Genomic DNA, 57,671 nt, shown 5'->3' with positions numbered 1-57,671 from the left:
CTCGCCGAAGAAGGATGGACCGACAACCAGGTCGCGCAGCTTACCGTCGAGCACTACCTCGAGAGCCTCAAGCAAAGCGGCATCGACACGTTGCTGCTCGGATGCACGCACTATCCGCTGCTCACCGCGATGTTCGCGCAAGTGCTCGGGCCGAAGGTGCGAATCGTCGATTCCGCGACGGCGACCGCAGCGGAAGTTCGCGCGCGGCTGAAAGCGCTCAAGTTGATGCGCCGCCCGGGCCACGCGGGACGGCAGAGCTTCTTCGTCACCGAAACCCCGGACCGATTTTCCCGCGTCGGCCGCCGCTTCCTTGGACCGCAGGTCGATTCGGCGGTTAGAATCGAACGCTAGAAGCCCTCTCTCGCCAGCGATCGATTCACGCTAAGATGAGAAGGTTGGAAATCAAACTTATAGATGCGTCATCCGCCGCGGCGGGTGGACGAAACCTGATTTGACATGGCATCAGCTTTTACCGACGTAGCGAAGAAGATCTTCGGCTCCAAGAACGACCGCGAGGTTAAACGCCTCCGATATTACGTCACCGAGATCAACGGCCTCGAAGAGGAGATCTCGAAACTTTCCGACGACGAGCTGCGTGCGCAGATCGCCGAATGGAAGGAAAAGATCAGCCCGATCGAGGATCGCGAGCAGCGCGAGGAAGCCTTGCAGGACGCGCTGCCGCGAATTTTCGCCGTCGTGCGCGAGGCCGCCAAGCGCACTCTCGGTCAGCGCCACTTCGATGTTCAGCTAATCGGCGGGATGGTCTTGCACTCCGGCAAGATCGCCGAGATGAAGACCGGCGAGGGCAAGACTCTCGTCGCGACGCTGCCTGCGGTGCTGAACGCGCTCGCGGGACGCGGGGTGCACGTCGTGACCGTCAACGACTACCTGGCGCGGCGCGACTCCGAATGGATGGGGCGCGTTTACAATTTCCTCGGGCTGAGCGTCGGCGTTATCGTTCACGGCCTGACCGATCAGCAGCGCAAGGTCGCCTACGGCGCGGACATCACATACGGGCAGAACAACGAGTTCGGCTTCGACTATCTGCGCGACAACATGAAGTACAACCTCGAGGAGTACGTGCAGCGCGAGCACAACTTCGCGATCGTTGACGAAGTCGATTCGATCCTGATCGACGAGGCGCGCACGCCGCTCATCATCTCGGGCGCCTCCGAGGAATCCACCGATACTTATTACGTCGTCGATCGCGTCATCCCGCGGCTTAAGGCCGAGGAACATTATGCGATTGACGAGAAGATGAAGACCGTCAGTCTCAATGAAGAGGGCGTGACGCGCGTCGAACAACTGCTCGGCGTCGAAAATCTCTACGACCCGCGCAACATCCTGCTGCTGCATCACTGCAACCAGGCGCTCCGCGCGCACACGCTCTTCAAGCGCGACGTGGATTACGTCGTCAAAGACGGCGAGGTCACCATCGTCGATGAATTCACCGGGCGCCTGATGCCGGGGCGGCGCTGGAGCGACGGACTTCACCAGGCGGTCGAGGCCAAAGAGAACGTCAAGATCGAGTCGGAGAACCAGACGCTCGCGACGATCACGTTCCAGAACTACTTCCGCATGTATAAAAAGCTGTCCGGCATGACCGGCACGGCTGATACCGAGTCGGTCGAGTTCAAGCAGATTTACAATCTCGACGTGGTCGTGATCCCGACCAACATGCCGATGATTCGCGTCGACAATCACGACGTGGTTTACAAGACCGAAGATGAAAAGTTCGACGCCGTGATCGAGGAAATCAGGGACTGCAACGAGCGCGGCCAGCCCGTCCTGGTCGGCACCGTATCGATCGAGAAATCCGAGCGCGTCGCCGACAAGCTCAAGAAAACCAGCATCAAGCATCATGTGCTGAACGCCAAGAATCACGAGCGCGAAGCGGAAATCGTCTCCCAGGCAGGACGCTTTGGCGCCGTGACAATTTCGACCAACATGGCCGGCCGCGGCACCGATATCGTGCTCGGCGGCAATCCTGAGGCAATGGCAGCGGCAGAGGTTGGCACTCGCGATCCCGAGGATCCCAACTTCCGGGCCGCGCTCGCCAAGTATCGCGAGCAGTGCAAGGCCGAGCGGGAGAAGGTGCTCGAGGCGGGCGGCCTGCACATCCTCGGCACCGAGCGTCACGAATCGCGCCGGATTGACAATCAGTTACGCGGACGTTCGGGCCGCCAGGGCGACCCGGGATCGTCGCGCTTCTACATGTCGCTCGAAGACGACCTGCTGCGCATCTTCGGCGCCGATCGCCTGAAAGGCCTGATGGGCCGCATCGGCATGGAAGACAACGAGCCGATCGAGCATCGCTGGATCTCGCGCGCGATCGAAAACGCGCAGAAGAAAGTCGAGGCGCACAACTTCGACATTAGAAAACATCTGCTCGAATACGATGACGTGATGAACAAGCAGCGCGAGGTGGTCTATCACCGCCGGCGCGATCTGCTGGGCGGCGTGACGCTCAAGGACGAGGTGCTCGACCTGTGCGACGGCCTCGTCGAGGACATCGTCGCCGCGCACTGCAGCCCCGAAATCGATCCCAGGGAATGGGACTGGAAGGCGATCGACGACGCGTTCTTCCAGCAGTTCAAGTTCCGTCCGGCCTTCACTGTCAATGACGGTCCCGAGGGCGCGCCGGTAAACTCGGGCGACGATCTCATCGAGATCGCGATCGATCGCGTGCACAAGCTCTACGATACGCGCGAAATCGAGTTCACCGATCCGGTGATGCGTCAGATCGAGAAGATCGTGATGTTGCAGACGCTCGACGCGCTCTGGAAAGACCATCTGCTCGCGATGGACCATCTGAAGGAAGGCATCGGGCTGCGCGGCTACGCCCAGCAGAATCCGCTCACGGAGTATCAGAAAGAAGGCTTCACGATGTTCGAGTCGCTGATGGCGACGATGCAGCGCGACGTCGTGGAGAAAATTTATTCGGTGCAGGTGCGGCGCGAGGAGGACGTCGAGCAAATCCAGCAGCAGCCCAAGCCGCAGCGTGTGATGATGAGCCACGGCGGCGAGACTGAACCGCAGGCCCAGGAACCCGCCAAGCGCGAACCCGACAAAGTAGGCCGCAACGATCCCTGCCCCTGTGGCTCAGGCAAGAAATACAAACGCTGCCACGGCAAGTAGCGGCTCGCGCCACCGAATGTTGGCTGCAGAATAGAGGCGCGCCAGGCGCACATCTCAGTGGGGCGGGCACGGACGCCCGCCCCACTGGATTTTCAGAAATCCGATTTCGGCGATAACTAAGTATCAACCTGCGGTCACGATCTCCCCTGGTCAGGTCAGGGAGAGGAATACGAAAGCTACCCCTTGAACGCGCCGACGATTGCGTAGAACGGAACTTCGATACTGTTCTGTTTTGGATCGTCCGTCTTGATCGCCAACTGGCCGCGTAGCTGCCCATCGGGGACGCCGCGCCGCAGTAGCACCGTTATCTTGTATTCCTTGCCGGGCGTGATTGGCTCCGCGGCGGCGGTTACCGCGGGATCACTGCTCGTGATGTTCAGCACTTTCACGGATTGCCCGCCCTGGTTGCTTAACTTCAGGATCCGGATCGCGTCCTGACCGCTCTTCACGATGCCAAACGAGACCTGCTCCGGATCGAGGCTGAGATCACCGGTCACCTTGCCGAAGATATCGATCTGAAGCGGCACGCGATTCGTTGTCACCTTGATCGTGTCGTCGAAACCGCCGGCCGGCATCGTCGGCAGCATCGTGACTTTTAGTTCCGTCGGCTTGCCGGCAACCTGCTCGACCTTGATGTCTTTGTTCGAATTGGAGATCGGGCCCATCACGAATTTTGGATTACCACCGAGCAGATCGACTATCGTCACGTTCTTGGTCGCGCCCGCCCCCTGGCGCACATCGCCGAAATCGAGTTGCGGCGGCGACGATGTCACCTGCTGCTTGACGTTGCCCTGCATCGTCATCGAGAGGGTCGGATTTGCAGGATCGTTGGTGTAGGCGAGGATCGTGCGGACCTGGTGACCCTTCTGAAAATGCGTGTCGAAGCCGACATCGATCGTCGTCTCCTCACCCGGTGCGAGATGGGTCTGCTTGGGGGAGGCAACGGTGCATCCACAGGAGGTCTTCGTGCCGCGGATTTCGAGCGCGCCCTGCCCTTCGTTCTTGAGCGTGAACGTGTGCTCCACCATCTTGCCTTCCAGCGCGGAGCCGAAGTCGTAGAGCGGATTCAAGACGACAGCCTTGGGCCGCGGCCCGGGAGGCGCGTCGTTGCCACCGGGGATGAGAGGGTTTTCACTGAGCTGCGCCAATGCCGGCGCGGCACACATCAAGGCTAAGAGCATAGCGAGGAGTAGTCGTCGCATCTTTGGATGAACTCTTGCGCGGAGCGTTCCAGGGTTGAGAGATTGGAAGCGCGCGGCGCCCTTCAACTATCAATTATGGCGATGGGCGCCGCGGTCAAGAGGCTTTGCTGGTGACGACCTGCGCATTTTCCGACGCGTTCGGCACCGGCGCCGACTTCTCGTAGCGGCGCATGAAATCGGTCGCGAAGTCGCCGCGCACGAAATCCGGATCGTGCAGGATCTTGATATGGAGCGGGATATTGGTCTTGATCCCGTCGATCATATACTCGCGCAGCGCCGCCTTGGCGCGCGTGATGACTTCCTTGCGGGTCGTTGCGTGCACGATGACTTTGGCGACCAGCGGATCGTAATGCACCGGCACGCGATAGCCGTCGTAGAGCGCCGTTTCGACTCGCACACCGAGTCCGCCCGGTGAATGATGGTTCGACACCACGCCCGGTGAGGGTATGTGCCGCTCGGGATCCTCGGCGTAGATGCGGAACTCCATCGCCGCGCCGCTGAAGGTCAGCTGCTTCTGCTTGAGCGAAAGTCCCTCGCCCATGGCGAGCCGGATACTTTCCTTGACCAGGTCGATGCCGGTGACCATCTCGGTCACGCCGTGCTCGACCTGGATCCGCGTGTTCATCTCGATGAAGTAGAACTCATTATCGGGCGCGAGCAGGAATTCGACCGTACCGACGTTGGAATAGCCGACGACGGAAGCGGCACGCACGGCTGCCTTGCCCATCTTCTGCCGCAGCCGATCGGTAAGGACCGGGCACGGCGACTCCTCGATAACTTTCTGATGGCGCCGCTGTATCGAACAGTCGCGCTCGCCAAGATGGATCACGTTGCGCTGGTTATCCGCAACGATCTGAAACTCAACGTGGCGCGCGCGCTCGAGGTACTTCTCGAGATACATCGTCTTCGAGCCGAACGCCGCTTCCGATTCGCCCTGCGCGATCGGAAACATCCGCGCGAGCTCGTCCGCGTCGCGCACAACGCGCATCCCTTTGCCGCCGCCGCCGGCCGCAGCCTTGATAAGAACCGGATAGCCGAGGCGCTTGGCGTCGGTCTGAGCGTCGCGCAGTTCGGTAACGCCTTTGCCGTCGCTGCCGGGCAGTACAGGAACGCCGGCGCGAATCATGATGCGCCGGGCGCGCGGCTTGTCGCCCATCAGACGGATATGCCTCGCGCGCGGCCCAACAAAGGTCAGACCCGAGCGCTGGCATGCTTCCGCGAAGTCACCATTCTCAGACAGGAAGCCGTAACCCGGATGCACCGCGTCGGCGCCGAACGTCGTCGCGGCGCTGAGCACCGATGGGATACTCAGATAGCTGTTCTCTGCGGCGGGCGGGCCGATACAAACCGACTCGTCAGCCATCCTGACGTGCAACGCGTCTTTGTCGGCAGTCGAGTAGATGGCGACGGTGTCAATCCCCAACTCGCGGCATGCGCGAATGATCCGGATTGCGATCGTGCCGCGATTGGCGACCAGCAGCTTCTTAATCATCGCCGCCTCCGTCAGGCCACTTCGAGAATCATCAGGGGCTGACCGTACTCAACCGGCTGAGCATTCTCCGCAATGATGCGCACGATACGGCCGGCCGCGGGCGCCTCGATCTCATTCATCATCTTCATCGCTTCGATGATGCAGAGCGGCTGCCCCTTGCGAACCGACGCCCCTTCCTCGACGAACATGGCGGTGTCGGGTGACGGCGAACGGTAGAAGGTTCCGACCATCGGGCTTTCGATCAATTTCTGATTGGGTCCGAGCTCAATGGCGCCAGCCGCGCTGGCGTCCTCGGTCTTTGCTTCGAGGTGCCTGGCTCTTGGCGCGGGACGGACCGGCGAGACTGCTCGCGCGCTGATTCTTCCAGCTCCATCGGCTTCTTCGGGCGCGGCCCTATCAGCACCGCCGCGCACGAGCCTGACCTTGCCCTTCTTATCCTCGATTTCGAGCTCAACCAGCCCATAGTCACGCATGAGGACCAGCAGGGCCTTGATATCGCGAGTTTCCATCTGCTCTCCGCGCGCCTTGTCGGCGAGTGACCGGCTTCGATCCCTGGCTTCGCCTGAACGCACGCTCAATTACTCCCCTTTGTGGCAGCGTCTAGAAATGTCCGCGCTGCTCTAAGCGCGAGATAATAGCTCTCTGCACCAAATCCCATAATTCTGCCTATTGCAACATCAGCGATCGTGGAGTGATGGCGAAAGGGCTCACGCTTATAGACGTTCGAGAGATGCAATTCGATTGCTGGAATCCCCACACCTAGGATCGCATCCCTGATTGCGACGCTCGTATGCGTGTAAGCACCGGGATTTATTAGCAAAATATCACTCTTGCCGCGCGCGGCCTGGATTCGATCGACGATCGCGCCTTCGCTGTTCGATTGAAATGTCTCGACCTTGAGTCCGAGCTCCTCTCCCATCGCCTTGAGCTGCCGATCGATGTCATCGAGCGTCGTCCGCCCGTAGACTTCCGGCTCACGTACACCCAACAGATTCAGGTTCGGGCCATGTACGACCAGCACCGCCCCTTGCCGAGCCCGCGTCAGCGCTCCGGGCTCGGCTGCCGCCGAAGTCGCTCTCCTCCGCTTCGCCATCCTGTCTATCTTATACTAAAGGGCATTGAATCCCACGCCCTTGACTACTGCAAGTGAGGGAGGCGATGCCTATCCACCGGGCAGTTTGGATGCCTGTCGAAGCGGTGAGCAGATTCCCTCGGTCGGGTGATCCGGCCTACTCTTCTTCGGTGTCTTCGACGCCGCGCGAGCGGATGGCCTCCTGGTAAACCTCGCGACGGCTGCGGCCCGTCGCCTTGGCGATAACCGAGCTCGCCTGCTTCAGGCTCAGCCCCGCTTCAAGCAGCATCCCGAGCGTAACGGCACCCGCTTCCTCACGAACGTCGTCGGTCGCGCCTGAGACAACGAGGGTCACTTCGCCTAATGGTGGATTTTCATTGAAGCGCCGCACGAGGTCGTCCAAAGAGCTGCGCGCGATTTCTTCGTAGGTCTTCGATATCTCTCGCACGACGGCCGCGACGCGTAAGGGTCCGAACACGGCGCTCATTTCTTCGAGCGTCGAGCTGAGCCGCCGCGCTGCTTCATAGAAAACGATAGTGCGCGGCTCCGTCGCCAACTCCTTGAGTCGTGAGCGGCGCGCCGAGTCGCGCGGCGGAAGGAAGCCTTCGAATACGAATCGATCGGTCGGAAGCCCTGCGACCGACAGCGCCGCGATCGCTGCCGACGGCCCAGGTATCGCGACGACACGAATCGCGGCCTCATGAGCGGCACGCACGAGACGATATCCAGGATCGGAGATCGCCGGCGTGCCCGCATCGGTGACCAGCGCGATCGCCGCGCCGCCGCGCATCCGCTCGATCAATTCCGGCACGCGCCGCTCTTCGTTGTGCTCGTAATAACTGATGGTTGGCGTTCGAATCTGGTGCGCAGCGAGCATGCTCCCTGTGCGACGCGTGTCTTCGCATGCGATCAATTCGACATCAGCAAGCGTCTCGACCGCGCGCGGCGACAGATCACCCGGATTTCCGAGCGGCGTTGCAACGACGTAAAGCACGGCGCCGCGGCCCGTCTGTTTATCGACTTGAGCACTCATTAGAATTGCCGGGACTGATGTTCGTGAGGTGCGACTGTGGCGGCAGGCAAGGCCATTCTCTTGATCTCGTGTATCGATCGCCCGGGTATCATCGCCCGCGTCTCCGGTCATCTGTATGACCTGGGATGCAACATTATCACGTCGGCCCAGCACGCCGACGATCAGGACGGTCACTTTTTCTGGCGCATCCATTTCGAGAGCCTCCGCCTGCCGATCGATCAACTCGCGCACGAGCTCGATACGACGATGTCCGGTATGCTGCAGTGGGAAAAATTGCATTGGCGCCTGTACGACGTGGCGCGGCGCGATCGCGTCGTGATCATGGTCTCGAAGCTCGCGCATTGCATGATGGATCTGCTGAGCCGCAATCGCTTCGGCGAGTTCGACGGCGACATCGCCGGTATCGTCAGCAATCATCCCGATCTCGAAGAGCTCGCGCGGCCGTTCGGGATCCCGTTCTCGGTCATCAAGGTCACCAAGGATAACAAGGCCACCGCCGAGCAGGCGCTGCTCGAAAAACTCGAGGAACTAAAGGCCGACGTCGTCGTGCTCGCGCGTTACATGCAGGTGCTCTCGGGCGATCTGCTGCGCGCGTGGGGTAAGCCGATCGTGAATATCCATCACAGCTTCCTGCCCGCGTTTGCCGGCGCGCGCCCCTACAAGCAGGCCCACGATCGCGGCGTGAAGCTGATCGGCGCGACCGCGCATTACGTGACCGAAGATCTCGACGAAGGCCCAATCATCGCGCAGGCCACGACGGAAGTATCGCATCGCGACACCGTCGCCGATTTGACGCGCAAAGGCCGCGACCTCGAAGTAGCAGTCCTCGCCCGCGCCGTGCGCGCCCATCTGAATCGCCAGGTGATGACCCATCACAACCGCACGATCGTGTTCGACTAGCCTTGCGATGCGCTATTCGAGGAGTGACATTCCTCAGAGCCGTCGATTTAAGTGGCACGCTTTCGCGCGGGCGCAGCGATATAAGAAGCAACATCCTTGCGGCTGGCCCCCATCCGGAGCAGCGAACGAACCATCAGATCGATACTGACCGATGGATCGGCCGCTTCCATCTTTGCGATCCGCGACTGACTTGAACCGAGCAGCCGCCCGAGCTGCTCCTGGGTCATGCTCTGGCGGCTCCAGCGATCTTTGACCGCCCTGGCCAGGAGCCTTGGTCATTCGTAGCGTCCTATGTCAGAAATGACATGACAGCAAGCGCGCCGAATTCTTGAAGCGATTGTTGCTTCGATGTATTTCGCGGCCGCGTCGCAGACTTGAACGAGTTACGGCTCGGCTTGCGATGCGGTATATGTCGCTCGTCGAGGAGGGACATTGCCGATGGCTGACGCGAATTATGATTGGAACGTGCTGGTCGATGATCTGAACCGCCTGCTGCGCCTGCGCACGACGCCGATTGGGATGAAGCTGTTTGCGACGGTCGAGGAGATGGAGGCCATCCCGAAGATTCGCCGCCCCAAATCGATTCACACGACCGACCAGATTGTTGCGCAGGCAGCGCGCCTCGGATGGACGGTCGGCATCACCGCGAAAGACCTCGTTGGGGCCCAATGCGCCGCAGTGATCGGACTTCATCCGCGCGACGAGGAATGGCTCTCCGGCAAAGGCATGGCCGGCGTGTGGTACGAAACGATCAAGGACTCTTCCGCGCATCAGGATGCAATGGATCTCGCACCTTACGGGCTCCACACCGCGATGGCGGTGTCGCCGCTCGTGTCAGGACGGCTCAATCCGCCCGACATCTGCCTCATCTACGCGACGCCGGGACAAATGATCATTTTGATCAACGGATTGCAGTGGTCGGGCTATCGCAAGTTCAACTGGAGCGTGGTTGGAGAATCGTCGTGCGCCGATTCATGGGGACGCGCGCTCAAGACTGGAGAGCCGAGCCTCTCGATTCCGTGCTTCGCCGAGCGCAGGTACGGCGGCGTGCTCGACGACGAACTCTTGATGGCGATGCCGCCGAGCTACCTCTCCAAAACCATCGAAGGCATGAAGCGCCTCGCCGCCAATGGCTTGCGCTATCCGATCCCGCAATACGGCGTCCAGTCCGACGCCCGCGCCGGGCTCGCGGTGTCGTACGGGTCGAGGGACAAAGCCTAGTCAGCCGGGGCGCGCTTTGATTTTGCGGACGAGGCGGCTCGTGAGGGCTTGATACTGAGGACGGGACACGGCGCTTCGCGCACGACTCTTTCCGCGACGCTGCCGAGAATCAGCCGACGCAAGCCTCGCCGACCATGCGTCGCCATCACGATGAGGTTCGCACGAAGACGCTTCGCCATCTGTAACGTTTCGAGCCCGGGATCGCCGATGGCGACGTGGATTTCGCAGTTAACTCTCTTGTCCAGCTTCCGGACCGCCAGCCGTTCGAGTTTGGTGCGTGCCGCCGTTTCCATCTTGCCGAACGGCAAAGCCACTTCCGGCCCCGGCGGCATCGGAACGACATGCAGCAGATGGAGGGTCGCGCCGCGTTCTTCGGCGAGGCCGGCGGCGATACGCAACGCCGAAGCAGAGTTAGCATCGAAGTCAACCGGACAAAGAATCCTGTCGAAGCGGGCCATATCGATCCTCGCGGCCGTCAACCACACGCGAAGCGGCAGCCAGCGCGATTATGGTACTTCGCGAAGTCAGGTTGAAGCACTGCGAGGCAAAAGCTGGGGGGCCGCAAAAGGAGCGGCCGGCGAGCGGGGATGATCCAGGCTCTCGCCGGCAGCTTCACTCAGATATGCGAGTCGACTTGCGCTATTCGGCCGCGACTGCCGGAACGAAGCCTACCGAGCCGTCGCGGAGCCGGACCTGGAGCCAGTCGCCGCCGATCGCGGTCACTTGAATGTACCGACGCTGATGGACCGTAGCGACGATATCGCTATTGGGGTCGGGTTGCTCATAAACTTTCGCGGTCTTCGTCAAAAGGAAGCGCTTGTTGACCGGCTTCAACTGGAGTTTGCCGCCCGGAGCTGAGTCGTCGTCCGCGCTTGCGGACGCGTCGGAAGCGGAGGCCGCAGATTCGGCTGATTCTTCGGGGTCCGATGTGGCAGGAGGAGCTGACTTGGGATCGACATACTTGGTGTCGAGCGCATGGGCCTGGTCGTACTCGTACTGGGCGTCGATCTCGTGGCCCGGTGTCGCGCGCAGCAGTTCTGCTAGCTGGTAGTGAGCATCGGCGTTGGTCGGATCGAGTCCCGCTGCTGTGACGAGTTCCTGCTCAGCCTGCGCTGGATGATTTTCCTTGCTGAGCGTCTGGCCGAGACCGATACGATAGTTGGCACGCGATTGATCGAGCGCCACCGCCGCGCGGTATTGCTGCTCCGCGAGGAACCATCGCGACTGATCGAAGTAGATTCGCGCGAGCTGCGCGTGCGCTGCGGAATCGTGAGGATTCAGCTCAACCGCGGTCATGAACTCTTCTTCCGCGAGCGCAAGATTATGCTCGCTCGCATACACGCCGCCGAGCGCAAGATGCGCGCGCGAGTCGCCCGGATTCACGCGCACCGCATGCAGATAGTCTTTCTCAGCCTCCTGCGTGCGGCCCTCTGAGAGAGCCTTGTCGCCCTCGGTCATCCAGTCTTCGGTCGCCATTCTCTGGCATCCGCTGACGACCAGCAGCGCGATGAATAGCGATGCGATGACTCCAAGGAAGTATGTCTTCATTGCCTTCTCCTCCCTGGCCACGGGAATCGGAGGCCAGCGCGGAAGAGGGCAATCGACGTGCCATCGTCGGACGCTTCGGAAAAATCTACATATGAGCCCAATTTTAAGCGTGAACCGTGAAATTTATTCCGAGCGAGATTGGCAACCCTCTTCTTCCAGTTACTTCGGCCACTTGGCCGGACGTCCCGCGAAGGTGAGCACCTGCGCCACGTGCGCCGGATCGAGACCGTCGGAAGCATCCGCAACCCAAAGGCAGAAGTCGATCAGGTCAGCGTCGATTTCGGCCTCGGGCGGACGTGGCTCGTAGCGGCTCCAGAAACCATAGACCATCGCCATAGAAGGACGGCCGCGGCCGAGGTCCGCGAGCTCGAGCGCGTACAAGTGCTCGTTGGCGGAGCGCCAGTAAACGCGCCCTGCGCGTTTGCCGACCGCGCGCTCGATCGATTCGGCAACTTCAGGCCGCACGTCGAGCTCCTGCTCCCAGAGAAGAGGGTCGGCGCGCAGCCCGGCCAGATCCTGCGCATCGGGCGTGATGAATTTCATAGACGGCTCCCCACGACGCGATTCAAAAAGGGAATGATTGCCGCGACGAGATCGGGACCGCGATCATCTTGCAGAAAATGCGCGGCGCGATCGAAAAGAATTGGTCCCTCGGCATGCGGCAGCAGCTCCTTCATCCGATTGGCGTACTCAATCGGAAACACGTTGTCACCGGGCGCCCACAGGAGCAGCGCCGGCGTGTGAGCAAGCTCGCCCAAGCGGCCCTGGATCATCTCGATGTCGGCCCAGCCGCGATCGCCATTACGCAACGGAATCGTGCGCGGCCATGTCAGCACGACACTGTCGGACTCGGACTCATCGAAGACGTGGTGATAAGCACGTTTCTCGGCGTCGCTCATGCCGCGTTTCGTGATCGCCGATGGACCGGCATGCGAAAGCACCTTGAAGCGCTTCATCAGAAGCTGCCCGATAAGCGGCGCATGCCACGTCGTCCAGGGCAGCGGTGATTTGTGAAACTTGCCGACATAGTCGGTGAAGAGCCACGTATTCATCAGCACCAGCGCCGCGAGGTTGTTGAGCCGCTGAAGCGCGGCGCCCACGCCTTGAGGCCCGGCCCAATCCTGCCCGACGACGACGAAGCCCCTCAGCTCGAGCTGATCGATGAACGACACCATATCGGCAATGTGATGCGCGAGCGTGAGCTGCGCATCGATACGCGGATGGTCCGAGTATCCGGCGCCGATACAATCCGGCGCGAGCACCCGATAGCCGGCACCAGTGAGCGGCTTGATAAAGTTGCGATAGAGAAATCCCCATGTCGGATTGCCGTGCAGGAGCAGCACCGGGCGCGCATCGCGCGGTCCCTCATCGACGTAGGCCATCCTGCGGCCGTTGACAACGATCGATTTCTGCTCGAACGGAAAGATGTCGCGCAACCACTGCGGCTTCTCATTCATATGCGACGAATCTAACCGCACCGCGGCAGCGACTCAAAAGGTGACGCGGCCGCACTGGATGTCACCCAACATTGGTCCGATCATGGACGGAAGGAGTTTGCGCGTGAAAGGACAAAACTCGGAGACGCTGATGTTGAAGGGGCGAGGCTCCGACGAGGAGTCCCGCACCGTAATCAAGGTTGGGTCGAGCTTTTACGTGCGCGCCTCGTCGCTGACGTCGCGGCGCGCGACGCGCGTGCTCGCCAACGGCGAGAGCTTCGCCGTGTTCGAAGGCGGTGGCGACATCCTCGAGACGCCGGATGAGCCGCTTGGCTTTTTCCATCGTGATACGCGCTATCTCAGCCGTTTCGAGATGCGGATCGCGGGCGAAGTCCCATACTTTCTGAACTCATATGCGAGCCGTGAGAACGCGCAGCTTCGGATCAACCTCAGCAATCCCGACCTGGGCGTGCGCGGCGAATCGATCGATCTGCCGCGCAGCTCGCTACAGATCGAACGCAACTGGGCGATCGCGGGCGCCGCGTTATTTCATAAGGTCCTCGTGCGCAGCTTTGCTGAGGTTCCGATCGAAGTTCCGCTCGATTTTGTCTTCGGCGTCGATTTCGCCGATCTCTTTGAAGTGCGCGGCTACCGGCGCAACAGCCTCGGTCAGCATTTTATTCCCACGTCCACGGGCCGAACCGTCGAATACGAATATCAGGGCCTCGATAAGGTGAAGCGGCATACGCGCGTCGTTTTCGAGGATACTCCGGAATCGCTCGACACCGGCCATGCTTCATACCTTCTGACGCTCCAACCTGGAGAGCAGAAGGAACTGGAGATTCGAATTATCGCTGATGCCGCCGAGAGTGACGGCGCATTGAGCGCGCATCCGGTTCAGTTCGACGAGGCGCTCGCGCAGCGCCGCTCCGAAATCGCGCGGTTGGACGCCGAGTGGACGGCGATCTCGGCGAGCAACGAGTCGCTGGATTCGCTCCTGCGCCGATCTTCAGCCGACCTGACTTCGCTCGTCCGCTTCGCGCCCGACGAGATGTTCATGATGGCGGGCGTGCCTTGGTTTGCGACGCTGTTCGGCCGCGACAGTATCCTGACCGCGCTCTTCGCCCTGCCCTTCAATCCTGCGCTCGCCGAGGGAACGCTCACGACGCTGGCGAAGTTGCAGGGCACCGAAGTAAATCAACGCCGCGACGAGCAGCCCGGCAAAATCGTTCATGAGATCCGCGGCGGCGAACTGGCCGCAATCGGCGAGGTGCCCTTCGGCCGCTACTACGGCAGTGTCGATTCGACGCCGCTATTTCTCTGGCTGCTCGGCAGCTACGTCGCCGCGACCGGCGATCTAAAACTGGCAGAGCAGCTCTGGAGCAACGTCGAGCGCGGAATCGAATGGATCGAGAAGTGGGGCAAGCGCGACGGCGATCCTTACGTCACGTACATCCGCGAGACACCGCGCGGCCTCGCCAACCAAGGCTGGAAAGACTCCTTCGACGGCATTTCGCACGCTGACGGCTCACTGGCACGCGCGCCGATCGCGCTCTGCGAGGTGCAGGGCTACGTCTATGCCGCATACACATCGCTCGCCGATGTGGCGCGGCGTCTCAATTTTCATGATCTCGCGGACAAGCTCACCGAACGCGCCGCCTCGCTCAAGGAGAGCTTCGCGCGCGATTTCTGGCTCGATGATGAGCGCATCGTTGCCCTCGCACTAGACGGCGATCGCAAGCCGTGCCGTGTGATGACCTCGAACGCCGGGCATTGCCTGGCGACCGGCCTCCTCGAGCGCAATCACGCCGAAGCGCTGGCCGAGCGCCTGATCAGCGAGGAGATGTTCACTGGATGGGGCGTGCGGACCCTCAGCGGCCGCGAGCGCCGCTACAATCCGATGAGCTATCACAACGGCTCATTATGGCCACACGATAACGCGATCGTCGCCGCAGGTCTCGCGCGGATCAAAGGACGACGCGGCGTCGCGCGCATCTTAAATGGCCTGCGCCAGGCCGCGGATTATCTCGGCACCGGCAGCCTGCCCGAGCTGTTCTGCGGATTTCCGCGCGATGAGCGTCTCGGCCCGGTGCCCTATCCCGTCGCATGCCATCCGCAGGCCTGGTCAGCGGCATCAATCTTCATGATTCTGCGCGCGATGCTCGGGATGGAGATTCGCGCTTTCGATTCGAAGCTCGTCATGGATTCGCCGACGATGCCGGAATGGCTCGATTGGCTGAAGATCGAAAACCTCAAGGTCGGCGACGGCGCCGTTTCGTTAATCGTCCGGCGCGTTCCAGAGGGCGCGTCGATCGGAATCCTCGAAAGGCGTGGCGACGTCACCGTCGAAGTCCTCAAGTGAGCGCAAATCCCACTCGAACTTGCGCTCGCTGTGCGGCGCTGCGTTAATCATTGGTAGAGATATTATTTCGATTGCGCGGCGTCGCACCTGAATGCATGCGCATGCGACTCACCGAAGCGCACGCGCCGCTCTCTCGCAGTGTCCGGGGAGAGAAAGTTTGGAAAAAAATGACTATGGCACGAGCTTGAACGGCCGCCGTCTGCGTATCGCCCAGGTAGGACCGCTTTATGAGCGCGTGCCGCCGAAGTTGTACGGCGGCACCGAGCGGGTGGTTTCCTACATCACCGAGGAACTGGTGCGGCGCGGCCATGATGTCACGTTGTTCGCGTCCGGTGACTCCAAGACATCGGCGAAGCTTGTTCCGGGATGCGAACAGGCGCTGCGCCTGCTCGGCAAGCCCGACCTCGGGATGTCGCTGCAGCTTCCGATGCTGACCGACGTGTTCAGCACAGCGCGCGAGCGCTTTGATGTAATTCATTCACATATTGATTATTGGGTATTTCCCTTTGCGCGGATGAGCGGCGTGCCCACCGTCTCGACGATGCACGGCCGGCTCGATATTGAAGACCTGCACACCGTTTATCGCCGCTTCCCCGAGGCGCCGCTGGTTTCGATCAGCGACTCGCAGCGCCAACCGCTGAAGGACATGAACTGGGTCGCCACGGTGAGCCATGGCCTGCCGCGCGACCTGCTGCAATTTAACCCGAACCAGGGCAAGTACCTCGCGTTTATCGGGCGGATATCGCCGGAGAAGCGCCCCGACCTCGCCATTGAAGTTGCGAAGCGCGCCGGCATACCGCTGAAGATCGCCGCTAAAGTCGACGCCGTCGATCGCGAGTACTATCAACAAAAGATCAAGCCGCTCATCGAGGGCCCCTTCGTCGAATATATCGGCGAGATCAACGATCCGCAGAAGAGCGAATTCCTCGGCAATGCGCTGGGACTTCTCTTCACGATCGATTGGCCCGAGCCGTTCGGCCTTGCGATGATCGAAGCCCTCGCGTGCGGCACGCCCGTAGTAGCGCGTCCCTGCGGTTCGGTTCCCGAGGTGCTGCAGCCTGGTGTGACAGGCTTCATGGCGAGCGAAGTCGATGACCTCGTCGCCGCGGTGAAGAAACTGGAATCGCTCTCGCGCGAGCGCTGCCGCCAGGAATTCGAACAGCGCTTCTCGGTCGAGCATATGGTCGAAGGCTACGAAGCCGTGTACCACAAGCTGATCGACGCAAATCGCCCGGTCTCCAGCATCCCAGCGTTGGAAGGAACGGAAGTCCGCGCCAGCTAAACATTTCTTTGCAATAACCTCGTCCGCGCGGAGAGAGAGGTCGCGCGGCGCGGCGGATGCGATTCTTTTTCGCAAGCGCCGTGACGCGCGGGTGAGGGTGCAGCGCTCGCAGCTTGGCAGAATCTGAGCAACGGGCGTTGCTGCATCCTCCCGACCCAGCACCCTCACCCGGGGCGTGGACACAGGCCGAGTTCCAGGCGACCCCACGGAGCGTTGCGGGCAAGGTTTGTTTCAGAGCGCTCCGTCGCCCAGCTTCGTTCAAAAAAAGACGGCGCCGCGATCTCTTGATCGCGGCGCCGCTCTGCTTTTGGAATTCGTAATCTACTGCGCGGCGCGCTGTAGGCCCGGCGTCGCCAGGGACAGGCCGCGGACCTGCTCGTGGTACAGATGCGCATATGTTCCGCCGCGCCGGAGCAGATCTGCATGCGTGCCGACTTCCATCACCTCGCCGTGATCGAGCGACACAACGAGATCGGCGTTTACCGCGCTGCGCAGACGATGCGCGATCAGGAAGACCGTGCGGCCTTCGATCAGGCGCTCCATCGCGTCGTGGATGAGGTTCTCCGACTCCGAGTCGACCGCCGAGGTTGCTTCGTCGAGAATGACGACCTTGGAATCCTTCAGGAACGCGCGTGCAATTGCGATGCGTTGACGCTGGCCGCCTGAAACCTTCACGCCGCGCTCGCCGATCACCGTATCGAGGCCATTCGGCAGGTTTTCTGTAAACTCGCGCAGATTGGCCAGGTCGAGCGCCTGCATCAGCATCTCGTCCGTCGCGTCAGGGCGCGCATAGAGCAGGTTGTCACGCAGACTGACGCTGAACAGCAGCGCGTCCTGCGCCACGATACTCACGCTGGCGCGTAACGATTTGAGCGTATAGTGGCGAACGTCGCGCCCATCGAGCAGCACGCGCCCGCCGGTCGCATCGTAGAAGCGCGGGATAAGATTCGCGAGCGTCGTCTTGCCGGCGCCGGACCGTCCCACCAGCGCCACCTTGAATCCACCCGGAATGTTCAGATCGATTCCCTTGAGCACATCGCGACGCGGCTGCCCGTTGTACGGCGCATACGAAAAGGTTGCGTTCTCAAACCGCACCGAGCCGCGGCGCACTGCGAAAGGTCGAGCGAGCGGATGGTCGGTGACTTCGGGCCTGAGGTCAACGAAGTCGAAGATCCGTTCGATCGCTGCGAGCGAGGACGAGACGATAACCGAAAGCTGGGTGAAGCGCTCGAGCGGCAAGTACAGGAATCCCAGGTAGGAGAAGAACGCGATCATGGTGCCGAGCGTCGTCGAACCGTGCATCACCATCGCGGCACCGGCCCAGATAACGATCGTCGGCGCCGTGCGCGTGAAGAGCTGGATCAGCATCTCCTGCCGCGCTGCCAGCCGCACCTTGTCGATCGTGCGATCGTAGAGTTCGCGATTTCGTTCGCGGAACTGATCGACTTCGTAGTCCTCGCGCACGAACGCTTTGACCGTTGCCACGCCCACCACCCGCTCGTGCACTTCGCCCGAGATAAGTTCAGTCGCGCGCTGCATGCTATGGCTGACCGCTTTGATTCGCGGTGAGAAGTAGCGCATGAAGCCGACCCAAACAGGCGCAATACAAAGTGCGATCAGCGCGAGTTTCCAGTCGAGTGCGAACAGCGCGACCACGACGAGGACCAGCGACACCGCATCCATCCAGACGTCGATCAGCGCGGAATCCACAAGCTCGTGCGCCTTTGCAACGTCATTGAGCACCCGTGAAACGATCGATCCCGAAGGATTACGATCGAAGAACGAATGCGGCAGCCGCTGAAGATGCGAGAAGAGTTTGCACTGAAGCTCGAAAATCAGCCGATTACCCGCGAGACCAGCCCAGTAGTTGCGGTAGTAGCTGGCGACCGACTGGATCACGTACAGCGCGATCATCGCGATGCTGATCGCCGCGAGCTTGCCCGGCGCCGACACTCCGAGATGAACAACGTGCGCGAGCGCGATACACCATCCGTCGATCGTCCGGTTGATGCCATCTAGATGGGGATGCGCCGAGAGCAGAACGTCAACGATGTATTTAAAGGCGAGCGGGAACGCGAGCGGCAAAGCGAATTTGCCCACACCCATCAACGCCGCGCCAATCACCAGTCGCAGATGCGGCCTGATGAATGACAGGAAGCGCATCAAAGGAGAGTGGTCTGAAAAATTTACGCTGTCGGAATCCATGACAACCTCGACCCTCCGGGTCTCGAAAAAAGATTGAGAACGTCGAGTGCGGTTGAAGGGCGATAAACGCAAGCCGTGTGCCTCGCGCAGAAGCGCGTCGAACCACGCGGCTTGCGATTATTTCTCGCAGCTTCTGAGAGCTCATATACGATATCGTCGAGCAGCTACCCGATATCGCCAAAGCCCGATTGCACCATATGGTTCTGCCTCTTCGCCGGGCAGAAGGTTCGGAGTCCGGTTGGCACGCTAAACGCTACAAAGGGGCTCTTCGGATTTTTTCAAAAAGCGATTCGGGATGGCCTCGAACGTCCAGCGAAAACACGCCGAGTGCGAGGCGAACTTGCGTCAACCGGTTGTCAAGCTTGAGGCGAGCAGTGCCGCGTCCGCCTCGACGATCATCGCGGCGATCGTTCTGCTGCTCATTTACCAGGGTTACAGCCTTTCGATCGTCGGCGTAGCCTCACCGTGGATCGCCAAGAGTTTCGCGCTCGATGAAACGCAGCTCGCGAAATTGTTTGCGTGGATGTCGGTGTCGGCGTTTGGCTCGCTCATTCTCGCGCGCCTTGCCGATCGCGTCGGCCGGCGCCGCATCATTCTGCTGAGTCTTTATATCGCGCCCATGTTCGCCGTTGGCGCGGGACTCGTACACACGCCCGCCCTTTTTGCCCTGTTCGAGATCCTGATTTCCGCGCTGCTTGGAGGCTCGGTATCGTCGGCGATCGTGTTGCTCGCGGAAGAGCTCCCGTCCGAGCGGCGCGCTGCCGGACAAGCTTTCGCCGCACTCGCGAGCGCGATCGGCGGTGTGCTCAGCTACATCGTGATCCCCTTTCTTTTGCAGTTTGGATATTCGTGGCGATGGCTGCTCGCGCCATGCGTCGGCGGGATCGCGCTCGCATTTCCTGTCGCGCGGATGCTGCCCATCGAAGACCGATGGGCGCGCTCGGCCTCGAGCACTCCCACCTCGGCGTCGCGGTTTTATGACGTCTTCCATCCCATCTATCGGCTGAGAGCGCTGACGCTCCTCGCCTGCGCCGCGCTCGACACCATCGCCGGCACGGCGGTAAACGGCTGGCTCTACTTCGAAGCGGTCTCGGTAATGGGCCTCTCTCCCCAGCGCGCCAGCACGTTGGTCGTCGCGGGGATGGTCGTCGGAATGGTGGGATTTCCGATCGGCGCGTGGACATCGGAGCGCTTCGGACGCGTGCCCACTGTCGCATGGGTAGGAGGCGCGGCATGGCTCGGCGCGTTGGCATTTTATCTCGGGCCGCCGCGCAGCATGACGCTGCCATTTCTCTGGATGCTCGCCGCGTATTGCTGGTTCAAGCTCGCGTCGGGAGTGATGACCGTCGGCGCTAACTCCGCGGCAACCGAACTTTTCCCGGTCTCACTGCGCACGACGATGATCGGATGGCAGGGGATCACGGCGGCGGTCTTTTCGATGCTCGCGCAGATTTTGATCGCGACGCTGGTCGTGCCGCTCGGCGGTCTCACGCGCGTCATCGGATATTTCGCGATGCTGGGTTTTCCGAGCGCGGCGCTGTTCGCCGCCTTCATCACTGAAACTCGCGGCCTGCCGCTCGAAGTCGCAGCTAAGGAAGACGAGTGGATTGCCGCACAGAACGCTCGCAGACATGACGGCAAGTAACGCGGACTAAACTGTGATTATCAGCGCGAAGAGGGCCGCGACTGGCCGGCTCGCGAGGAGCGTGGCGTTCGGCGCATTGAGCCTGACGCTCGCTTTGTGTGCGCGCGCACACGCGAGCGAGCACCGCCATTTGCGTCACAGCCGCGGAGTTCATGCGACCGCGACCGTTACTCCTTCGCCGACACCTACCGCGTCACTCACACCAGTAGTGCTCATCGCAGGCGGCACCGGGATTGTGAGTATCGCTCCGACGGGCGAAGGTCCGGCAGTATTGGAAACCGCCGAAATCTACAACGCCGATCTCGGAAAATTTCTGCCGATCGTTTCGATGACGGGTCCGCGCGATCGCGACAGCGCGGTCAAGCTCGCGAACGGTGAGATCCTGATCGTTGGCGGCGTCGATACGATCCTTGTTCCGCTCGCCGCGTTTCCCGGACCGGTGATGCCGTGGATTCTTCGCTCAACCGAACTCTTCGATCCGGCCAAGGGCGTTTTCACACGCGCCGCCGACATGACCGCTGCTCGCGACGAGCCTACTGCGACGCTGCTTAATGACGGCGCGGTGCTCATCGTGGGTGGCGGCGCGGACAGCGCCGAGATCTACGATCCAACCGCAAACAAGTTCGTAGCCGTCGGCGACCCTATTGCCGGCCGCTACGGTCAGACCGCGACTCTGCTCGCTAATGGCAAGGTTCTGATCACCGGAGGCGGCGCGCGCGAGGCAGAAATCTACGACCCCAAAACCAGGAAGTTTACAGCGACTGGCAAGATGTCGCGCAACCGCATCTACCATTCCGCAACGCTGCTCAAAGACGGGAGCGTGCTCATTGCCGGCGGCAGCGAATACGCGCGCAGCGCTCCGCTCAACACGACGGAGATTTACGATCCGCACAGCGGCATTTTCCGCCCCGGCCCGAGCATGAAGCAGCCACGCGCGGGCCATTCCGCAACTGTGCTCAACGACGGCCAGATTTTAATCGCGGGCGGAAACGCGGATGCTTCGGCCGAGCTGTTCGATCGGATCAAGAACCGTTTCGTGGCGACGGTGCCGATGAAAGAGAGCCGTTTCGGACACAGCGCCACGCTTCTTCCCGACGGCAAGGTGCTGATCGCCGGCGGATGGAACCAGAAGTATCGGCCGATGGAAAGCGCCGAACTGTACGACCCGTCCAGGCGCACATTCGTTGCGACCGGCGACATGCTCCAGAAGCGCGCCGGACAGACCGCGGTCCTGCTCGAGGTGAAGTGGCCCGTGTCGTGGTTGAAACCCACGCCTACCGCCACCCCGACTCCGACCGCCACCGCGACTGCGACGGCGACTGCTTCTCCCACCGTGACCGCGACGGCGAGCGCAACTCCGACGGCGTCACCGACCATCTCCGCGACGCCGACCATCACCGAATCGCCACGCGCCTCGGCAACGCCAACCCCGACCATCACTGCGACTTCGACCGCTACAGCTACAGCGAGCGCCACCGGAACTTCGACGCCGACGCTAACGGCCACTCCGACGTCAGCAGCAACAAGCTCACCCTGAAGCGCTTTTCGTATCATTCGTCCGCGCCGAGCCTAGCGAGTTGCAGAGAACATGCGCGGACGGGACAATCTTCCCCGGAGAGGCCCGCGCACGATGATCGTGCGCTTCCGCGCGAGATTTCTCATGGCACAAGGTGAACGATCAGCTGAAAAAGCTCCCGCGAAGGACGCCGGCGTTTTCAAATTCTGCTCGCGGCTGAATCTGACCCTGCTTACCGGCAGACGCGCGCGCGACCTCGCCCAGATGGTCGAAAATCTGCGCACCGTCCCCGGCTCGGTGATCTATCATCACACCCATCACTACCTCGAACAGCATCAGCATCTGTCGCCCGAGCCGCCCAACGATTTCGCCTACTGGACGACGAACGTGTTGCTCGAACAGCGGCTCGGCGAAGAGCTTGCGGCGATCGATGTGCTGCGATTTTCGACGATTCACGATCTGCGCGACGCCCTGGTTGAAACCATCCAGCGCTTTCTCGACAGCGCCGACAACGTTCGCGTCGCTCCCCCGGGCCAGGAATTTCATTTCATGCGCTCGGTCTCCTTCGTCCTGCCGACCGACGTGCGCGCGTCGAACCTCAAGGAGTTTGGTGAGGCGTTGAAGCACGTGTCGCTCGGTTCGATCGCCTACCACATGTTCGACGCGCGGCTGCGTTTGGACTTGGCGGATAATGATTTTTCGCGATGGTTGGAAACCACGCTCGGCGAACGTGAACTGGCCGAGGCATTACGCAACGTCGACCCGTACACGCACACCGAAGAAGGTTTGCGCCAGCGCATGATTGCACTGGTCAACCGCCGCCTGGAGCAGCGCGATGGCAGGAGTGCTTGAAGACTACGTTCCGATCGTCGGCGAGGGCGTCGTCGCGGAGCTGCGTCTGCTGGGCGAACGGCTCGCCGGCAAGCGTGTGGTCAACGTCAATTCGACGCGCAGCGGCGGCGGCGTCGCCGAGATTCTCAACCGCCTGATTCCACTCCTGAACGAAGTCGGCCTCAAGGCGCGCTGGGAAGTCATCAGCGGCACCGAGGAATTTTTCGCCCTGACCAAGCATCTGCACAACGCGCTGCACGGCACACCGCACCAGTTCACCGCTGCCGACCATGGGATTTACAACAACGTCACCGCGCATAATTTACAGAATCTCAACCTCGATGCGGATTTGATGTTCATCCACGATCCGCAGCCGGCCGGACTGATTCGCGCGCGCGACGATCTGGGCGGGCGCTGGCTGTGGCGATGCCATATCGACGTCTCGGCACCGGCGCCGAGCGCCTGGGAATTTATCGCGCCTCTCGTTCAGCGCTACGACTTGAGCGTTTTTTCCGCCCCGCAGTTCGCACGCACGATGGATCTGCCGCAGGTGCTGATCGCGCCGTCGATCGATCCGTTGTCGGACAAGAATCGCCCTCTCAGCACGGGCGAAGTCGAAACGATCCTGACGCGGCTCGGGATTCGCAACGATAAGCCAATCGTGACGCAGGTTTCGCGCTTCGACCGGCTGAAGGATCCCGTGGGAGTCGTGAAGGCATGGCAGATTGCGCGGCGCCGCGTTGACTGTCAGTTGATCCTGGCCGGCGGCTCGGCAACCGACGATCCCGAGGGCGCCGAAGTTCTGCGCGAGGTCCGCGAAGCGGCGGGCAGCGACCCTGACGTGCATATCCTCGATCTGCCCCCCGATGCGAACCTCGAGATCAACGCCATCCAGCGCGCATCGGCGGTCATCCTGCAGAAGTCGCTCAGGGAAGGCTTCGGCCTGACCGTCTCCGAAGCGCTTTGGAAATGGAAGCCGGTGATCGCCGGCGCGGTCGGCGGAATCCCGCTGCAGATCACGCATCGCTACTCCGGAATCCTCACCCACACGGTCGAAGGCACGGCGTTCTGGATTAAGCAGCTATTGTCGGCGCCTGAATATGCGCGGCGTCTCGGCGAGAACGGGCACAATCATGTGCGCAACAGCTTCCTGCTGACACGGCACATGCGCGACTACCTGCTCGCGTTCATCTACGCAAATGACAACAAGGAAGACGACATCGTCTTCTTGTGAGCAGGACGCGAAGGCTTCAGCAGTTGGCCCGGTCTTTAGCCGGGCCGTCGCTCAGTCCAAGATTGTGTGCGGTGTTGACCAGCGCGACATGAGTGAAGGCCTGCGGAAAATTTCCAAGTTGGCGCTTGTCGACCGGATCGTATTGCTCGGCCAGCAATCCAACGTCATTGCGCAAATCGAGCAAGCGCTCGAACATCGCGCGTGCCTCCGACCCGCGATGCGCAAGCGCCAGGTTATCTGCGAGCCAAAAACTGCACGCCAGAAAAGCGCCTTCGCCGGCGGGCAAACCATCGATTCCTTTCTCACTGGAGTAGCGCATGACGAGACCGTCGTAGACGAGCTCCTCTTGAATCGCCTTCACGGTTCCCGCCACACGCGGATCTGAAGCCGGCAGGAATCCGACCATCGGGATCATGAGGAGCGACGCATCGAGTTCGCGCGATCCATAGTGCTGCACGAAGCTGTTGCGCTCCGCGTCGAAGCCGCGCGCGCAAATCTCATCGCGGATCTGGTCGCGCAATCCCTTCCATTTCGATGCTTCGCCTGACGAACGAAATCTTTCGATCATTTTGATCGACCGGTCCACTGCGACCCATGCCATCAGCTTGGAATGCGTGAAATGCTGGCGCGGACCGCGCACCTCCCAGATACCATCATCCGGTTGCTGCCACGCCGACGCGACGAAATCAGTCAGCTCCGCCTGCAAACGCCATGCATCCTCGTTCGGTTCGAGGCCGGCCTTGCGTCCGAGGTAGAGTGAATCGAGCACCTCGCCGAAAACATCGAGTTGAAACTGTTCGTGTGCCGCGTTGCCAATCCGCACCGGACGGCTTGCTTCGTAGCCCGCGAGCCACGGCAGCTCGAGCTCCGGCAGATCACGCTCACCCGCCAGCGCGTACATGATTTGAGTGTCCTGCGGATGCCCTGCGATCGCGCGCAGCAACCATTCGCGCCACGCATGGGCCTCTTCGACGTATCCGCTAATCAAGAGAGCGTAGAGCGTCATCGTCGAGTCGCGCAGCCAACAGTATCTATAGTCCCAGTTGCGCACGCCACCGAGCTTTTCGGGCAAGGAAGTCGTCGGTGCGGCAATGATCCCGCCCGTAGGCTGATAGGTCAGGGCTTTCAGAGTGAGCAGCGAGCGCATGACGGGATCGCGCCAGTTTGATTGCGAGGCACAACGAGCTGACCATCCCTCCCATACTTCCAGCGTCTGCTCTAATGCCGCGGCCGGATCTATCGCATCAGGGTCGTTTTCATTCGACGGATACCAGGTCAGCACCATCGGCACGGTTTGACCTTCGGCGACTTCGAACTCAGCGACCGTCTCGAAGTCCTGCCCCTTCAGATCGAGGTCGCATCGGAGCCGCACTGCATTTGGGCCGGCAATCGCGCTGAAGCCGTAGTCGCGCCGCCGAAGCCAGGGAATCGTGCGTCCGTAATCGAAGCGCAGCGTGATCGCCATTCGCATCGGCACGCGGCCGGAGATCCCGCGTATGATGCGAACGATATCGACCTGCCCACTTTGTCTCGCTACGGGCATGAAGTCGGTCAGTACAGCGGTCCCCGATTGGGTCCGCAACTCGCTCTCGAGCACGAGCGTCTGACCGCGATAACGGCGCTTGGTCTCGCGCAACTCGATCGTCGGCTCAATCAGCCATCGCCCGTTGCGCTCATCACCGAGCAAGGCGGCAAAGCACGCACCAGAATCAAAGCGCGGAAGACATAGCCAATCGATTGAGCCGTCACGCCCAACGAGAGCGGCCGTCCGGGTATTCCCAATCAGCGCGTAGTTTTCGATTCGCTTGCCCATCACATTAAAAATAGCAGATAGGCGCGTGATGATGCGGAGGCAGGATTTCCGGGGCCAACATTGCGCTCACCGCGCGGCTGGACGAGACTTTTAATAGCTCGCATAAGCTTCGCCCGATAATGCATCACCTTCCCCGATGCGCCAGTTTTGATGAGTGAACTGAGAACCGACGAAGAGCAGTTCGAAAGTACGCGAGCGCCTTCCGCCACAAACGGAGGGCGCTTGCTTGTGATGTCGAATCGGGCGCCGATACGCCTTATAAATGAAGGCGGCCGCGAACGAATCGAAGCAACCGTGGGCGGTGTCGGTTCGACATTCCTGAAACTGCTCGAGACCTACGGCGGGATGTGGATCGCCTGGTCGGGAGGACAAAAGACTCCCGGACGGCTGTTGATGCCGCCCGCAAATCCGCGATTTGCGATGGTCTTCCCGCGGCTGAGCGAGCGCGACATTTCAAATTACTACTATGGAATGTGCAATCGCGCGCTCTGGCCGCTTATGCATTACATGACGCTCAATTGCAGTTTCGATGGCGCGCAATGGAGCTCATACTGTCATGTGAATCGACTCTTTGCGAAAATCGCCGAAGCAGAAGCATCAAACTACGACTTCGTGTGGGTGCAGGATTTTCACCTGGCGTTGGTGCCGAGCCTGCTGCGTGAACGCAACCCCTCGCTCCCCGTTGGCCTGTTCTGGCACGTTCCCTGGCCCCCTGAACAGGTTTTTCGGGTTTTTCCCTGGCGCTCTCAACTGCTCGTGGGAATGCTTGGCAGCGGACTAATCGGCTTTCATACGCCGACCTATGTAAAGCATTTTCTCGACTGCTGCGAGAAAATATTGAAATTCGACGTGGACCGTAATGCCGGAGTGATCCACCACGATTCGGGGATCACTCGCGTTGGTTCATTTCCATTGGGTATTCCAAATGACTACTTTCATGAGCTCGCCAGTTCCGCTGCTGTGAAATCGCGTGCACGGCGTATCCGTAAAGCTCTGCGAACTCCGATCGTCGTTCTCGGAGTTGATCGGCTCGACTATACCAAGGGTATCGCAGAGCGGCTGCTGGGTTTCGAGCGCTTTCTTGAACTCAATCCTACGTATCGAAAGCGAGTAACTCTTGTACTTGTGGCGGTGCCATCGCGAACGAAGGTCGCCGAATACGCCGCCCTTAAAAAACAGATCGATGAGCTGGTCGGACGTGTCGTGGGACGTTTTTCGTCGGATGGCTGGGTACCTATCCGCTACCTGTACACGCAATTTCCCGCCGAAGAACTCGCTGCTTACTATCAGGCGTCCGATATTGCTCTGATCACGCCGCTTCGAGACGGCATGAACCTCGTGGCGAAGGAATTCGTGGCTGCTCAGACGGACGATACGAAAGTGCTGATACTCAGTGAGTTTGCCGGCGCGGCTCAAGAGTTGACCTCGGCGCTGCTGGTCAATCCGTATGACATCGACCAGATTGCGGAAGGTATTCGTGCGGCAGTCGAAATGACTAGCGAAGAAAGGCGCGCGCGCTTCCGCGTAATGCTCGCGAACATAAATCAAAACAATCTAACCGCATGGTCGAACTTGTTTCTCTCCACGCTCCTGAAGGAAGATGGTGTTGAAAGCGCGCTCCCGCTCTCGCGTAATTGATCGTCGCGATCTTACCTTACGGCCTCTCTTGGGCGCGGTGAACTTGGGCAGCGGGTTGTAAGGAGCGTCCAAGTCTTGCCCACTTCCCCGCTCGCAAGTCCATCGCCGTACCGAGCACCCGCCGGAGTCGACTTTGCCGAAAGGAATGTCAGATGCCGCTGGCTCATAAGGCGCAATTCTAGTGGGCCTGGGAATGCAGTGCGTGCTTACTCGTCTTATCCGGCCGATCTCGCACCTATTGAATCGTTTCAAACGTTGACCGGCACGCGAACCATTATTAAGCCCCCAATACCCTTCGCCCGGAATGTAGTTTCTACAATGCCAAGGTTATAACTTCACACTTCCGATTTCGGTCTTTCAAATCAGTCTCTTGAATTCGCGGATTTTCGACCATTTTCGCGTTCTTTTGCGTGGCATTTAGATTGCTGTCTCACACCGTGCTTCGAATGCGCTGTACTTCGACCGCCTACCCGACGGAGTTTCAGCCGTTAGCGACTGAGCCTATATGACCTCGCAAGTGCAGAAGCAGACGGAAATGCCACCGTACCCACGGCGTCCCGTCGTTCGATCGATCAAACTCGCCGTTTCGATCTGCGTTTACCTGATTACGAAGGTTTGGTGGCTCTTTGCTCGGATGTTTGGCGTCAAATCGCCAGGCACGGTCGTCGGCATCTTCTATCATCAGGTTCTTGCAGCGGAAGTCGCGCAATTCAGCAAGCAGATGGATATTCTACAGCGGACCGCTCTACCCGTCGGGGCTGACAAGCTCCTCGATCTCAAGCCTGGGATCAACGCCGTCTTCGTCACCGCAGATGATGCTTGGAAAAGCTTCGCGGACAATGCAGTGCCTGAACTCGTGAAACGTAAGATTCCCTGCACGATCTTCGCAATCGCCGGCCGCCTGGGCGACAGTTTAGGTGAAGTTGACGATCGAATCGTATCGGAAACGGAACTCCGACAGCTTCGTTCGAGCCTGATAACCATCGGGTCGCACACGCTGACGCACCCAAGACTCACAACTCTGTCGAATGCCGATGCCTTAGTCGAGCTTTCCGAATCGCACAAAAGACTTCGGAACCTCCTGGATACCGACGTATTGCTCTTTTGTCCTCCCTTTGGCGCCGCCGACCAACGCATCCTCGAACTGTGTCAGCAAGCTGGGTACCGGCACGTATATATGAGCACACTCGTTAGTAGCTGCGACAATTTCGTGCTGGGTAGAATACGCGCCGATCCGGACGATTGGAGCCTCGAATTTCGTCTGAAGCTCGTCGGCGCTTACAATTGGGTCCCTTGGTCGATTCAATTGAAAGCATACCTCATTTCCTGGCTGAACACGCTCAGGAGCGGAGCTCGCCGGCATTCGATTCCGCTCGACGACCACCTCGATAATTCATGCACCCCCAGCGAAATGCCCGACCATTCGATGACCAAATTGGGGTGAGAGTGGTGGAAGTTCACGGAGTGCGAGAACCTTTTCTTCTATTGTCGGATTTCAATGTCCAGAATCTGGGTCGTTTACTGGACAAGGATTCATCGATTCATCCAACTTGCGCACCGTACGGACAGTTACTGCAAACCTTGCTCTCGGCTGATCGCGCCGAATGGTCTTCGAACTTGACGGGTGCAATCGTTTGGGCGTCGCCGAATGGAATTTCGACTACCTACCAACGCATTCGCGATTTCGACGCAACAGATACTAACTCTGTTTTGCACGATGTCGATATGTACGCGGCTTCGTTATCGCGGATTCCTTCACACGTGCGGTATATATTCGTTCCGACTTTTTCGCCCCTTCAGCAATTCGACACCCGTCGCGGATTGCTTGACATGGATGAGATATTCGGCGTGGCCAGACTGCTCATGCGAATGAATCTGCGTCTCACAGACGGTATCGCCAATGACTCACGCATTCATCTATTCGATTCCTCGCGCTGGCTGGCGGCCGGTGCCGGCAAGACCTTCGATCCCCGGCTGTGGTACTTGGCAAAGACGCCATATTCGACGGCGGTATTCAGTGAAGCAGCACGTGACTTCGCGAGCGCCTTGAAAGGCCTGCGCGGACGAGCGAAGAAGCTTCTGATTCTTGACCTCGACAATACTATTTGGGGCGGCATCGTCGGTGATGTCGGTTGGCAGCAACTCCACTTAGGTGGACACGATCACAAGGGCGAAGCCTATCGCGACTTTCAGATCGCTCTGAAGGCTCTGACCAACCGCGGCATTCTGCTTGGTATCGCGAGCAAGAACGAGGAAGCAATCGCCCTGGAGGCGATCCGCTCGCATCCTGAAATGATACTCCGACCGGATGATTTTGCGGGATGGCGTATCAACTGGGATGACAAAGCCGAGAACATAGCCGCGCTCGCCGCAGAGCTGCACCTCGGTCTCGAGGCAGTCGTCTTCGTTGACGACAATCCCGTCGAACGTGACCGAATCCGAAGCACCCTTCCTGAAGTATACGTGCCCGATTGGCCAGAGAATCCATTGCTCTATCCTTCCGCCCTGCGCGCCCTGGACTGTTTCGACGCGCCGGCAGTGAGCGCCGAGGATCGCAATCGAGCCAAGATGTATGGGTCGGAGAGAGAGCGCCGTCAAACTCGCGATGTTAGCCTGTCGCTCGATGATTGGCTCAGTAGTCTCGACTTGACGATCGTTGCTGAAGAGCTCAATCAATCGAATTTGCAGCGGACCGCGCAGCTCTTGAATAAAACGAACCAGATGAACCTCCGGACGCGTCGACTCTCGGCGTCGGAACTTTCACTATGGGCGGAAGATCCGGAGCATCTGACATTGGTCTTTCGCGTATCGGATCGTTTTGGCGACTACGGTCTGGTTGGAATCGGCAGTCTGGCATTCGACCGTGTTAATCGCCGCTGCGAATTGGCGGACTTTGTACTCAGTTGCCGCGTGATGGGCCGCAAAGTCGAACAAGCCATGTTGTGCGCTCTCGCCGAGCGTGCGCGCGCAGCGGGTTCCTCTATCCTTTCCGCGGAATTTATACCGACTTCGCGGAATTCGCCAGGCCTTACGTTCCTCAAAGCCAGTGGCATGATGGAGGACCCTGGTGGCCGAGTATATTCACTCGAATTGAACAAACCGCAGAGCTATCCACAATGCATATCTTTGAGATGGCAGTGTGTTCAGAAGGACTCTTCAACTCCGGATCGTAACTCATCGATCTTGACCTTTTCTGCAAAACAACATGCTCCAGAAACCTCGAACGAAGGATGAGCTGCAGTGAAACAGACGACGGTGACGACTCAGCGGAAACCGCTGTTTCGAAGGATATCGAATCGTGTCCTTCACGTTTTGGCGCAGAGCCTGCCTGGCAGTAAATCCATTCGCCCGATGTTTCATCGCTGGCGAGGGGTAAAAGTCGGCCGCAACGTTTTCATAGGCGATGAAGTATATATCGAAAACGAATATCCGGAAGCGATCGAAATCGGAGACAACGTCGAGATCGCGTTGCGCTCCGTGATCCTTGCTCATCTCCGAGGACCTGGCAGGATCGTAATAAAGAGGGATGCCTGGATCGGCGCATGCTCGCTAATCAGCACCGTCAATGGACGTACGTTGACGATCGGCGAAGGCGCGGTAGTTGGGGCTGGCTCAATAGTCACAAGTGATCTGCCCGACCGAGCATTCGTAAAACCTGCGCGCGCCGAGGTAATAGCGACGGCCGCCATTCCGCTGGCGACGGCTTCCTCATACATGTCGTTTTTCCGCGGGCTGCGGCCTGTCAGACGCTCGTTATCGTCGCCCGGCCAGAACGCAGGAACTCTAAACAGCAGTAACAAGGAGTGTGCTAACGAATGACTCCTCATCAGACGGAAGCCGGTTCTCAAATCGAAGCTGCGGTCCTTCGCGCCATAGAGAAGGTTAATGAGCTTCTGCCCGAATCACAACGCTTAGCAAAGAGTCGCGACACTCGATTACTCGATGACGGAACCGAACTCGATTCCTTGTCCATTGTTAACCTGTTGGTCTTCGTCGAAGATGAATTGAGTGACTCATTGGGCCGGGAAATCTCCTTGACTGGCTCCGACGACGCGCTTGACTTCCCTGCTGAGGATTTGCGTTCGATGGGTAGTTTGATTGAGGCTCTGCAACGCAGACTCTTTGCACAGCAGTAACCTACGAATATGCTGACGCACCTGGTAACCCTCGACCTCGAAAGAACGACTGAGTTTGGTCATCGCATCGCTAAGCTTGCTCGATTCTCTGGTATTCCAACACGTATCGTCACCACGGCAGACGCCTTCGTCACTGATCCTTGCGTTGGCCGGAACGCAGCGATCGCAATACACAGCCGGACACTTGCGTCAATCGCGCTCAGGATGGGAGCGAGCGCAACCTCGCTACTTCAGACATTTAGCGCGGCGTTTGTCTATGGTTTCACCGATCAAAGCGAGAGGGAAATACTTTGCCAACTGACTGACGGTGCGATCGCACGGATCTCAGAACTGCCCGGCGGCACGGTGAGGCACGATTTTGCTGACAACAAGCTTTGCCGCCAGCTCGCGGGGCTCACCTTCACGGCTAGCGCAGACCGCCGTCGGCCTGTTTTCGAGAGCGCGGCGCCGGGAGGCAGCCTAGTCAATTTGCTCTTCGCCGACAATCGCCCCTACTACCTCAAGAGAGAGGGACTGCTGTCCGAACTCTTTCTGTGCGCTGGCCAGTCGATCACGGATCTCGACTTGAACATTTCTCGCTGCGATGCCCTCCATGACTCCCTTCCCAACCTGCTTCCATTTCTGATTTTCGCCAAACACGTGTTTGGATCGGCCTGTTGGGAGAATCCTTTTCCACGCGCGACACTGATTATTGATGATCCCCTGCTGCGGCCACGCTACGGGTTTCTGTCGCACGAAGCATTGTTGGAGTCGCTACAGCAATACGATTTCGCAAGCACACTAGCTTTCATTCCTTGGAATTACCGCCGGAGCGATAGGCGCGTTACGGACCTCTACAAGCGCAATCCATCGAGGCTCTCGATCTGCGTGCATGGATGCGATCACACCGATGGGGAATTCGGTATTACCGACGAAGGCACACTAAGTCGGAAGGTCTCGAGAGCGCTCCAGCGTATTCGGGCGCACGATTCGGGGACAGGGCTAGTCGCCGATCGTGTAATGGTATTCCCCCAGGGTGTCTTCTCTAGGGCGTCGTTGACGGCGTTGGGCGGCGCAGGATTCATCGCCGCAGTCAATACTACTTTATTGCCAACCGATGCAGGTTCCGACTACCTTACCCTCAGAGATTTCCTATCTCCAGCGATTGAGGCTGAGGGGCTTCCGCTTTTCGGCCGGCACTATCCAACAGCAGTGTTTTCCTTCGCGCTTGATCTCTTTCTTGGCAAACCTGCGCTGGTAGCCGCTCATCATGATATTTTCAAGAATGGCTATACTGACCTTTGTGCTTTCGTTGAAACACTCAAACGATTGGAACCGCGCCTTCAGTGGGCACCGCTCAAGCAGGCTTTAACAACCTCTGGTCTGTACCAGCGATGTGGCGACGACTCAGCTCGTGTCCGGAGTTTTACCGACTCTTTTCTGCTCCGCAATCCGTACGAGACGCAAATCAGTTTCATCTTCTCGCGCGCCGCTGGATCCAAAGATTCAGTACGCGATGTACGCGCGGACGATCTTGGAGTCCCGTACGAAGTGACGGATGAGTCCCTAATCTCAAAGATCACTCTGCCTTCGGGTGGCGAAGTTCGCATTCAGATCGTGCGCACACTCGACGGCAGCCAGACAGAAGGCGTTGATTCAGGTTTTAACCTATCTATCACAGCACGTCGCTATTTATCTGAACTTCGCGACAACTGCCTTGCTCGGAGCGAGAGGTTAAGGGCATTGTCGCGGGGCGCAGTCCGGTTATTCTCGTCTTAGCGATTGGAAGTAAGGTCCGATGCTACTGAATAAAATTCTCCACCGCCCAACTGCTCGATACCGCATTCTGCGTGAAAGGATGACCGAGCCGATTCATCTGAATTTAGCGTCATTGGTGATGGCGGCGTGCGGATCGCTACGCAGCAAAATAAACTTTGATTTGATTCAGCGTGTTCATTACGCATATGGTGTGCTCGCGGCGGCTGATCAGGCCATCGAGCAGAACCTCGAGAGTATAACGATCGTCGAATTCGGGGTGGCCGCAGGCGAAGGTCTCCTCAATCTCTGCGAACTCTCTCAGCGAGTCACTGATGTTACCGGCATTGGTATGCAAGTTGTGGGTTTCGACAGCGGTTCCGGGATGCCAGCTCCTTCAGACTACCGGGATCATCCCGAGGAGTTCCAGGTTGGCGATTATCCGATGGACCATGATAGACTGCGATCTCGGCTTCCTTCCAATTGTCAACTTATCTTGGGCCCCGTAAAGGAAACTGTGCCCACGTTTCTAGCTGATGTCCCGATAAGGAAGGCGCCCCTGGGATTCGCCGCATTCGATCTCGATTACTATTCATCGACTATCGATGCGCTATCCATATTGAGTGATCCGGATTCGGCTAAGTATATATATTTACCCATTCTTTATTTTGACGACGTAGTTCTACCGACTTACAATTCATGGGCGGGAGAGTTGCTGGCAATTGGAGACTTTAACAAGCGCAACGAATTGCGCAAGATCGAGCAATACCGCTTTCTGCGTTCCAGGCGAATATTAAAAAACGCGCGCTGGATCGATCAAATCTACCTGCTACACTTATTCGATCACCCGTGGGCACGTCGGAGCCGGAAGGCTCGCGAAATGCCCAATGCCTATTTCTAAATCCTCCGTGGAACGCCGAGCTTATTCGCAAGGAAGTTAAGTCGGTACAGGAAAGTAGGTCAGGCTCTTTGTAAACGCTTCTGCTCTCGCGTTCGTCAAACCGAGCAGGACCTGGCAGGGGCGAGACTGGCCGCGCCCGTACTCGTGCGTCCGGGCAAGCCCCCGCACGACGATGGGGCAGTGCAGATCCTTATCTTCCACGCTGATCCTTTATTCGTCGGCGCTCCCCGGCGAGAGATGACGCTTCGCGAACACTTGCTGGAGGGCCGCTCTTGGACACGAAACTTTTGATCAGCAGAGATCGTATTCTGAGGGTACCGATCGCAGGCCCCGAGAGTCGTTCGATGCCCGGCCACTCTATGTCCACTGTCGGAACAAGGGTATTGGTGGGAAGCTCCAACTCGATGCGCCAGGTCTGTTCCGCATTGGAGATACTGGCTCCGTGCAATGCGCCCGCGATTCTGACTGGCGAAAGCGGTACCGGCAAAGAGATAGCTGCGCGTACGATTCATGAACTCTCGCCACGACGCAGCGGCCCCTACGTCGCCATCAACTGCGCGACGCTCCCTGAGACGCTGATAGAAAGCGAACTCTTTGGTCATGAGCGAGGAGCGTTCACGGGAGCAGATTCTCGACGCCTGGGCTGCTTCGAAATCGCGCGCGGCGGCACCATCCTTCTCGACGAAATCGCTGAAATGCGAATTGACGCTCAAGCGAAATTGCTCCGCGTGTTAGAGGACCGGCGTGTCCGGCGTCTCGGTGGCACCGCCGAGATACCTCTCGACGTGCGGGTTCTGGCAGCGACTAACCGCGACCTTCGTCAGACCATTCGCGAAGGTAAATTTCGTGGGGACCTGTTCTATCGATTGAATGTCTTCACGGTAGAAATCCCGCCCTTGCGGCATCGCCTCGAGGATCTGCCGGCGCTCATCGCCCACTTTATGACCTTGTTTGCTCGACGCGATCGCCTTTCGCCAGCCAAAGTTGACGACGAGTGCCTCAGCGCGTTGATGGCTTACGATTGGCCCGGCAATGTCAGGCAACTTCGCAATGTCATCCAGAGGGCGATGGTTGTTGCAACGCCTCCGGTCATAACTATCCGAGACCTGCCCTCCGACGTCTTGCATCGCGCTCCAAGGGACGGCGACATCGAAGTTCGTCTCGGTGCGTCCCTCGGAGAGGCAGAGCGCGAGTTGATCTTGCGAACCCTTAACGCTGTGCAAGGCAACAAAGTACGCGCATCGGAGATTCTCGGAGTCAGCCTCAAGACCCTCTATAATCGGCTGGAAAAGTATCGCGGTCACCAGAACTCGGACGACCGCGAATAGTGCCAATCGCCACGACTGCGACCAGTTGGTTTGGTTCGCATTGCGGATACCATATTGGGCGCCACGTCGCTGCTCACCTCGCAGCCAACGTCTTTCCACTATCACCGGGCGAGCTGATAGCAACTCGTTGCAAGGGCTTTTGAGCTTGATCTTTGCCCGCGACCTCCGCCGCTCGTCTTTCGTTGGAGTCGAGTACCGCCTGCAGAATTGGCGATGGAGCAACTTTTAGCATCAAATTGATATTTGGAATAACGCAATGACCGCCGATAAAACCCGGGAAATATCGAACTCGCGGTAAGAACTCGATCTCATCAAAGAAATTCGTCAATTCGTAGTAGTCTCCACCGACCTTTTCGCAGTAGCGATTGAGCTCCTGTGCGTAAGCGATCAAAACTCCGAAGTACGTCGTCTCCGCCAGTTTCGCCATTTCCAGCGCATCCACCCCATTGATGCGGCGCGTCTTCATGCCCGCTTGTTCGAAATGCTCTTCTGCCGCACGGGCGGTCGCAATATCAGGTGCTGCGACGAACTTGCAGTATCGAACCAGATCCTGCGTCATCTGCACGTGTTTGCCTCTGACCGGACTGAAGGCCGTGGGTATAGACGTTGCCGCCGCAATTCTGCGCGTTGTGCCTGGCGTAACCGTACTGTTGATCACGGCGAGCTTTGGGGAAAATCGCCGAAGGTAGTCGATGGCCGTGGTTTCATATTGCTCTGACGAGTGAAAAGGAAAGCAGAGATGAGCCACCCCGATTTCTTCATTGATTTCGACCGGCTGGATATCATGTCTCACGATTCGCTGGGATCTTTCCAGCACCTGCGCAAGCGCCCCTCCAACCTCGCCCAAGCCAATTACGAGAGTAGTACCTTTGATCACTTTTTGCTCCTTCCTTTAAGAACTCTTATGTTGAAGTCGCTGTCGCCGGTTCTCGACTCCGAGATCAATAGGGAGCGTCACATTCGAACCGCACAGCGCGTCAATAGTTGTGAGGTAATTCTTCCTCTGCCGGTCCCAACTTATGTCTTCCAGAATTCGGCCGGCGTTCCTGGCCCGACGGGCGTTTCCACTTTCGTCCGAACGTGCTTCCTCCAGCGCACGAGCCAGGTCGGCGGCGTCGTTCGGTTCAAAAAATCTGATGGCATCCTCTCCGAAATAGTGTTCGACCGTCTCAAGACGAGCCGCCACGATAGGAATATTCAGCGCCGCATACTCCATGAGCTTAACGGGGAGCATAAGACGCGTTGCGCTGCTTGCGAGATTTGGGATCAGACCTACTGATGCTTGCCGAAGCACCGCTGGCAGCTGTTCTAGTGGCATCGGCTGCAAGAGCTCTACGCGATCGCGCAAATTCAACTGATCAATGAGCCGCCTTGCTTCCGGTAGGTAGTCACCCGATCCAATCAGAAGTAAGCGAGCCTCCGGAATCCGATCACCTGTGAGCGCCAACGCGTTCAGCGCCAGATCGACTCCAAGGCGCCTTGCAATAGTGCCATGGCAGACTATAACAAAGGCGCCTCGCCGCTCGGGAACTGTTGCGCAGGTCTCCGCTTGGAAGATCCGGCGATCCGGCGCATTGAGCACCACCACTAACTTCCTGCGCTTAATTCCCGTCGCCTCTAGCCTGCGCCGATGCAACTCGTGCACAGCGACAATCCGGTCGGCACACAACGCACTGAATCGCTCTTCGAACTTCAATAGAAAAGCCCCCGTACGGCCCAACCAGCCGGGAAACTTATCCTGAAACAACTCGGGCATCGTGTCGTGAACATCGAGCACGACTTTTGTGCCTAAGAGTTTCAGCGGAAGAGCGCACAAGACTACCGCATCTGGCATCGAACAGACTATCGCGACGTCATAGCGCCGCTGAAAGGCCAGGAGAAGCGCCTTCCAGGCTGCGGCGGCGAAGAACCACAGATAACTAAGTATGTAAGATATTGAACTGCTTCCGCGATAGCGGGGAATTCTCAATCCAATAACATTAACGCCGTTGCAGTTCCCGTCTTGCTGATTGGTCAGACAGATTACATCTATCGAATCTCCGCGATCGGCCAATGCTTGAGCATGCCGCTTAACTCTGGCGTCAACCGCGTAGTGCGTGTAAGCGATCATCACGATCCGAGCCATACATACCTCTCTGAAAATCGACCGACAGGAATCAGTTCCAGACCGACTGTTTGCCAAGTAGGCGTAACCGCTGCTGCCGCCTGACGAAGCTCTCGACATCCGGAGTTACCGCTTTGGGTAGGCCGCGGATGTAGCCTTCGCAATATCCTGCGAGAAGCGCCAGCCCGCCTAGTACGAATGGCGGATGTACGGATCTCCACAACGACCGGGCGAACATGAATATCGGTGAATAGCCAATCCTGTAGGCCGCGCGGCCCGCGGCGAGGCGGCCCTTGACGATCCCGTCGGCGGTTCCCTGGGTGCGATGATGTCGAGCTTGAATATATGGGAAGGAATGGGTGGTATACCCATGCATCATCGCTCGAATCTCGTCTAACGTATCCCACCCCAGTCCCGCATCCAAGCCATCGATCGCCTCAAAGCATCCACGACTGTAGAGCTTCACTGCACCTCGGGTGTGAAACCCAGGCTGTTTGGCTTCTTGCCATATTCCTTCCGGATTTCGTTCTAGCAGCATCGCTCCGGCGATACCGAGATCGGGTGTCACCTCGAATTCGTGCATCAGTTGTCTGACCATCTCGCTGTCAAACGTAAGGTCGGCATCCAAGCGGAGAATATAATCATATTCATTCCACACTCGAGTCGGCAGGAATTGCATAATCACGGACTCTCCGCCGGCAGCCCTTGGACGGTCTTTGGCGAGGTGGTGCACCTCGATCCAAGGGTTATCGCGTGCGGCTTGGTCGAGGATCTGCGGAGTCGCATCAGTCGATCCGTCGTCAATAATTATCCATCGTCCAGCTTGATGAGATTGAGATAACATCGAAGCGATGACGCCGGGCATCAAGCGCTCTTCATCCTTCGCAGGGGTTATCGCCACGTAACTCGCCATACAGCTCCTTGAAACCATCGAATAGAGCGATATCCAGAGACTCGATCAAGCCTACAAGTCTAATGCCTCCAGGGATCTTCCCTTAAAAGCGGCAGTGAACATTCTCGTCAGCGTCTGCGCTTCGAGCGAGCAATACGCCAGTGCACATATTGCCGCGACCACGATTAGAACTTCCGGGCGTTCGAGCTTAGCTCCAACGGCGACGGTCTTCGACAACACCGCACAAATACCGCAGATCATCGCCAGTCGGACGCCAGGACCTGCAGCCGCCAAGAGTCGCAAGGGATTAAGTTCGATCAGGTAAGAGGCCGTCCATATTCCAACTATGCTGATAACTCCTTCGACTCCGCTCATTCCGGCGCTGACTGCCACAAGTCCAAAGGGAGCACACAACGTGACGACGACTATGATCAGAACGAGTCGAAGGGTGTGCAGGTAGATGTCGATGGAAGGGTATCCTTTGGTGTAGAACAAGGATCCGATACCGACTCGAAGACCTGCTAGTGTCAACCCTCCGGCCAGGAGACGCAGCGGCCCAGCAGCAGGCAACCATTGCCGGCCGTATACCGTGAAAACCAGCTCTGGAGCTGCCACGACGACAACGATCAAGATTGGTAGAACGATACGAGCGATATGCTCGAAGAATCCCAGGTATGCTCGCGCCAACTCGTTATTGTCGTCCTGGAACCTGCAGAAGGCCGGATAGGTTACCCTGCCCGCAACTTGATTCAAGCGATCCGGAATAAATCGCAACAGATCCCACGCGATCACGTAAAATCCAAGTGCGGCGCTTCCGAGTAGTCTGCCGACAAGCAGGAAATCGGCGTTGCTGGAGAGTAAATAGACTAGCTGGCCTCCTGAAACGGCGGACGCGAACGATGCGAGCTCTCGAAATGCCGAAGCGGTTGGCCATCCGATCGGAGGCCGAGGCTCAGCAATCCACACAGTGATGGCATGTATCAACAGCCGGCAAGCCAACGCTGCGGGAAGGCTCCATTCCTTGAGACTCCCCAAAGCTACGGCAACGCCAACACCGAGAAAGGCAACTTCGCCTAACAGATCTGCAAGAGCAAGGACCCCATAACGAAACGTTCTCTGCAATCGAGCGTTTGAAATTGCGACGGTCCCTTCGAGCAGTATTGGAATACATAGAAGCCTGATGCCAATTCTCAGCGTCGGCATCCTCATCCAGGTCGCCACAAAGGGAGCGCCAAACCAAAGAAGACCGGCACTTGCTATCGCGAGGACGATGCTAACGGACCATGCGGTGACCTCGTGCTCACGCCGAAGGTCCTTTAATCTGATGAGCGCGTCGGGGATTCCAGCTTCGTATACTAAGATCCCGATCAAGCCTACAATCAGGAGCACCCTAAACGCACCAAAATCAGACGGCGCAAGCTGGCGGGCCAGAATAATCATGGCAGAGATGCGGATAGCCTGAACACCAATCTCCGCCATTGCATTGTTTCGCACACTACGTGCGAAACTGGCCCAGACCGAGCCTTCCTGCGAACGGTGGTGCAGATCGGGCTGCAGAGACTTCTCGTCAGCCTTCATACGCCGGATCCCCGAATCAGGGCGGGCAGAGTGCGAGCAAGAATCTTCAAATCTCCAACCAGCGACCAGTCTTCGAGGTACTGGACATCGAGCCGTACCATCTCGTCGAACGACAAGTCATTACGGCCACTTACCTGCCAAAGACCGGTAATTCCTGGCGGTGCATCAAGCCGTCGTCGATGCCATTTCTCATAGTTCTCGAGTTCGTAAGGCGTTCCAGGCCGGGGCCCGATCAAGCTCATCTGCCCCTGGATGACATTCAGCAACTGAGGGAGCTCATCGATGCTAAATCGTCGCAGGATTCGGCCAATTCGGGTGATCCGAGGATCATTGGTCAATTTATATTTTACGTTTCCTGCTGAAGGCGCAGCCGTTATCCGCTGCGAGTTTCGAATCCACGACGAAACAAACTCACGATGGGTGCTATCATCGCAGTTTCTTTGCATTGTCCGTAGCTTGAGCATCTCGAACGGTTCGCCACGAACGCCAATGCGTTTCTGCCGAAACAACACCGGAAACCCATCATCAAGAACAATGGCTATTCCAGCAATCAGCATCACTGGCGCGGTCAGAATAGTCAGAAATGACGCTAGTGTTGCATCGAAGAGACGCTTGATTGCATAGTTCAACCCTTCAATTCGGGCTCCTCGCCGGCCGATTAGTGGAACAATTCCGATCTGTTCGACCTTCACGCCACGCGCGAGACTCGGGAGCAGCCATGGAACGAGCCACCAATCAAGCCGTGCATCCTCGCAGAGCCGCGCGATTTCCTCAATTTCTTCGCGTGGGCTGTCCGGCAGTGCGATGGCCACTTCCGCTCCAGGATACCGCAATGCCAAGCGCTCAAACGTCTGTGGTATTCGATCGACGGGTAGTCCTCTGTACTCTTGCTCGGCTGTGGAACCGTCCAAAAATGCCACCGGTTCATATGGTCCCAACTCATTGAGGACCTGATCGCAAAGGTAGGTGCTAACCGGGTTAAATCCCACGAGCAGCAAGGGGACGGCTATCTTCGGGTTCGCGTAGAGTTTTTCGATCGCCGCACGCATGAGCGATCGCATACCAGCAACGGCGAAGGCGCTTCCCGCCCATGCCAACGCGACCGTTATACGCGCAATTCCGGTATGGAACAGGAAAAACGCAAGCAATGTTAGCAGTGCGGCTTCTGAACAAGCCAGTAAAATCGCGACGAACTCTCGAGGCCCGCCATTTCTGAAACGGTAGAGGTCGTTCCACTGAAGGGTTACCAGCCACAACGCCAGTACTGCGCTCACACCCAGGAATTCTATGGCGGTACCCGCCTCTGAGAATCTCTTTGCGATAGAGTGTGAAGGATCATGAAGACGCAAAGCCATCGCAAACACGGTGAGCAGCGCAATTGCGTCACCGAATGCAAATAGCAACTTCTGTTTGCGCAGCTCTCCGGATAACATCGCTATCGTACTACTCTGTCGCTGACTCGACGCGCTCCGCGTTTTTATTCGCGTCGGCGGACGACTTTACTTCTGGCCGTATACAAGCCTTCACCACGCTGGAGACCTGGGCGACTTGCTCGACAGTCATATGCGGATGCATCGGCAGCGAAAGAATCGAATCGGCCCATCGCTCGCTTCGCGGAAAATCACCGACCGCGTAGTTCAGAGAACGGAGTGCCGGCTGTAGAGGCAGTGGCACCGGATAGTGAATGCCGCAGTCAATTCCTTCGGCAAGCAGCGCTTGCCTTATCGCGTCTCGCTGCGTCGATCTAATTACGTAGAGGTGATAGTTCGATTCCAAGCCGTTCGTCTCTGAGGGAATCTCAACTCCCGATCCGCTTAGATGGCTATTGTACAGGACTGCCAGTTCCCGGCGGCGAGCATTCCAGGTATCGAGACGCTTAAGCTTCGCGCTTAACACTGCGGCCTGCATAGTATCGAGGCGCGCGTTGTACCCGCACTCCTGATGAGCGAAATGAGACATTCTTCCGTGATTTCGCAACCGCAGAACTCGCTCCGCCACCCTTTGATCATTCGTAACTACGGCTCCCGCTTCGCCCCATGCGCCGAGATTCTTGCCGGGATAAAAACTGAAACAGCCGGCTTCGCCGATCGTCCCGGCCATCCTCCAACCGGTGGACATCCTGATCCTGGAACCGTGTGCCTGGCATGAATCCTCTACGACGGGAATCTCGTGAAAGCGGCCGATTTCGCAAACTTCCGACAGTCCGGCGGGTAGCCCATACAGATGAACAGGCACGATTGCCCGCGGACCATTAGGGGATTTGAACTTCCGCGCTGCCAGATAGTCTGACAGGGCGAGCGGGTCCATCGATCCAGTTTCCGGATCGATATCGACAAACGTCACAGTCGCGCCAGTTTGGATAATCGCAGCAGCGGTCGCAATAAAACTCGAAGGCACTGTGATCACTTCGTCGCCTGCGCCTACCCCTATCGCCATCAGCGCAAGGCGAAGAGCGTCGGTACCACTGCCGACGCCTACCGCATGACGAGCTCCCAAAAATGCGGCGAACTCCTTTTCGAACTCGGAAACGGGCGGGCCGTCAATATACGAAGCGGACTCGTGTATTTTTGCAAATCGCTCTTGAACTTCAGGCATTATTTCCGCGTTCTGAGCTGCCAAATCAAGGAATTTGATCATCTTACGATACCTTTCTAGTTTCAGTGCTTTTGGTCCAGGATGTAACGCATCCGTGCGGGCTCACCACTTACTACTGCCAGTGCCGGCACATCTTTAGTCACTATTGCTCCCGCTCCGATCATCGCACCCGCGCCGATCTCGACTCCGCACAGGACGACGGCACCGCTGCCCAGTGACGCTCCTTTACGCACGATCGTTCGCTCCATGAGCCAATCGGCTTCGCCCTTCGGCATACCATTCTCGGTTGCGGCGCGTGGACGACGATCGTTAATGAATACCACTCCGTGCCCAACAAACACCTCGTCTTCAATAGTCACACCTGAGCAGATGAAGGTGTGGCTCGATATTTTGCACCGCTTCCCTACGATCGCATCGCGCTGTATTTCCACGAATGCTCCGATGCGAGTTCCTTTCCCTATTTGGCACCCGTACAGGTTCACGAAGGGAGCCAACCGCACGCCTTCCTCAAGAACGACATCGTCGGATATGCAAGTATAAGATTGCTTGGTTTCCCGCATAATTAGTTTGCGAAGGGCCTTTCGACTTTGACTAGCGCGCCACCTGACTTCAGCGAGCGCTCGGCGGCTTCCAGTACATTAACGACTCTAATGCCGACCACACCATCGGTTCTGGGTTGGGCTTCGTTGAGCACGCAATCAACGAAGTGTTCGCATTCAACCTTGAGCGGCTCCACCTCCTCTATCCGAGGACTGTGTACGTCTCCGTAGCGATATGAGAGATTGAATTCGGAGTAAGAATCGTAATATCGCTCCACGGAAACACCTTTGTCATAGACGCGGACCTTCTCATGGGAGTCGGTGTCATCGTAGACGAGCATCTTGCGAGAACCGACTATCGTCATTCGACGAACTTTCACCGGATCCAGCCAGCTGACGTGAACAAAAGCGATTAGGTTACTGCTGAAGTGGAGCTCCAACATGGCGACGTCTTCGACGCCCTGGCGATAGTGGCTCCGAGCCTGACAACTGACGGCTTCGGGCGTTCGGCCGAGAAGCATCAGGATGATTGAGATATCGTGAGTCGCAAGATCCCACACCACGTTTACATCGCGTTGAAAGAGCCCGAGGTTTGCTCGTACTGAGGTGATGTAGAAGATCTCGCCCAGTTCTCCGCCAGAGATAAGATCCGCCAGCTTTAACACTGGTGAGCTGTATTCGAATGTGTGTCCGACCATCAGCACAAGGCCGTTCTTCTGCGCGATCGTCGCCAACTTTTCGCCTTCTTCGCGAGTAGTGGCCAATGGCTTTTCAATGAGCACGGATTTGCCGGCATCCAGGAGTTTTCGCGCGATGGGATAGTGAGTGCTCACCGGCGTAGCCAGAACCGCAGCTTCGATCTCAGGATCAGTGAGTAAGTCGTCGAGTCGCGCACAGGTTTCCACGTTGGGAAACATACCGGCGATACGCTCTCGCCGACCGTCATCGAGATCACATGCGACGATCCTATCGGCCCGGTGTAACTGCGAAAGGTTACGGATCCAGTTCGGGCCCCAGTATCCTAGACCGACCACTGCAATCCCTCGCAGAGTCTGACGCGGCGCGATCTTAGCTTGCCGAAGTGGAAATGTACTGGAGTACAGACCCATTGAATTTTGATTCATGACAGAAAAGATCCTCTAAACGATCTTTGAGCACTCTCGGCCGTTCCGTTTACGATCACTCCGGCCAGCGATCGGTTCGCCGCCCGCAGAGCGACACTTGTGGTTGAAAGCTCCTTGCGCTCGGTTATCCCATACCTGACAACGAGCAGAACCGGGTCGGACGAGCGAACCAAAGGCAGCATCCGAGCATCCAATCTCGGAACGCCCATATCGATTACGACCGCCTGGTACTCCGGAAAGAGGGACTCGAAGTCTGCCACTACAGCGGTCGTTTGACGTTCGTCATCACCGACATAGCAAGTTGCGAGATCGAGTCGCGGCCACCCTGCACCCCGGATCTGCAGAGTACCCTCCAGAATGAGCTCCGCTGCGGGGCGCTCGCGTCGTACACAAAACACTCGGTGCAGCGACGGATGACGTATGTGGGCATCGACCAAAACGGTTTTGAGCGACAGTCTTTGACTCAGGTCCAACGCCAAGGCTGCGGCAACACACGAGACACCGTCACCACGCCTGCAACCAGCCACGGCCAATCTCAGACTTCTATCAACCACCGCGATCGGCGCCAGTCGCTCGCTGATTGCTCGAAGCGCTTCCAGCTTGGCCATTGAATCCGGTACTTCGGGTAGCGTCGGTAGTGGGATCAAAGCCGCACTTTCGGCTACAACTTCTTCCTCCCTTGCTCGAGCGTGCGAATCCCGTCCGTATAGCGGGATGACGTTTTGGTCGGACTCTTTGGCAAGCCGCGCCATTGTATCCGCGTATCTTCCCACGATCCTCAGTGCTCCTTACTCAGTTGCGAACCGTTGGACAGCCTTGCAATAGGTAGTGAAAACGGCTGGTTATGTTGGTTCAAGATCGATGCCATCTCTGTACGAACCTACACGTGACGGGATATCGTCCGGGACGCCTCTTGCAGAAGCCCTTTCTCGATTCCTATTGACGAGAACAACATCGCGGCAGCGCCGAACTTCAGGAATCGACGCCATACAGGCGGCCGTATCTCCGCCGGAGAATCGCTCGCCGCACCCAGCAAATTTTGAAATTCACTAATCACCTTGCTCACTGTGGATGCATTGACCTGCTTCATGCCGTCAGCGTATGCGCTCAGCATTGCGTTGTGGCAAAGTAGATTCAGCTTGCGCGGGATTCCTCGACTGTTCTGCACGATCATATCGAGGGCCTTGCGCGCAAAGACTTTGCTCACCGCTCCGTTGCAGGCGCGAAGTCTGTGCTCGATGTACTCGTGCGCGTCACTGTTTGGCATCGGACGGAGAAGTACGCGCGCGCCGATTCGTTCATTCAGTTGACGGAGCATCGGCGCTTCGAGGCGTTTTAGGATTGAAGGCTGTCCAACGAATACGATCTGCATCCGTCGTTCGCCTAACGACGCGCAATTTACTAGTAGCCTGAGTTCCTCGAATAACAATGGGCTCAGCGCCTGTGCTTCATCGAAGATTAGGGCCAATCGCTCATCGCCGCGCAGAGACTTCAGGCAGTTGCGGAAGGCTTCAACACAATCGTACTTTGAAAGCTGACTTGCCCTGCTGCCGAGCTGCGTTAGGGCGTTGCGAAATATCTCGAGCGGTTCCGCTTTGGGATAGCTCAGGTAAGCAGCTCTGAGCTGATGATGCTCCGCGAGAACGGCATTGATTAAGGTGGTTTTTCCGGTGCCCGGCACTCCTACCAGCAGCGTGTAACCGCTCGGTTCGTGGAGCAGTCCCCACGAAATCGCCGCGGTCGCTTCGCGCTGTTCGCGGCCTTCGTAAATTCTGCCCGGCCTGATACCGAACTCAAAAGGAGGCCTGGTAAGGCCGAAATGTCTATAGTACATTTTCGTGTTTCACTCCGACCTAACGCTGATCGGCCAACAATGCGATCACAGGCAAGCCACTTTCCTTTTCAACAGTCGCAGGCGAATAAATATGCGGGTCGTATCGCTCGTCGAACTCAGCTGCGCCTACTCCTAATGCCAGCGCGACAACGGCGCCCGCGATTAGATTGAGCCACAGGATGGGAAACACGGGGCGCACGGGCCGGTTCGGCGGCTGCGCGATACTCACGTTCAGAATCTTGCTGCTGTTCAGAGCGCCGGCCGCTCGAGCCTCCTCGGTCTTCTTTACATAAGACATATAGGCTTCTTTGTCCGCGGCTACCTGGCGTTCCAGTCGGTTGTCCTCAGTTTCGTTCTCTACCAGGTAGTCGAGCCGTTTCTTGCTGTTTTCGATCTCTTGACCGTATTGCTTCTGAGTCGCTGCCAGGGCCGCCGTGTTGGATTTGCTTTGCGAAAGGTCCGACGCTTCGGTCACCCAGATGGGGTTGAGATCGGTGCTGCTCTCGCTGACTTCCAGATGGTTTTCCTGATCGAGAATTTTCTGCGCCGCGTCGAGCTTGGCGTTGATTTCTTGAATCCTCTGGCTATTGGGCTGATATCGGCTCAGCAGTTCCGCCCGTTCGGTTCTTAGTTGCATTACTTGGGGTTTCAACTGTGCGAGCGCCAAGTCTTGCACGGACTTCACTTCCTTGTTGATTCGCTGGGGAGTGTTCTTGAGTAGATCGGAAATGGCCGACGTTTGTTCCTGCGCCGAGGCCAGTGCCGCATCGTTCTTGCTGTATTCCAGTTGAAGGTCGGAGAGACGCCCGATGAGCGCCTGGCGTTGCTGATCGATGTCACTGATTCCCGTTTTCAGCTGGAAGGTCCGGAGCTGCTCTTCTGATGCGGCAAGCTTGTCCTGAAGCAACTTCGCCTGCTGCTCGAAAAACTTCTCCGCTTCCGGGTCGTGTGAGATTCGAGCGTGAACTTCTTCGTACTTCGCGATAAGCAGTGTCAGGAATTGTTGCGACCACGCCGGATCGTGAGCTTTGAAGCTGACTTCGAGCACGTTCGATCGCTTCACGAGGTCGGCGTCAAGATGTTGTATCAGGTCGAAGACCCAGCGGTCGTTCGCGGTCATCGATGGCGCATCGTGAAGAGCACGATAGCTTTTGCCCGGTATCGACAGCATCCCGCTCGCCAGGCTAAGAGCCGTGGCGCCAGGTCCGTCATACTTGGCGGGTTCCTTTAGACCAGCGATAGCTTGCCTTACGAGATACTCACTCGTGAGCAGCTCCTTTTCGGAATTAAGGTCCTCTTCAGTTACTGGATTGGACACCACCGCAGGACGGTCCGCAGACTCGCCCTGCTCAAGATCCGGCGAGACCAGGAACTGCGCACGGTTATCCTGCACCAGGATAGACGCGTTTGATTGATAGGTCGGCGGCCAGAAAATCGTCGCAAGCATGACGATGCCGAAAACGATTCCCGCAACGGTCGCCACCCGAACGCGACGGCGATACACGAGTTCCAGCCAATATTCGATAGGTCTGTTCATCATTGCCGTGTCTCTTAGGTTTGAGAGCTAGAAGGCCATGGGTGCGGTCGCTGCGATATAGGGATTGACCGGCAGCACCTGCCGAATGTACTGATTCACCCAGAGATCGAAGTTCGCGATCCCGCTGCGTGGCACGACGACGATATCGCGGGTCGCCAGTACCGTATCCTCACCTTCGCCTGGAGTTTTGATCGCTTTGTCCAGGTTGATCGGCATGCCTTGCGCAACTCCGCATGCATCACGACGGATCAGCACCGCCTTCTTGCCGGCCTGATCAGTCAATCCGCCAGCGGCCGCCACCGCTTGCAGCACAGTCATTCCCGGATCAAGCGGGAAACTGCCGGGCTTTGAAACTTGACCTTCCACGTAAACCTCGCGACTCGGCATATTCTTGACGAGCACCGAGATGTCAGGGTTACGAAGTTCATGCGAGTAGTCTTTGTCGAGATCGTCGGCGAGTTGCTGCGGAGTCCGGCCTGCTGCCGCAACATTACCGACCAGCGTCATTGCGATTTGCCCATCGGGACGAACAATGACGTCCTGATTGAATTCGCTATTCAAATATGAGGTGACACTGAGGGAATCACCGCGCTGAATCACGTAACGATCGTCTTGCGCGGCTGCCTGCACTATTTGCCCGTTCGCTTCACATTGTTCGGGCGTCATGGGCGCCGTCGCTGCGGCGGAAGACTCTTCACGCTCATTTTTCACGCTCGAAGAGCAACCGAAAAGAAGAGATATCGTTGCCGATACACAAAGTGTTCGCGTGAAAGTCTTCATAGAAACGAGGCCGCACCAGCTTTGCATGAATGGCTCCCGCGAGAAGTTTCCGAACACACGAGTACTTAGCCGTTGTTGCACGCTCGACTAGCGCAACCTCCATGCCATTGCGGGAATCTCGATTTCAAAAGACTTTCGCGAGACAAAAATCGAGGAGTGGGAAGGAACTACAAAGCGGCGTGGCGATTTTTACCGATCGTGGCGATGACACCAGTCCGCATCTGATCTCGACTTGCGGGTGTAGCGTGGCTCTTTCCACAGCCATTCAGTTTGAAAATTTTTCTCTCGATTGTCGCCGACGCCAAGGATTCAGCGGCTTTCAGTTCTGATCTGCGATTGGATGCACTGAATGCACGCTAAAGTGCGCGGCACCCTAATTGCTGGTTGTGAACGGACTCGTGCTTTCAACTTCATCTTGTTCCAACTATGAACAAATCTGATCAAGCCATTTTTATAGACCTCCGGCGCAAGCAACCGCAGAGGACCGCCGTATTCGCAACGGCTGCGGCATTCTTGCTGATCGCGGTCGTCTTTCCGCTCTTGTTTTGTAGACTATATCTGCCAGCCGCAGGACTGTTGGGAGTCGCGGTGCTCGTCGCGCTGTGGAAGGCAGTGGTGTTTACAACCGAACATCGCGAGTGGGTTGTCCTGCCGATATGGATGACATTTGCGATCATCTCCGTGTCCTTCTTCGACGACGCAGTGCGCGCTCCCATTCATTACGGTCTGCTCACAATCTTTTGTGTACCCTTACTGCCTGCGGCTTTTAGATCGGGACTGATTCGGCGCGGAGGTTATCGCCTTTATATTTACTATATTGGTTTCGCCGCATTTTCTGTCTGTTATTCAATCGCACCCGCGTATTCTTTGGCGCGTTTATATGAATCGGCAGTGGTGATATTGGCGCTAATCGCCGTAGCCTCAGAAGTTAACGGAAAGGACGATATCGATCGCATCCTCGCTCACCTCTTTTTGGGCTGCACCATTATAACCGCGCTCATGATGGTGTCGCTGGTTCTACCCCACTCGCTTTCCTGGGTCAGCCCCGAAGCCAGTCTTGAGCCCAGCGTTATCAAACAAATGCACAGCATGGGCGTGTCCGTTGACGGCATTGAACGCTTCCAATCGATCTTCAGCGGCCCCAATGATGTGGGCGCCTTAATGCTTGTGACCATCGGAGTGGGCCTAACGCGCTGGGACCGTGTGAAATCCTCGGAGAAGGCTCTTATCGCGGTCGTCATCGCTTGCGCCGCTCTGTGCGGTGTGCTGGCGGATTCGCGATCGCCGTTTGTGGCACTAGCGATCGGAACTGCGCTGTTCGTCGTCTGGCGCCATGGGCTACGCGGCCTTCTCGCGATGGGCGCCCTCGTCACAGCGACTTGTGCGCTACTGGTTGCGACAGGTCACGATTTCAGCGCGTATACGAGTCGTGGTGACATCACCACGCTGACCGGTCGCACTGAGATGTGGGCTTTCGTGGTGAAACAAATAGCCAGCCATCCAATCTTGGGTTTCGGATACGAGGTCGGCGGAGCCATTTTCGATAATCCTTACTTTCCTTTATGGTGGGGGCCGTGGGATCAGGGTCCGCATGTGTCGGTGCACAACGGATACCTCTCGCATGCGATTGGCGTCGGTATTCCGGTCACGCTCTTCTGGCTTTACATTATGTTAGCTCCGTGGGTCTTTACGTTTAGTCGGAGCGAGGACCGATGGCAGATAAAGCGTCTCTTCTTCTTCCTGCTCGTTCCCATCCTGGTTCATAACATGAGCGAAGTCATGGCTGATGATGCGATAGGCATTGTCGGCTTCTTTTTTGGACTCTTATGGGTATTAGGAGAACGTTACCGATTGGTTATCGCATCAAATGAGCGAGCGGCAGCCGCGCGCCATCGTGCGACGATGCCCCGAGCTGTCGCCGTTTTTGTCCCATCCGAGTGAATGTTGATGGCCGCAATCACTACAAGGCAATTACTGCTCATGCTCATCGTCAGCACTGTACTGAGCGGATCGCTCGCCGGTGCCCAAGAAGGCAGCGCCGGATACTTTGCGACCATGCCTCCGCATGCCCAATTACCGAGCGGTAATGAGTGCGCTGCCGAGGTTCTCAGCGTGCAGCACGTATCAGTTGAGGTCCGGCCTCGGAATGAAACAGCGAATCACACAATCCCGACACCCCAAGAGTTAGCGAAGTTTCATTCCTATCCAGTCAAGGGAACGTTTGTTCCACCGAGCGACTTCCTAAGGGTCGACGGTAATTTCACTGGAACCACAGACCAAATACTCCGTTGGGGCGCATGTAAGTGGGGCATAGACGAAAATGTCGTTCGAGCCGAAGCGGTGTCCGAAACACATTGGCGACAATACGGCACTGGAGACCAGTCCTCTAATTCAGCTCTGTGCCCGCCCGGTGTGGGCTTCAATGGTGCGTGGAACGGAACTTCCTGCATGCAGAGCTACGGAATTATGCAGATGAAGTATAGCAGTTTCGGAGGCTTTCCGTTAAGCAAAGACAGCACAGCATTTAACGTAGACTTTCGACTCGCTTATCAGCGGGCGTGCATGAACGGCGATATCAACTACTTACCTCGACGGTTGCCGCCACCTGGTTATCCAACATATCCGAATGGCAATACCGACCAGATGCTTTGGGGATGCATGGGGGATTGGTTCTCCGGAAGTTGGTACGACCCTGGCGCTCTCAAATATATTGCCGACGTTCGGTCTCACCTCGTGGGCAAGGACTGGGAGCATCTTCCTCCTGACTAGATCGGGGCGCGTCTTCGATCGAGGGAAACAACCGCAACCGCAATCGGGGGCACTTCAGCAGCCGCTGCGCCGATGTCGATTGCCTTGTTCGAAGCGAGAAGAAGTTGTGCGTGCTTGATACCGGCCGCAAACACCCGGCGTCGCGAGTCGCTGAAGTTACAAAGGAGCATTGTCGAACCACGACGCATCGTCAGCCACTGCCTTTCATCATCGAAGTTAACATCCGTGTTGTCTAAGCGTGGATCTGACAAATCTGGATTCGTGCGCCTTAGTGCGATTAAGTCACGGTACCATCCATATATATCAGCATGACCGCTGGATTGGCGCTCATTCCATTTGAGCTTCGAAGCGATGAATGTCTGGGGCGCATGGGGATCGGGGACATCGTTGACGCTTTTGAAGAAATGAGCGAACTCTTTGCGCCGGCCTTCGCGAATCGCAGCGACCAGGTCGGAGTCTTCGTGGTTTTCGAAGTACAGAAACGGGCTCGAGGCAGCCCATTCTTCTCCTTGAAATATCAATGGTACAAATGGCGAGCACATCAGGAGCGCCGCCGCGATCTTTAGCTGGGCGACCGACACTAAATGGACCAGGCGATCGCCTTTCGCGCGATTGCCCACCTGATCGTGATTCTGAGTGCATACCACGAAGCGGTTTGCCGGCAGGTCCCGGGCGGGTCTGCCGTGATGCCGCTTTCTGAACTTTGAGAATGTCCCATCGTAGACGTAAGGGTTGTGTAATGCCTTCGCGAGCTGGCTAAGTGAACCGAAGTCCGCGTAATAGCCGGACGTTTCCCCGGTTAAGCAACCGTGAATAGCGTGATGAAAGTCGTCACTCCACTGAGCATCGAGTCCATACCCCCCCGCCTCGGGAGGAATTACCAGACGAGGATTGTTAAGTTCACTCTCCGCGGTCAGCACGAAATGCCTGCGCAATTGGGCCGATAGCACTCGAACTTCGCTGGCCAGCTGCTTGAGAAAGTGTATGGCTGACGAATCGAAAATGGCATGGACAGCATCGAGCCTTAGACCATCGATGTGATAATCGCGCAACCACATCAACGCATTGTCGCAAAGAAACCGTCTGACCTCGTGACTGTATTCACCATCGAGATTGATAGCGTTGCCCCAGGGCGTGCGATAGCGATCGGTCAAGTACGGACCGAATCGTTGAAGGAAATTACCACTCGGCCCCAGATGGTTATATACGACGTCGAGAATTACCCCGAGTCCGATACGATGGCATCGGTCGACCAGGCGCTTCAAGCCATCCGGTCCGCCATAGGCATGATGCGGTGCGTAGAGATCGACCCCGTCATAACCCCAGCCGTGCTTGCCCGGAAACTCAGCCACCGGCATCAACTCGAGATGAGTAATGCCCAGATCTCTGAGATACTCAAGCTTGTTGGCGGTGGCGTCGAACGTGCCCTCGGCGGTGAATGTACCGACGTGGCATTCGTAAATGATGCCCAGCGGCGGCTGATTCCAGCAATCGTCACTCCAGTGAAACTTTGCATGATCGATGGGCCGCGAAGGAGCGAAAACGCCTGACGGCTGCCAAGGCGAGCGCGGATCCGGCAACGGTTCGCTGCCATCGATTCTGAAGGCATAGTCAGATTCTGCTGCATTGTCATCAAGCTCGGTCTCCCACCAGCCGTCGTCGTCCGCCTTCATCGTGAAGCGATGATTTCCGGCTGATACTTCGACTGTACGGGCGAAGGGCGCCCACACGCGGCGTTGTTTCACCTTGCGCCGCCCTCTCGCGACAACAACGCCACTGGGAAACGACGCAGGAGACCTTCGATGCGGACCGTCCCCCCTTCAATCCTTCCACCGCCGAGACTGTCGAACCATTCGCCCGCAGGCAGTTCGACGGTAGTATCGCGCCAATCTCCACCGAGCTTAACGGTAAGTCTCGGCGCGATGGCGAGAACTGAATCTCCGCGTGAATATGCGATGACATGATCCGACTTTCGTCCAGCCACACGGAGCGGAGTGATATCAGCTTCTTTTCCAAACCATTCAGGATGAGACTGTCTAAGCTTCAACGCTTTATGGATTAGCCAGAGCTTGGGCGAACCGTCCGCAGCACGTTCCATCACCTGTTCTGCTGAGGCATTGAGCAGTTGGCGGAGCAGTAAGCGACGGCGCGCGAAATCAACGGCGCGGCGATTGTCCGGATCAACGAGCGACAGATCCCAGAGCTCGCAGCCCTGATAGAAGTCAGGAACACCGGGCGCGGTTAATTTGATCAGCGTCTGGACAAGGGAATTGACCCGCCCCGGTTCGATGATGCCTGAGACAAAATCATCGAGAGAACGGATAAACTGCGAATTATCATAAAGTCCGTCGATGAAATGGCGGACGGACTGTTCATAGTCGCGATTCGGATCTGTCCACGATGTATAAACCTTGCCTTCGCGCATCGCTTTTTCGGCGTACTGCCAAAGCCGCTCTTTCTGGATCGGCCATGCACCAACGAGCGCCTGATAAAGGTGATACTCGAAGTTTCGATCGAGCAGATCAGTTCCACTCTCGCGACGCTCGCGATTCATAGTCGACCAGCGCCTGACGACGTCAGCCCACATGACAGGTATTTCCGAGAGCACGAACAAACGCGCGCGAACATCCTCGCTGCGTTTGGTGTCGTGGGTCGAGGTCGCCAGCATCGTGCGTGGCCACTTCTTCTGAGTCTCGCGACACCAGCGATAGAACGATCGCGGTGGCGCGCTGAAAGTGGCGGGATCGCCGCCAACCTCGTTGAGCGCGATCATACGATTGTAGTTGTAAAAGACGGTATCCTCGAGACCCTTGGCCATTACCGCGGCGGAGACTTGCTGAAAACGCGTTGCAAGTTCCACCGCCGTGCGTTTTTCAACGCGAAGCTTCAGCACATCGCCGAGGAAGTCAAACAAGCGCGGGTCGAGATCACCGCGGTAGGCCTTTGCTTCGGCGATTGCCGCGTCGATGTGACGCACGTCCTCGGCGGATATCTCACCCGTCTCGCGCGCATATGTCCGATATATATTCAGGCAGGCGAGCGCGGCTCGAAGCACTTCATGCACTTCGTGACGTGAATAGTCACGATGCATTACATCGCTTTCGCAAACATCTAGGAACTGCGCGGTTAAACGATTGATATCACTACCGAGCGAACCCCGCATAGCAAATTGTTTGCGCGCGCGTACCAGTGAACTATAGTCGTGCTTCTCACCGGTGAATTCGCGATAAAATTCCGTGAGAGGCTCTCGCCCGGAAGAATCCATTAACAATCGCCCGACCACGTTCAGGAAATCATATCCGGTAGTTCCGTCGATCGGCCACGACTCACGCAGGCGCTCACCGTCCGAGAGGATCTTCTCAGCCACGATCCAGGCGTTCGGGCACGCTGCGCGCAGCCGCTGAAAATATCCTTGCGGATCGCGAAGACCGTCGGGATGGTCGACCCGCAGGCCAGAGACTCGTCCTTCGCCAACCCATTGCAATATTAGCGAATGAGTTTTCTCGAAAACTTCGACATTCTCCATTCGCAGCCCAACGAGGGTAGTGATATCGAAGAATCTTCGATAGCCCAGATCGCGCGCCGCCATCCGCCAATGCGCAAGCCGATAATTCTGCGCCTCGAGGAGCTGATGGAGCAGCGTCCGATCCTCGTTGATCTGATCGATTGCGCGATCGATTGCGTTGGCCGAGGCGGGGTCCTCATCGATTAGCCTGGCGAGGAGCGACCCCAATAGGCGCCGTTCCCGCGAGAAGCGTGCGATCTCGATGCGGTCGGCGGATGCCGGCGAGGGCGAACGCCCAAATGCGTCGGCAAGATAAGTGAGCATGTCGTTCTGGTGAATCTGAGCGGCCACCGCCAGCATCAGTCGTAACGAGCCCGCAACGACGGGGAAGGCACGGTCGCCGACCGCCACGATGAACTCGGCACCTTCGCGCGCGAGTTTTATTTTTCCGTCGCGCAGGAGTACGCCGTACTGGTCCTCGAGCACTGGCATCAAAACCATGTTGTGCAGACGTCGCTCCGGCGGCTCCCAATCGACGTCGAAATACGATGCATAGGGACTCGACGGGCCATTCTGAAGAACATCCCACCACCAGGGATTTTCGCGCCCGGTAATCGCCATATGATTGGGAACGATATCGATCAACTGTCGCAGGTGATGGTTGGCCAACTCGCGGCAGAGTCGATCGTACGCCACTTGACCACCGAGTTCCTGGTTGACGCGCGAGTGATCGACAACGTCGTATCCATGAGAGCTGCCGCTCGCGGCCTGCAGATAGGGCGAGCTATACAGATGATCGACTCCCAGTTCTTGCAGATAAGGGGCAAGCTCGGCCGCTGAATCGAACCCGAATTGAGCATTCAATTGCACGCGATAAGTCGCTGCTGGCGTTTCGGTCATGGCGGATACGGAACGACCGGTGGATTTGGAGTCTCTCATGCGAACTCCGCATCTCAGCAACGACGAGGCCAGTGAAAAATCCCGTCGCAAACGAGGCTTTCGCCGTCCATGCGCCGCGTAAATTCTTCACGCTTCCTAAGAAAAGGCGGGAAAAACTGGTGCCCCCTGCGGGATTCGAACCCACGGCCCCAGGATTAGGAATCCTGTGCTCTATCCATCTGAGCTAAGGGGGCTTGCCTTGAATCTGCTACGATTTTTGTCGTTAGTTCAAGTGCTCCGCTGCGGACTGTGCCCACAATTGTGCCCCCTCTGGGGTAATTTCGGGCTGCGAGAGAGCTTCCGTATGGCTTTCAAGCGCGGCGATCGCATCTGCTTTCGCGGCCTGGCGGATGTGAGAGTATCGGGCGAGCATCTGCTTTGAGACGTGCCCCGCGAGCGACATGATCGTTTGCTCCGACACGTTAGGATTCTCGGCCAACCGTGAGACGAATGTATGTCGCAGATCGTGCCATCGATAGTTCGTCTGAGCCTTGGTGTTCACTGACCGCCAACTGCGTCGCCAAGAACCGATAGAAGCGTTCAAATCGACGCCGTAAACATGGTGCTCAAGTCCCCCGACCCGGCAAGCTACCCTATGCTTCGGGAAAACGAAACTGTCCGCCGTGGCGTCGGCAAAACGAGCTCGCCAGAGACTCAGGATAGCGCACACTCTCTTGGTTAGTGGAATCGTCCGACCCTTGCCCGCGACGGTCTTGCTCTTGGGAACAATCAGGCGGCCCGACGTGATGGAGCCATCCTGTGGACTCAGTTCAAGATCGCGCCAGCGAAGCGAGCGGGCTTCGGCAGCTCTCAATCCGGTATCGATCGTCAGCGTGAATAGGGGCAACAACGCGGGGCTATCGTTCTGACCGATGGCGGCGAGAAGCACGCGTTCGTCCTTCAGTGAGACTGCCTTGCCAATGTCACGCGACTCGCGGAGCCCGCGTATGCGTTCCCCGATAGACGCCCAGCAACCGAAGCTCTTGAGAATCTGGGCCAGCGTCCCAACCTCATAGTTGATGCTTCGGGGCTTCAATCCGTCTTTCCGGCGTTTCTGGCGGAGCGCCTCGACATCAGTGACATGCAAATCGCTCACCAGCTTGTTGCGGAACTCGGCTGATAATGTCTTGACGTGATGCGCGTAGCGCTCCACCGTCCCAGGCGCGAGCCCGACACGCTTATCGAGCCATGCCTTTGCGGCAATCGGGAACGGCGGCAATGGTTCCTTCTTTACAACTCCGGTTCTCTCGATCTCGCGGTGCCGCGCACGTTCCAATTCTCGCGCTAGGTTTTTGCTCGGAGAGTGAGCCGATTCTCTAATGATAATTCCGCGGTACTTAAATTTGTACCAGTAGATGCGCCCTCTTCGAAAAACACTCATAAATTCTCCTAGTCTCACCCGTTCTTTCGTAATTCTTGTTCACTCGCATCACTCCGTCTCGGTATCCTAGCGTCTAAAGAACACACTCAGCCAGCAAGGCGCTCTTCCGAAATACTAGTTTTCGCCAACCTTCCCCGAGGCTAATCTCATCGATAGTCGATTGCTTTCCCGACATGACCATCTTTGTCTTCCTGCTCTTAACGACCCTCCAACCGCGGCGTCCTACGTAAACGCAGATACACCGCGGACTTCCCGTGACGCTTGTACCATTCGCGCTGATGTCGATTATCGTTACACTTCTTTCGGCAACATAACTGATCCACCCGTCGTGCATAAAATACTCGCCCGCACCGGACAAATGCGCATCGACGAAAGCGCGACGGGTCTGCTTGATCGAGCAGAGCAACGAGCCTTCGTACCAAGTGTC

At 57.9% G+C, this 57,671-nt stretch carries 46 protein-coding genes and 1 tRNA gene (1 of these 47 running past the window's edge); 20 read left to right on the top strand and 27 right to left on the bottom strand.

The features are described 5' to 3' along the window. Nucleotides 1–351 carry the end of a glutamate racemase gene (murI, locus tag VMA09_06515; protein HUA33239.1) on the top strand. 540 nt of this gene lie to the left of the window's left edge, so 351 of the gene's 891 nt are visible here — the last part of the coding sequence; the start codon falls outside the window, past its left edge; it ends in the stop codon at nucleotides 349–351. 105 nt (nucleotides 352–456) lie between these two features. After that, nucleotides 457–3,138: a preprotein translocase subunit SecA gene (secA, locus tag VMA09_06510; GenBank protein ID HUA33238.1), complete on the top strand. Its 2,682-nt coding sequence runs from the start codon at nucleotides 457–459 to the stop codon at nucleotides 3,136–3,138. A gap of 176 nt (nucleotides 3,139–3,314) precedes the next feature. On the opposite strand, the gene VMA09_06505 is transcribed toward secA, so the two are convergent. The 5 genes from VMA09_06505 to rsmI form a co-directional block, all read right to left on the bottom strand. Then, nucleotides 3,315–4,286: a DUF1573 domain-containing protein gene (locus VMA09_06505; GenBank protein ID HUA33237.1), complete on the bottom strand. Its 972-nt coding sequence runs from the start codon at nucleotides 4,284–4,286 to the stop codon at nucleotides 3,315–3,317. A gap of 148 nt (nucleotides 4,287–4,434) precedes the next feature. Next, nucleotides 4,435–5,832 (bottom strand): acetyl-CoA carboxylase biotin carboxylase subunit, encoded by a 1,398-nt coding sequence (gene accC / locus VMA09_06500; protein HUA33236.1) that lies wholly within the window; start codon nucleotides 5,830–5,832, stop codon nucleotides 4,435–4,437. Between the two features lie 11 nt (nucleotides 5,833–5,843). Beyond that, nucleotides 5,844–6,341: an acetyl-CoA carboxylase biotin carboxyl carrier protein gene (gene accB / locus VMA09_06495; protein ID HUA33235.1), complete on the bottom strand. Its 498-nt coding sequence runs from the start codon at nucleotides 6,339–6,341 to the stop codon at nucleotides 5,844–5,846. A gap of 65 nt (nucleotides 6,342–6,406) precedes the next feature. Beyond that, the gene (gene aroQ, locus VMA09_06490; GenBank protein ID HUA33234.1) at nucleotides 6,407–6,853 is read right to left on the bottom strand and encodes a type II 3-dehydroquinate dehydratase; all 447 of its coding nucleotides are present in this window, start codon (nucleotides 6,851–6,853) and stop codon (nucleotides 6,407–6,409) included. 208 nt (nucleotides 6,854–7,061) lie between these two features. Next, nucleotides 7,062–7,937, bottom strand: a complete 876-nt coding sequence (gene rsmI, locus VMA09_06485) for a 16S rRNA (cytidine(1402)-2'-O)-methyltransferase (protein HUA33233.1) — start codon at nucleotides 7,935–7,937, stop codon at nucleotides 7,062–7,064. A 36-nt stretch (nucleotides 7,938–7,973) separates the two neighbouring features. On the opposite strand from rsmI, the gene purU reads away from it, so the two are divergent. Further along, a complete protein-coding gene (gene purU / locus VMA09_06480) occupies nucleotides 7,974–8,837 on the top strand; it encodes a formyltetrahydrofolate deformylase (GenBank protein HUA33232.1) in 864 nt (287 codons plus the stop codon). 47 nt (nucleotides 8,838–8,884) lie between these two features. On the opposite strand, the gene VMA09_06475 is transcribed toward purU, so the two are convergent. After that, nucleotides 8,885–9,064: a helix-turn-helix domain-containing protein gene (locus VMA09_06475; protein HUA33231.1), complete on the bottom strand. Its 180-nt coding sequence runs from the start codon at nucleotides 9,062–9,064 to the stop codon at nucleotides 8,885–8,887. 211 nt (nucleotides 9,065–9,275) lie between these two features. On the opposite strand from VMA09_06475, the gene VMA09_06470 reads away from it, so the two are divergent. Then, a complete protein-coding gene (locus VMA09_06470) occupies nucleotides 9,276–10,058 on the top strand; it encodes a DUF169 domain-containing protein (GenBank protein HUA33230.1) in 783 nt (260 codons plus the stop codon). Here the strand turns inward: VMA09_06470 and VMA09_06465 are convergent. From VMA09_06465 to VMA09_06450, 4 genes are all read right to left on the bottom strand, one after another. Continuing rightward, nucleotides 10,055–10,516, bottom strand: coding sequence for a universal stress protein (locus VMA09_06465; GenBank protein ID HUA33229.1), 462 nt, complete (start codon nucleotides 10,514–10,516; stop codon nucleotides 10,055–10,057). The two genes, VMA09_06470 and VMA09_06465, sit on opposite strands and share 4 nt — an antisense overlap. 181 nt (nucleotides 10,517–10,697) lie before the next feature. Beyond that, the gene (locus VMA09_06460; GenBank protein ID HUA33228.1) at nucleotides 10,698–11,606 is read right to left on the bottom strand and encodes a tetratricopeptide repeat protein; all 909 of its coding nucleotides are present in this window, start codon (nucleotides 11,604–11,606) and stop codon (nucleotides 10,698–10,700) included. Between the two features lie 159 nt (nucleotides 11,607–11,765). Beyond that, the gene (locus VMA09_06455; GenBank protein HUA33227.1) at nucleotides 11,766–12,149 is read right to left on the bottom strand and encodes a hypothetical protein; all 384 of its coding nucleotides are present in this window, start codon (nucleotides 12,147–12,149) and stop codon (nucleotides 11,766–11,768) included. Then, complete coding sequence (locus VMA09_06450) at nucleotides 12,146–13,063, bottom strand: alpha/beta fold hydrolase (GenBank protein HUA33226.1); 918 nt, start codon at nucleotides 13,061–13,063, stop codon at nucleotides 12,146–12,148. The genes VMA09_06455 and VMA09_06450 overlap by 4 nt, the downstream gene beginning before the upstream one ends. A 103-nt stretch (nucleotides 13,064–13,166) precedes the next feature. On the opposite strand from VMA09_06450, the gene VMA09_06445 reads away from it, so the two are divergent. Both VMA09_06445 and VMA09_06440 read left to right on the top strand, forming a co-directional pair. Then, entirely contained in the window at nucleotides 13,167–15,404 is a 2,238-nt protein-coding gene (locus tag VMA09_06445) for a glycogen debranching N-terminal domain-containing protein (protein ID HUA33225.1), read from the top strand. 157 nt (nucleotides 15,405–15,561) lie between these two features. Next, nucleotides 15,562–16,686 (top strand): glycosyltransferase family 4 protein, encoded by a 1,125-nt coding sequence (locus VMA09_06440; protein HUA33224.1) that lies wholly within the window; start codon nucleotides 15,562–15,564, stop codon nucleotides 16,684–16,686. 321 nt (nucleotides 16,687–17,007) lie between these two features. Here VMA09_06440 and VMA09_06435 read toward each other — a convergent pair whose 3' ends face one another. Further along, nucleotides 17,008–18,891, bottom strand: a complete 1,884-nt coding sequence (locus VMA09_06435; protein ID HUA33223.1) for an ABC transporter ATP-binding protein — start codon at nucleotides 18,889–18,891, stop codon at nucleotides 17,008–17,010. A gap of 340 nt (nucleotides 18,892–19,231) precedes the next feature. Between VMA09_06435 and VMA09_06430 the strand changes: the two genes are divergently transcribed. The 4 genes from VMA09_06430 (at nucleotide 19,232) to VMA09_06415 (ending at nucleotide 24,117) form a co-directional block, all read left to right on the top strand. Next, on the top strand, nucleotides 19,232–20,536 hold the full coding sequence (locus VMA09_06430) for an MFS transporter (protein HUA33222.1): 1,305 nt from the start codon (nucleotides 19,232–19,234) through the stop codon (nucleotides 20,534–20,536). Between the two features lie 208 nt (nucleotides 20,537–20,744). Continuing rightward, complete coding sequence (locus VMA09_06425; protein ID HUA33221.1) at nucleotides 20,745–22,073, top strand: kelch repeat-containing protein; 1,329 nt, start codon at nucleotides 20,745–20,747, stop codon at nucleotides 22,071–22,073. A 123-nt stretch (nucleotides 22,074–22,196) separates the two neighbouring features. Next, nucleotides 22,197–22,904, top strand: a complete 708-nt coding sequence (locus VMA09_06420) for a DUF5752 family protein (protein HUA33220.1) — start codon at nucleotides 22,197–22,199, stop codon at nucleotides 22,902–22,904. Further along, nucleotides 22,888–24,117, top strand: coding sequence for a glycosyltransferase (locus VMA09_06415; GenBank protein HUA33219.1), 1,230 nt, complete (start codon nucleotides 22,888–22,890; stop codon nucleotides 24,115–24,117). The genes VMA09_06420 and VMA09_06415 overlap by 17 nt, the downstream gene beginning before the upstream one ends. Nucleotides 24,118–24,133: 16 nt before the next feature. On the opposite strand, the gene VMA09_06410 is transcribed toward VMA09_06415, so the two are convergent. Next, nucleotides 24,134–25,930 carry a glycoside hydrolase family 15 protein gene (locus VMA09_06410; protein ID HUA33218.1) on the bottom strand — a complete coding sequence of 599 codons (1,797 nt, stop codon included), beginning with the start codon at nucleotides 25,928–25,930 and terminating at the stop codon, nucleotides 24,134–24,136. A gap of 150 nt (nucleotides 25,931–26,080) precedes the next feature. Here VMA09_06410 and VMA09_06405 point away from each other — a divergent pair, with 150 nt between their 5' ends. The 8 genes from VMA09_06405 (at nucleotide 26,081) to VMA09_06370 (ending at nucleotide 35,667) form a co-directional block, all read left to right on the top strand. Further along, entirely contained in the window at nucleotides 26,081–27,568 is a 1,488-nt protein-coding gene (locus tag VMA09_06405; protein ID HUA33217.1) for a trehalose-6-phosphate synthase, read from the top strand. Between the two features lie 505 nt (nucleotides 27,569–28,073). Then, entirely contained in the window at nucleotides 28,074–29,012 is a 939-nt protein-coding gene (locus VMA09_06400) for a polysaccharide deacetylase family protein (GenBank protein ID HUA33216.1), read from the top strand. A gap of 5 nt (nucleotides 29,013–29,017) precedes the next feature. Next, nucleotides 29,018–30,802 carry an HAD-IIIC family phosphatase gene (locus VMA09_06395; GenBank protein HUA33215.1) on the top strand — a complete coding sequence of 595 codons (1,785 nt, stop codon included), beginning with the start codon at nucleotides 29,018–29,020 and terminating at the stop codon, nucleotides 30,800–30,802. A 6-nt stretch (nucleotides 30,803–30,808) separates the two neighbouring features. After that, nucleotides 30,809–31,387, top strand: coding sequence for an acyltransferase (locus VMA09_06390; protein HUA33214.1), 579 nt, complete (start codon nucleotides 30,809–30,811; stop codon nucleotides 31,385–31,387). After that, nucleotides 31,384–31,704, top strand: coding sequence for a hypothetical protein (locus VMA09_06385; GenBank protein HUA33213.1), 321 nt, complete (start codon nucleotides 31,384–31,386; stop codon nucleotides 31,702–31,704). Before VMA09_06390 ends, VMA09_06385 begins: the two co-directional genes overlap by 4 nt. Before the next feature lie 9 nt (nucleotides 31,705–31,713). After that, nucleotides 31,714–33,462: a hypothetical protein gene (locus tag VMA09_06380; protein HUA33212.1), complete on the top strand. Its 1,749-nt coding sequence runs from the start codon at nucleotides 31,714–31,716 to the stop codon at nucleotides 33,460–33,462. Nucleotides 33,463–33,481: 19 nt separating this feature from the next. Beyond that, a complete protein-coding gene (locus VMA09_06375) occupies nucleotides 33,482–34,339 on the top strand; it encodes a hypothetical protein (GenBank protein HUA33211.1) in 858 nt (285 codons plus the stop codon). 344 nt (nucleotides 34,340–34,683) lie between these two features. Then, nucleotides 34,684–35,667, top strand: a complete 984-nt coding sequence (locus VMA09_06370; protein ID HUA33210.1) for a sigma-54 dependent transcriptional regulator — start codon at nucleotides 34,684–34,686, stop codon at nucleotides 35,665–35,667. A 73-nt stretch (nucleotides 35,668–35,740) separates the two neighbouring features. Here VMA09_06370 and VMA09_06365 read toward each other — a convergent pair whose 3' ends face one another. The 11 genes from VMA09_06365 to VMA09_06315 form a co-directional block, all read right to left on the bottom strand. Beyond that, nucleotides 35,741–36,544, bottom strand: coding sequence for a hypothetical protein (locus VMA09_06365; protein HUA33209.1), 804 nt, complete (start codon nucleotides 36,542–36,544; stop codon nucleotides 35,741–35,743). 15 nt (nucleotides 36,545–36,559) lie between these two features. Continuing rightward, nucleotides 36,560–37,792: a glycosyltransferase gene (locus VMA09_06360; GenBank protein HUA33208.1), complete on the bottom strand. Its 1,233-nt coding sequence runs from the start codon at nucleotides 37,790–37,792 to the stop codon at nucleotides 36,560–36,562. A gap of 31 nt (nucleotides 37,793–37,823) precedes the next feature. Further along, nucleotides 37,824–38,684, bottom strand: a complete 861-nt coding sequence (locus VMA09_06355; protein HUA33207.1) for a glycosyltransferase family A protein — start codon at nucleotides 38,682–38,684, stop codon at nucleotides 37,824–37,826. 51 nt (nucleotides 38,685–38,735) lie between these two features. Further along, complete coding sequence (locus VMA09_06350) at nucleotides 38,736–40,241, bottom strand: oligosaccharide flippase family protein (GenBank protein ID HUA33206.1); 1,506 nt, start codon at nucleotides 40,239–40,241, stop codon at nucleotides 38,736–38,738. Beyond that, complete coding sequence (locus VMA09_06345) at nucleotides 40,238–41,674, bottom strand: sugar transferase (protein HUA33205.1); 1,437 nt, start codon at nucleotides 41,672–41,674, stop codon at nucleotides 40,238–40,240. Before VMA09_06345 ends, VMA09_06350 begins: the two co-directional genes overlap by 4 nt. Before the next feature lie 10 nt (nucleotides 41,675–41,684). Next, complete coding sequence (locus VMA09_06340; protein ID HUA33204.1) at nucleotides 41,685–42,878, bottom strand: DegT/DnrJ/EryC1/StrS family aminotransferase; 1,194 nt, start codon at nucleotides 42,876–42,878, stop codon at nucleotides 41,685–41,687. 20 nt (nucleotides 42,879–42,898) lie between these two features. Continuing rightward, nucleotides 42,899–43,396, bottom strand: a complete 498-nt coding sequence (locus tag VMA09_06335) for an acyltransferase (GenBank protein ID HUA33203.1) — start codon at nucleotides 43,394–43,396, stop codon at nucleotides 42,899–42,901. 2 nt (nucleotides 43,397–43,398) lie between these two features. Continuing rightward, nucleotides 43,399–44,484, bottom strand: coding sequence for a Gfo/Idh/MocA family oxidoreductase (locus VMA09_06330; protein HUA33202.1), 1,086 nt, complete (start codon nucleotides 44,482–44,484; stop codon nucleotides 43,399–43,401). A gap of 895 nt (nucleotides 44,485–45,379) precedes the next feature. Next, entirely contained in the window at nucleotides 45,380–46,333 is a 954-nt protein-coding gene (locus tag VMA09_06325) for an AAA family ATPase (GenBank protein HUA33201.1), read from the bottom strand. 19 nt (nucleotides 46,334–46,352) lie between these two features. Next, the gene (locus VMA09_06320; GenBank protein ID HUA33200.1) at nucleotides 46,353–47,870 is read right to left on the bottom strand and encodes a hypothetical protein; all 1,518 of its coding nucleotides are present in this window, start codon (nucleotides 47,868–47,870) and stop codon (nucleotides 46,353–46,355) included. A gap of 27 nt (nucleotides 47,871–47,897) precedes the next feature. Continuing rightward, a complete protein-coding gene (locus VMA09_06315; protein HUA33199.1) occupies nucleotides 47,898–48,581 on the bottom strand; it encodes a polysaccharide biosynthesis/export family protein in 684 nt (227 codons plus the stop codon). 495 nt (nucleotides 48,582–49,076) lie between these two features. On the opposite strand from VMA09_06315, the gene VMA09_06310 reads away from it, so the two are divergent. Next, nucleotides 49,077–50,591 (top strand): O-antigen ligase family protein, encoded by a 1,515-nt coding sequence (locus tag VMA09_06310; protein HUA33198.1) that lies wholly within the window; start codon nucleotides 49,077–49,079, stop codon nucleotides 50,589–50,591. A gap of 6 nt (nucleotides 50,592–50,597) precedes the next feature. Further along, on the top strand, nucleotides 50,598–51,419 hold the full coding sequence (locus tag VMA09_06305; protein HUA33197.1) for a hypothetical protein: 822 nt from the start codon (nucleotides 50,598–50,600) through the stop codon (nucleotides 51,417–51,419). Here the strand turns inward: VMA09_06305 and treZ are convergent. The 4 genes from treZ to VMA09_06285 form a co-directional block, all read right to left on the bottom strand. Beyond that, nucleotides 51,416–53,164, bottom strand: a complete 1,749-nt coding sequence (gene treZ, locus VMA09_06300) for a malto-oligosyltrehalose trehalohydrolase (GenBank protein ID HUA33196.1) — start codon at nucleotides 53,162–53,164, stop codon at nucleotides 51,416–51,418. The two genes, VMA09_06305 and treZ, sit on opposite strands and share 4 nt — an antisense overlap. After that, nucleotides 53,161–55,824, bottom strand: coding sequence for a malto-oligosyltrehalose synthase (gene treY, locus VMA09_06295; GenBank protein ID HUA33195.1), 2,664 nt, complete (start codon nucleotides 55,822–55,824; stop codon nucleotides 53,161–53,163). The genes treZ and treY overlap by 4 nt, the downstream gene beginning before the upstream one ends. Before the next feature lie 156 nt (nucleotides 55,825–55,980). Then, a tRNA-Arg gene (locus VMA09_06290) sits at nucleotides 55,981–56,057 on the bottom strand. A 29-nt stretch (nucleotides 56,058–56,086) separates the two neighbouring features. Further along, a complete protein-coding gene (locus VMA09_06285) occupies nucleotides 56,087–57,244 on the bottom strand; it encodes a site-specific integrase (GenBank protein ID HUA33194.1) in 1,158 nt (385 codons plus the stop codon). Nucleotides 57,245–57,671 lie beyond the last annotated feature (427 nt).

The organism is Candidatus Binataceae bacterium (genome assembly GCA_035508495.1).
In the GTDB taxonomy this organism is placed as follows: Bacteria; Desulfobacterota; Binatia; order Binatales; family Binataceae; genus JASHPB01.
This window is presented reverse-complemented; position numbering and strand designations above follow the sequence as displayed.

Bases quoted from the DNA above. Each gene is read 5' to 3' on its own strand.
- secA (HUA33238.1), top strand. From the start codon at position 457: ATGGCATCAGCTTTTACCGACGTAGCGAAGAAGATCTTCGGCTCCAAG.
- accC (HUA33236.1), bottom strand. From the start codon at position 5,832: ATGATTAAGAAGCTGCTGGTCGCCAATCGCGGCACGATCGCAATCCGG.
- accB (HUA33235.1), bottom strand. From the start codon at position 6,341: ATGGAAACTCGCGATATCAAGGCCCTGCTGGTCCTCATGCGTGACTAT.
- rsmI (HUA33233.1), bottom strand. From the start codon at position 7,937: ATGAGTGCTCAAGTCGATAAACAGACGGGCCGCGGCGCCGTGCTTTAC.
- VMA09_06475 (HUA33231.1), bottom strand. From the start codon at position 9,064: ATGACCCAGGAGCAGCTCGGGCGGCTGCTCGGTTCAAGTCAGTCGCGG.
- VMA09_06470 (HUA33230.1), top strand. From the start codon at position 9,276: ATGGCTGACGCGAATTATGATTGGAACGTGCTGGTCGATGATCTGAAC.
- VMA09_06465 (HUA33229.1), bottom strand. From the start codon at position 10,516: ATGGCCCGCTTCGACAGGATTCTTTGTCCGGTTGACTTCGATGCTAAC.
- VMA09_06460 (HUA33228.1), bottom strand. From the start codon at position 11,606: ATGAAGACATACTTCCTTGGAGTCATCGCATCGCTATTCATCGCGCTG.
- VMA09_06455 (HUA33227.1), bottom strand. From the start codon at position 12,149: ATGAAATTCATCACGCCCGATGCGCAGGATCTGGCCGGGCTGCGCGCC.
- VMA09_06450 (HUA33226.1), bottom strand. From the start codon at position 13,063: ATGAATGAGAAGCCGCAGTGGTTGCGCGACATCTTTCCGTTCGAGCAG.
- VMA09_06435 (HUA33223.1), bottom strand. From the start codon at position 18,891: ATGGATTCCGACAGCGTAAATTTTTCAGACCACTCTCCTTTGATGCGC.
- VMA09_06420 (HUA33220.1), top strand. From the start codon at position 22,197: ATGGCACAAGGTGAACGATCAGCTGAAAAAGCTCCCGCGAAGGACGCC.
- VMA09_06415 (HUA33219.1), top strand. From the start codon at position 22,888: ATGGCAGGAGTGCTTGAAGACTACGTTCCGATCGTCGGCGAGGGCGTC.
- VMA09_06410 (HUA33218.1), bottom strand. From the start codon at position 25,930: ATGGGCAAGCGAATCGAAAACTACGCGCTGATTGGGAATACCCGGACG.
- VMA09_06405 (HUA33217.1), top strand. From the start codon at position 26,081: ATGAGTGAACTGAGAACCGACGAAGAGCAGTTCGAAAGTACGCGAGCG.
- VMA09_06400 (HUA33216.1), top strand. From the start codon at position 28,074: ATGACCTCGCAAGTGCAGAAGCAGACGGAAATGCCACCGTACCCACGG.
- VMA09_06385 (HUA33213.1), top strand. From the start codon at position 31,384: ATGACTCCTCATCAGACGGAAGCCGGTTCTCAAATCGAAGCTGCGGTC.
- VMA09_06380 (HUA33212.1), top strand. From the start codon at position 31,714: ATGCTGACGCACCTGGTAACCCTCGACCTCGAAAGAACGACTGAGTTT.
- VMA09_06375 (HUA33211.1), top strand. From the start codon at position 33,482: ATGCTACTGAATAAAATTCTCCACCGCCCAACTGCTCGATACCGCATT.
- VMA09_06370 (HUA33210.1), top strand. From the start codon at position 34,684: ATGCCCGGCCACTCTATGTCCACTGTCGGAACAAGGGTATTGGTGGGA.
- VMA09_06360 (HUA33208.1), bottom strand. From the start codon at position 37,792: ATGGCTCGGATCGTGATGATCGCTTACACGCACTACGCGGTTGACGCC.
- VMA09_06355 (HUA33207.1), bottom strand. From the start codon at position 38,684: ATGGCGAGTTACGTGGCGATAACCCCTGCGAAGGATGAAGAGCGCTTG.
- VMA09_06350 (HUA33206.1), bottom strand. From the start codon at position 40,241: ATGAAGGCTGACGAGAAGTCTCTGCAGCCCGATCTGCACCACCGTTCG.
- VMA09_06345 (HUA33205.1), bottom strand. From the start codon at position 41,674: ATGTTATCCGGAGAGCTGCGCAAACAGAAGTTGCTATTTGCATTCGGT.
- VMA09_06340 (HUA33204.1), bottom strand. From the start codon at position 42,878: ATGATCAAATTCCTTGATTTGGCAGCTCAGAACGCGGAAATAATGCCT.
- VMA09_06335 (HUA33203.1), bottom strand. From the start codon at position 43,396: ATGCGGGAAACCAAGCAATCTTATACTTGCATATCCGACGATGTCGTT.
- VMA09_06330 (HUA33202.1), bottom strand. From the start codon at position 44,484: ATGGGTCTGTACTCCAGTACATTTCCACTTCGGCAAGCTAAGATCGCG.
- VMA09_06325 (HUA33201.1), bottom strand. From the start codon at position 46,333: ATGTACTATAGACATTTCGGCCTTACCAGGCCTCCTTTTGAGTTCGGT.
- VMA09_06320 (HUA33200.1), bottom strand. From the start codon at position 47,870: ATGAACAGACCTATCGAATATTGGCTGGAACTCGTGTATCGCCGTCGC.
- VMA09_06310 (HUA33198.1), top strand. From the start codon at position 49,077: ATGAACAAATCTGATCAAGCCATTTTTATAGACCTCCGGCGCAAGCAA.
- VMA09_06305 (HUA33197.1), top strand. From the start codon at position 50,598: ATGGCCGCAATCACTACAAGGCAATTACTGCTCATGCTCATCGTCAGC.
- treY (HUA33195.1), bottom strand. From the start codon at position 55,824: ATGACCGAAACGCCAGCAGCGACTTATCGCGTGCAATTGAATGCTCAA.
- VMA09_06285 (HUA33194.1), bottom strand. From the start codon at position 57,244: ATGAGTGTTTTTCGAAGAGGGCGCATCTACTGGTACAAATTTAAGTAC.